The sequence below is a fragment of the Collinsella sp. AF20-14LB genome (assembly GCF_003459505.1).
Lineage (GTDB): Bacteria > Actinomycetota > Coriobacteriia > Coriobacteriales > Coriobacteriaceae > Collinsella.
The window spans coordinates 13976-61371 of record NZ_QRWD01000016.1; the positions used below are offsets into that span (position 1 = coordinate 13976).

41 protein-coding genes and 1 pseudogene are annotated in these 47396 nt (G+C 58.3%); 11 read left to right on the forward strand and 31 right to left on the reverse strand.

Translation table 11 applies throughout. The features are described 5' to 3' along the window. Positions 1-159: 159 nt before the first annotated feature. Both DWX63_RS08430 and DWX63_RS08435 read right to left on the reverse strand, forming a co-directional pair. Positions 160-1212, reverse strand: coding sequence for a branched-chain amino acid aminotransferase (locus DWX63_RS08430; protein ID WP_117582948.1), 1053 nt, complete (start codon positions 1210-1212; stop codon positions 160-162). 289 nt (positions 1213-1501) lie between these two features. Further along, entirely contained in the window at positions 1502-2149 is a 648-nt protein-coding gene (locus tag DWX63_RS08435) for a DedA family protein (protein WP_089573512.1), read from the reverse strand. 223 nt (positions 2150-2372) lie between these two features. On the opposite strand from DWX63_RS08435, the gene cysE reads away from it, so the two are divergent. Continuing rightward, positions 2373-3077: a serine O-acetyltransferase gene (gene cysE, locus DWX63_RS08440; RefSeq protein WP_117843426.1), complete on the forward strand. Its 705-nt coding sequence runs from the start codon at positions 2373-2375 to the stop codon at positions 3075-3077. Between the two features lie 111 nt (positions 3078-3188). Here cysE and DWX63_RS08445 read toward each other — a convergent pair whose 3' ends face one another. The 4 genes from DWX63_RS08445 to DWX63_RS08460 all read right to left on the reverse strand — a co-directional run bounded on the left by DWX63_RS08445 (position 3189) and on the right by DWX63_RS08460 (position 7899). Continuing rightward, the gene (locus DWX63_RS08445; protein WP_117843427.1) at positions 3189-5201 is read right to left on the reverse strand and encodes an ABC transporter ATP-binding protein; all 2013 of its coding nucleotides are present in this window, start codon (positions 5199-5201) and stop codon (positions 3189-3191) included. A 1-nt stretch (position 5202) separates the two neighbouring features. Next, a complete protein-coding gene (locus DWX63_RS08450) occupies positions 5203-6927 on the reverse strand; it encodes an ABC transporter ATP-binding protein (protein WP_117843428.1) in 1725 nt (574 codons plus the stop codon). After that, a complete protein-coding gene (locus DWX63_RS08455) occupies positions 6927-7427 on the reverse strand; it encodes a MarR family winged helix-turn-helix transcriptional regulator (protein WP_117843429.1) in 501 nt (166 codons plus the stop codon). The genes DWX63_RS08450 and DWX63_RS08455 overlap by 1 nt, the downstream gene beginning before the upstream one ends. Positions 7428-7608: 181 nt before the next feature. Continuing rightward, positions 7609-7899, reverse strand: a complete 291-nt coding sequence (locus DWX63_RS08460) for a hypothetical protein (protein ID WP_055251737.1) — start codon at positions 7897-7899, stop codon at positions 7609-7611. Between the two features lie 294 nt (positions 7900-8193). On the opposite strand from DWX63_RS08460, the gene DWX63_RS08465 reads away from it, so the two are divergent. Next, a complete protein-coding gene (locus DWX63_RS08465; RefSeq protein ID WP_117843430.1) occupies positions 8194-8715 on the forward strand; it encodes a nitroreductase in 522 nt (173 codons plus the stop codon). A gap of 41 nt (positions 8716-8756) precedes the next feature. On the opposite strand, the gene DWX63_RS08470 is transcribed toward DWX63_RS08465, so the two are convergent. The 3 genes from DWX63_RS08470 to DWX63_RS08480 all read right to left on the reverse strand — a co-directional run bounded on the left by DWX63_RS08470 (position 8757) and on the right by DWX63_RS08480 (position 11935). Next, positions 8757-9332 (reverse strand): hypothetical protein, encoded by a 576-nt coding sequence (locus DWX63_RS08470; RefSeq protein WP_147336081.1) that lies wholly within the window; start codon positions 9330-9332, stop codon positions 8757-8759. Positions 9333-9416: 84 nt separating this feature from the next. Further along, positions 9417-10634, reverse strand: a complete 1218-nt coding sequence (locus tag DWX63_RS08475) for a helix-turn-helix domain-containing protein (protein WP_117843432.1) — start codon at positions 10632-10634, stop codon at positions 9417-9419. Between the two features lie 266 nt (positions 10635-10900). Continuing rightward, on the reverse strand, positions 10901-11935 hold the full coding sequence (locus tag DWX63_RS08480; RefSeq protein WP_117843433.1) for a YeiH family protein: 1035 nt from the start codon (positions 11933-11935) through the stop codon (positions 10901-10903). Between the two features lie 193 nt (positions 11936-12128). Between DWX63_RS08480 and DWX63_RS08485 the strand changes: the two genes are divergently transcribed. Next, positions 12129-12830, forward strand: coding sequence for a GntR family transcriptional regulator (locus DWX63_RS08485; protein ID WP_233514515.1), 702 nt, complete (start codon positions 12129-12131; stop codon positions 12828-12830). 287 nt (positions 12831-13117) lie between these two features. On the opposite strand, the gene glmS is transcribed toward DWX63_RS08485, so the two are convergent. Next, positions 13118-14965, reverse strand: a complete 1848-nt coding sequence (gene glmS, locus DWX63_RS08490; protein ID WP_117582939.1) for a glutamine--fructose-6-phosphate transaminase (isomerizing) — start codon at positions 14963-14965, stop codon at positions 13118-13120. 326 nt (positions 14966-15291) lie between these two features. On the opposite strand from glmS, the gene DWX63_RS08495 reads away from it, so the two are divergent. Continuing rightward, on the forward strand, positions 15292-16425 hold the full coding sequence (locus tag DWX63_RS08495; RefSeq protein ID WP_233514516.1) for a LacI family DNA-binding transcriptional regulator: 1134 nt from the start codon (positions 15292-15294) through the stop codon (positions 16423-16425). 213 nt (positions 16426-16638) lie between these two features. Next, entirely contained in the window at positions 16639-17844 is a 1206-nt protein-coding gene (locus DWX63_RS08500; protein WP_117843436.1) for an ATP-binding protein, read from the forward strand. 201 nt (positions 17845-18045) lie between these two features. Here DWX63_RS08500 and DWX63_RS08505 read toward each other — a convergent pair whose 3' ends face one another. After that, entirely contained in the window at positions 18046-18696 is a 651-nt protein-coding gene (locus tag DWX63_RS08505; protein WP_158559664.1) for an HAD family phosphatase, read from the reverse strand. Positions 18697-18863: 167 nt separating this feature from the next. On the opposite strand from DWX63_RS08505, the gene DWX63_RS08510 reads away from it, so the two are divergent. Next, the gene (locus DWX63_RS08510; RefSeq protein WP_117843438.1) at positions 18864-19742 is read left to right on the forward strand and encodes an ATP-dependent sacrificial sulfur transferase LarE; all 879 of its coding nucleotides are present in this window, start codon (positions 18864-18866) and stop codon (positions 19740-19742) included. 133 nt (positions 19743-19875) lie between these two features. Here the strand turns inward: DWX63_RS08510 and DWX63_RS08515 are convergent, their stop codons facing one another. Both DWX63_RS08515 and DWX63_RS11150 read right to left on the reverse strand, forming a co-directional pair. Beyond that, positions 19876-21576 carry an ATP-binding protein gene (locus DWX63_RS08515; protein WP_117843439.1) on the reverse strand — a complete coding sequence of 567 codons (1701 nt, stop codon included), beginning with the start codon at positions 21574-21576 and terminating at the stop codon, positions 19876-19878. 431 nt (positions 21577-22007) lie between these two features. Further along, positions 22008-22589 (reverse strand): annotated as a pseudogene (locus tag DWX63_RS11150) (HAD family hydrolase); the annotation flags it as partial. A 209-nt stretch (positions 22590-22798) separates the two neighbouring features. Here DWX63_RS11150 and DWX63_RS08530 point away from each other — a divergent pair. Both DWX63_RS08530 and DWX63_RS08535 read left to right on the forward strand, forming a co-directional pair. After that, positions 22799-23782, forward strand: a complete 984-nt coding sequence (locus tag DWX63_RS08530) for a DNA/RNA non-specific endonuclease (RefSeq protein ID WP_117843442.1) — start codon at positions 22799-22801, stop codon at positions 23780-23782. A 279-nt stretch (positions 23783-24061) separates the two neighbouring features. After that, entirely contained in the window at positions 24062-24820 is a 759-nt protein-coding gene (locus tag DWX63_RS08535; protein ID WP_199411168.1) for a GntR family transcriptional regulator, read from the forward strand. A gap of 87 nt (positions 24821-24907) precedes the next feature. Here the strand turns inward: DWX63_RS08535 and DWX63_RS08540 are convergent, their stop codons facing one another. From DWX63_RS08540 to DWX63_RS08595, 12 genes are all read right to left on the reverse strand, one after another. Beyond that, on the reverse strand, positions 24908-25582 hold the full coding sequence (locus DWX63_RS08540) for a triose-phosphate isomerase (RefSeq protein WP_117843443.1): 675 nt from the start codon (positions 25580-25582) through the stop codon (positions 24908-24910). 48 nt (positions 25583-25630) lie between these two features. Further along, positions 25631-25984: a PTS glucitol/sorbitol transporter subunit IIA gene (locus tag DWX63_RS08545; RefSeq protein WP_117843444.1), complete on the reverse strand. Its 354-nt coding sequence runs from the start codon at positions 25982-25984 to the stop codon at positions 25631-25633. A gap of 19 nt (positions 25985-26003) precedes the next feature. Next, positions 26004-26387, reverse strand: coding sequence for a transcriptional regulator GutM (locus tag DWX63_RS08550; protein ID WP_117843445.1), 384 nt, complete (start codon positions 26385-26387; stop codon positions 26004-26006). 30 nt (positions 26388-26417) lie between these two features. Beyond that, positions 26418-27437 carry a PTS glucitol/sorbitol transporter subunit IIB gene (locus DWX63_RS08555; RefSeq protein WP_117843446.1) on the reverse strand — a complete coding sequence of 340 codons (1020 nt, stop codon included), beginning with the start codon at positions 27435-27437 and terminating at the stop codon, positions 26418-26420. 29 nt (positions 27438-27466) lie between these two features. Beyond that, positions 27467-28012 (reverse strand): PTS glucitol/sorbitol transporter subunit IIC, encoded by a 546-nt coding sequence (locus DWX63_RS08560; RefSeq protein ID WP_117640464.1) that lies wholly within the window; start codon positions 28010-28012, stop codon positions 27467-27469. Positions 28013-28195: 183 nt separating this feature from the next. Further along, positions 28196-29686 carry a xylulokinase gene (locus tag DWX63_RS08565; RefSeq protein ID WP_117843447.1) on the reverse strand — a complete coding sequence of 497 codons (1491 nt, stop codon included), beginning with the start codon at positions 29684-29686 and terminating at the stop codon, positions 28196-28198. 15 nt (positions 29687-29701) lie between these two features. Further along, complete coding sequence (locus DWX63_RS08570) at positions 29702-30544, reverse strand: class II aldolase (protein WP_117843448.1); 843 nt, start codon at positions 30542-30544, stop codon at positions 29702-29704. Between the two features lie 181 nt (positions 30545-30725). Further along, complete coding sequence (locus tag DWX63_RS08575) at positions 30726-31382, reverse strand: HAD family phosphatase (protein ID WP_117843449.1); 657 nt, start codon at positions 31380-31382, stop codon at positions 30726-30728. Between the two features lie 176 nt (positions 31383-31558). After that, entirely contained in the window at positions 31559-33634 is a 2076-nt protein-coding gene (locus DWX63_RS08580; RefSeq protein WP_117843450.1) for a translation factor GTPase family protein, read from the reverse strand. A gap of 297 nt (positions 33635-33931) precedes the next feature. Further along, positions 33932-34681 carry an amino acid ABC transporter ATP-binding protein gene (locus DWX63_RS08585; protein WP_199411169.1) on the reverse strand — a complete coding sequence of 250 codons (750 nt, stop codon included), beginning with the start codon at positions 34679-34681 and terminating at the stop codon, positions 33932-33934. A 188-nt stretch (positions 34682-34869) separates the two neighbouring features. Then, entirely contained in the window at positions 34870-35523 is a 654-nt protein-coding gene (locus tag DWX63_RS08590; RefSeq protein WP_233514517.1) for an amino acid ABC transporter permease, read from the reverse strand. 139 nt (positions 35524-35662) lie between these two features. Further along, on the reverse strand, positions 35663-36523 hold the full coding sequence (locus DWX63_RS08595; RefSeq protein WP_117843453.1) for a transporter substrate-binding domain-containing protein: 861 nt from the start codon (positions 36521-36523) through the stop codon (positions 35663-35665). 348 nt (positions 36524-36871) lie between these two features. Here DWX63_RS08595 and rlmD point away from each other — a divergent pair, with 348 nt between their 5' ends. Then, positions 36872-38320, forward strand: a complete 1449-nt coding sequence (gene rlmD / locus DWX63_RS08600) for a 23S rRNA (uracil(1939)-C(5))-methyltransferase RlmD (protein WP_117843454.1) — start codon at positions 36872-36874, stop codon at positions 38318-38320. Positions 38321-38399: 79 nt separating this feature from the next. Here rlmD and DWX63_RS08605 read toward each other — a convergent pair whose 3' ends face one another. The 5 genes from DWX63_RS08605 to tilS all read right to left on the reverse strand — a co-directional run bounded on the left by DWX63_RS08605 (position 38400) and on the right by tilS (position 45119). Beyond that, a complete protein-coding gene (locus DWX63_RS08605) occupies positions 38400-39221 on the reverse strand; it encodes a phosphatase (RefSeq protein ID WP_117843455.1) in 822 nt (273 codons plus the stop codon). A 159-nt stretch (positions 39222-39380) separates the two neighbouring features. Further along, positions 39381-40571, reverse strand: a complete 1191-nt coding sequence (locus DWX63_RS08610) for a pyridoxal phosphate-dependent aminotransferase (RefSeq protein ID WP_117843456.1) — start codon at positions 40569-40571, stop codon at positions 39381-39383. Positions 40572-40741: 170 nt separating this feature from the next. Next, positions 40742-42880, reverse strand: coding sequence for an ATP-dependent zinc metalloprotease FtsH (gene ftsH, locus DWX63_RS08615; RefSeq protein ID WP_117843457.1), 2139 nt, complete (start codon positions 42878-42880; stop codon positions 40742-40744). A gap of 1 nt (position 42881) precedes the next feature. After that, positions 42882-43430 carry a hypoxanthine phosphoribosyltransferase gene (hpt, locus tag DWX63_RS08620; RefSeq protein WP_055251779.1) on the reverse strand — a complete coding sequence of 183 codons (549 nt, stop codon included), beginning with the start codon at positions 43428-43430 and terminating at the stop codon, positions 42882-42884. 147 nt (positions 43431-43577) lie between these two features. Next, positions 43578-45119, reverse strand: a complete 1542-nt coding sequence (gene tilS, locus DWX63_RS08625) for a tRNA lysidine(34) synthetase TilS (RefSeq protein WP_199411171.1) — start codon at positions 45117-45119, stop codon at positions 43578-43580. 48 nt (positions 45120-45167) lie between these two features. Between tilS and DWX63_RS08630 the strand changes: the two genes are divergently transcribed. Continuing rightward, complete coding sequence (locus DWX63_RS08630; RefSeq protein WP_199411173.1) at positions 45168-45977, forward strand: MBL fold metallo-hydrolase; 810 nt, start codon at positions 45168-45170, stop codon at positions 45975-45977. 81 nt (positions 45978-46058) lie between these two features. Here the strand turns inward: DWX63_RS08630 and DWX63_RS08635 are convergent, their stop codons facing one another. Further along, entirely contained in the window at positions 46059-46490 is a 432-nt protein-coding gene (locus DWX63_RS08635) for an Hsp20/alpha crystallin family protein (protein WP_099432389.1), read from the reverse strand. Positions 46491-46765: 275 nt separating this feature from the next. On the opposite strand from DWX63_RS08635, the gene DWX63_RS08640 reads away from it, so the two are divergent. Further along, positions 46766-47233, forward strand: coding sequence for a hypothetical protein (locus DWX63_RS08640; RefSeq protein ID WP_117582923.1), 468 nt, complete (start codon positions 46766-46768; stop codon positions 47231-47233). Positions 47234-47396: the final 163 nt, after the last annotated feature.

Genomic DNA, 47396 nt, shown 5'->3' on the forward strand with positions numbered 1-47396 from the left:
TCGACCGAGGCGGACCGGCCTATCTCCCGGCGCATTCCACAGGACGAAAGAACCTCCGCCGCACGTAGTGCGCAGCGGAGGTTCTTTCATGTCCGAGGACGCGCCGGGAGATAGGCCGGTCCGCCTCGGTCAGGGCTTGATGGGAATTACGAAGCCAGGTTACGCCACGGTGTAAACCCAGTTGTGCTTATCTTCAACAGCACCAGACTGGATACCAGTCAGGGTCTCGCGAAGCTTCTTCATCACAGGGCCGATCTCGGTGTAGCCAGCCGGGAAGGTCACGGTCTCGTCGGCGCCGTAAACCTTGTTGTCGATCTCGCCGACCGGGGAGATAACGGCAGCGGTGCCGCACAGGCCGCACTCGACAAAGGTACCGGCCTTGACCTCGGCCCACTCGACAGGGCGTTGGTCGACGGTAATGCCCAGGTCCTGAGCAACCTGAACGAGCGAACGACGGGTGATAGAGGGCAGGATGGAGTCGGTGTGCGACTGCGGAACGACGAGGGTGCCGTCCTCCTTCACGAACAGCACGTTGGCGCCGCCGGTCTCCTCGACATAGGTGCGGGACTCGGAGTCGAGATACAGGTTCTCGGCATAACCCTCGCGATGGGCCTCCATCGTGGGTTTAAGGGACATGGCGTAGTTCAGGCCGGCCTTGATGTTACCGGTGCCGTGCGGTGCAGCGCGGTCATACTCGGAAACGCGCAGCTTGACGGGCTTGAGGCCACCCTTAAAGTACGGACCGACCGGGGTCACGAGAATGCGGAACGTGTACTCAGGAGCGGGAGCCACGCCGATTACGTCACCGGAGCCGATCATAAACGGACGCACATACAGGGTTGCGCCAGAGCCGAAGGGCGGAACCCATGCGGCATTGGCAGAGACGACCTGCTTGACGGCCTCGACAAACTTGTCCTTGGGGAACGGGGGCATCTCGAGGCGCTGCGCAGAGTTGTACATACGCTCAGCGTTCATGTCGGGACGGAAACAGACGATGCTGCCGTCCTCGGCGGTGTAGGCCTTCAGGCCCTCAAAGACCTCCTGGCAGTAATGGAAGATGCCACCGCACTCGGAGACGTGCAGGGTGTGGTCGGTGGTCAGGCCGCCCTCGTCCCACTCGCCATCCTTCCAATGGGCCTCGTAGCTGTAATCGGTCTTCATGTAGCCAAAGCCAAGGCTACCCCAATCGATATCCTTCTTCTCGACAGTCATATGTCGCTCCTTACATACACAGTTGCACACTCGCGAACCCGCATGCAAGGACCGAGGCTGACCGCGTCGCAACGTCGCACGCCCGGAGCGTAGAGCCGGACGGGACACGCGAACAGCATCAAAGCCAATGGCACGTCGATTCGCATGCACGAGATTGTACTCCCCGCACGCCTTGGATAAAACGCTTTTCTTTAACTAAGTAAAGTATTTTCATTTGCCTTCAACACAAAAGGCCCGCCATCGAATCCGATGACGGGCCTTGGAATTAACGTCCGAAAACAAGCTCGGACTACGCGTTCTTTTTACCGAGCTTTGCCTTAACCAAACCGACCACGGTCGGGATGATCGACACGGCGACGATGCCCACGATCAGCAACTCAAAGTGCTCCTGCACAAAGGGGATGCCGCCAAAGAAATAGCCCAGCAGCGTAAAGACCGTCGACCAGGTAATGCCGCCCAGCACGTTATAGATGACAAAGTTGCGCCAGTGCATGCCGCCCATACCGGCGATGAAGGGCACAAAGGTGCGGATAAACGGGAAGAAGCGACCCAGGAAGATGGCCAGGTGGCCCCACTTGTCAAGGAAGTCCTCGGACTTTTTAATGCGCTCGGGCGTCATGGCCTTGACCTTGCCCGAGGCGATGATCTTTCGGCCAAAGAAATGGCCGATCATAAAGTTGCACTGGTCGCCCAAGATGGCGGCCGTCCATGCGACGGCCAACAGGGCCACGATGTTAAAGCCGCCGTTGTGGGCAAAGAAGCCCGAGGCAAACAGTAGCGAATCGCCGGGAAGGAACGGGAAGAACACCACGCCCGTCTCGATAAAGATGATCAGGAACACGCAGCCGTAGGCCATAAGCGGGCCGGCGGCGATCCAACTGGCGATCGCGGTGCGCGGGTCTTTGAGCAACTCGGCGATAAAATTAATGAAACCCATGAAGTAAAACCTCTCAGTTGTGGGCGCGGATACGTCCAAGTCGACCAGTATACGGTTGCGGCGCCCCCTCGTGCGCAACCCCACAAAAGCATGACTCCATTACCAGCAAGTTTGCATAACTGACACCTGTTGCGCAATGCCGCCAAGATTGTCCTTCCTAATCCCTAGCGAATCGCTATACTTTATTGAATCGCATTGCCATGGCGCTAAGGGAGGGCGGCCGGTGAGCTTTATCAGTACCATTCGCGAGGACATCAAGACCGTCCAAGCGCAGGACCCCGCCGCGCAAAACGGTCTGGTCATTTTTCTTTCGTACCCCGGCCTGCACGCCAAGTGGAACCACGTGCCCGAGCACTGGCTGTGGGAGCACGGCCATCGCTCGCTCGCCCGGGTGCTCTCGCAAATCACCCGCCACATCACCGGCGTCGAGATTCATCCCGCTGCACAGATCGGCAAACATTTCTTTATCGACCACGCCATGGGCGTTGTCATCGGCGAGACCACCATTGTGGGCGACAACTGCGTGCTCTACCAAGGCGTCACGCTCGGCGGTACCGGCAACGAGACCGGCAAACGCCATCCCACCCTGGGCAACAATGTCACGGTGGGCACGGGCGCCAAGGTGCTTGGCAACATCCACATTGGCGACAACGTCAAGATCGGCGGCAACTCGGTCGTCGTCAAGGACGTGCCCGACAACTGCACCGTCGTGGGCGTGCCCGGGCGCATCATCAAGCGCAACGGCTGCCGCGTGTTCGAGGAGAGCTTCGACGCCAAGCGGCATCGCGAGTACATGCCCGACGATGCCGCCGAGCAGAGCGCCCTCAACCGCCAGGGCATCAACGAAAACGCCCGTCGCGTCAAGGAACTCGAGCGAGAGGTGGCCGAGCTCAAAGCCCTCGTCGCCAAGCTCGTGGACGAGCGCTAGGGCCGTGGGCAGCCGCCACAGCATGAACGCCAGCACAAAAGGCGCGCCAGGGAATCCGCCCCCGGCGCGCCTTCTTTTCGATGCGACATGCGGGACTGCCCCTTTGTCACCTTATGCGAACTGGCTTAGGTAGAGGTCGGCGTAAGCGCCCTCGGCAGCCAGCAGCTCCTTGTGCGTACCCTGCTCGATGATATTGCCGTGATCCATGACCAGGATGAGGTCGGCATCGACGATCGTCGACAGACGGTGCGCGATCACAAAGCTGGTGCGCCCGCGCATGAGCGCGTCCATGGCGCGGCCGATGGCGAGCTCGGTGCGCGTGTCTACACTCGACGTCGCCTCGTCCAGGATGAGGATCGCCGGGTTGTTGAGCAGCACGCGCGCGATGGTCAGCAGCTGGCGCTGGCCCTGGCTAATGCTCTCGGCATCGTTGGCCACCCGCGTGTCATAACCCTGCGGCATGGTGCGCACAAAGAAGTCGACCTGCGCGGCGCGCGCAGCCGCCACGATCTCGTCGCGCGTTGCCTCGGGGCAGCCGTAAGCGATGTTTTCGGCAATCGTGCCATCGAACAGCCAAGCGTCCTGCAACACCATGCCAAACTGCTGGCGCAGCTCGCCGCGGTCCATGCGGCTCGTATCCACGCCGTCGAGCGTAATGCGGCCGCCGTCAATCTCGTAGAAGCGCATGAGCAGGTTGATGAGCGTGGTCTTGCCCGCGCCCGTAGTTCCCACCACGGCGATCTTCTGGCCCGGCTCGGCGGCAAACGACACGTCGCGCATGAGCGGCTTGTCGGGCGCATAGCCAAAGCGCACGTGCTCAAAAGCGACACGGCCCTCCACCTTGCCCGGCAGCTTGGCAGCCTCGCCCGGCTGCGGATCGGCCTCCATCTCGGGCTCATCGAGCAGGTCGAACACGCGCTCTGCGCTCGCCAGCGCGCTCTGCAGCGAGTTAAAGGTAAACGACAACTGCGTCATGGGTTCGGACGCCTCGTAGATAAACTGGAAGAACGCCTGGAACACGCCGACGGTCATATGCCCGGCGACCAGCATGCTGCAGCCCACCAGCGCGATCACGATCTGCGCCAAACGGCCGATAAAGCGCACCGCGGGGCCCACGGCGTTAATCATAAAGTCGGCCTTGGTGCTCACGCGCGCCAGCTCCCTCGAGGCCTCATGCACTTCGGCAGAGCTCTGACGCTCGCGGTTAAACGCGCGAATCACAAGACGGCCCGAATAGCCTTCCTCGACCGCACTCGTAATCTTGGATACCCACTCCTGGCGCTCGCCCGTCACATCGTGCGTGCGGCGCGACACGACCTTCGTCACCAGCAGCGAAAGCGCCGTAAAGAACAAAAAGACGAGCGTGAGCGGCACGCTAAACACGAACATCACGCTCACGGCGCCCACCACGGTACCGATCGACACCAGCAACTGCAGCAGTCCGCGCTGCATGCTCTCGGACATCTTGTCCAAGTCGTTGGTCGCGCGGCTGACCACCTCACCGGGGCGATGTGCGTCAAAGTAGGCGAGCGGCAGGCGGCTGAGCTTTTGCGCGATGCGGTTGCGCAGACGCAGGTTGAGTCGCTCGGCCACACTCGACATCAAAAAGCTCTGCAACGCATAGAACGACCCGGCAGCCGTCCAGATCAAGAAGTAGACAAAGATGGTCTTGCCGCATTGGTCCCAGGTGATGCTGAAGGTGGTTCCGCTGGCAAACGCCACCTGTATATGGCCCCACAGCTCGTCGATAACATGGGCGCTATATGCCGGCGCGGCGGTGTTAAAGATGACGTAGAACACGATGCTCGCAAACACGATGTAGAAGCGCCAATGGTCGCCGGCGGCCTCGCCCCACAAGCGGCGCACCGTCGCCCAGGTATCGCGGGGTTTCTCGTCCTCATCCTCGTCGTCCACATCGCGCATGCGCTCTGCTTCCGCGCGGGCACGCTCGTCCTCGGCACGCTCGTTTTCCTCGTACAGCGCTTGGCGGCGAGCCTCACGCTCGGCCGCGGCCTTGGCAACGTCATCCAGCTCGGTCGACGCGGCAGCCTGCTCGACCGCTTCGACCGCGTCCACAACGACGGCATCGATAGCGTCGCTGCGCTTCTTGAGCTCCCCGGTCATGCTACTCACCTCCCTTCATTTGCGATTCCGCGATGGCGCGGTATACCTCACAGGTTTCCATAAGCTCGCCATGCGTGCCCAAGCCCACGACCTCGCCATCCTTGAGCACGACAATCTGGTCGGCGTGCAGAATCGTCGAGATGCGCTGCGCGATGATGAGCACCGCGGCGTCGCGCGTCTCGTCCTGCAGCGCATGGCGCAGGGCCGCATCGGTCTTAAAGTCCAGGGCCGAAAAACTATCGTCGAAGATATATAGATCGGCATGCTTCATGAGCGCGCGAGCAATGGCCAGGCGCTGGCGCTGACCACCCGAGAAGTTCGTACCGCCCTGGGCAACCGGGGTATCGAGCCCCTGCGGTTGATCGAGCACAAAGGTGCTCTGGGCAACCTGCAGCGCATGAAGCATGTCCGCCTCGGTCGCGTCCTCGTTGCCAAAGCGCAGATTGCTTGCCACGGTGCCCGAGAACAGCCACGCCTTCTGCGGCACATAGGCAATGCGCCCGCGAATCTCGTCTTGCGAAAGGTCGCGCAGGTCAACACCGTCCAGGCGAATGGCGCCCTTCGTGGCATCGTGAAAACGCAGCAAGAGCTTTGCCACCGTCGACTTACCCGAACCGGTCGAGCCCACGATCGCGGTCGTCTGCCCGCGACGACAGGCAAAGCTCAGGTCGCACAGCGTGTCCTCGTCGGCGTCGTCAAAGCGAAACGACATATGATCGAACACGGCAACCGCATCAGCCCCGTCCTTTGAGTCGGACGCGGCCGCATCAAGCGTACGCTGGCCATCGACGATGCTCGGCTCAATCTCCAGCACTTGCTGTGCACGGCTTAGACATGCCGCGGCGCGCGGCAGCGTCAGCACTACCATCTGCGCCATCATCACAAAGAACAGGATCAGGAGCGCATATTCCAGCACCGCGGAGATGCTCGCAATCTGCATTGCATGGGCGCCAACGCGGTTGCCGCCCACCCACAGCACCGCCACCTCGGCAATGTTCATCAAAAAGAAGGTAGAGCTATCAAGGCCCACAAACAGGTGGTTGACCTTGATGGCGTTGGCCGCGTAATCGCTAAACACCTCGTCCAGGCGCTGCTCCTCGTGAAGCTCTTTATTAAAAGCGCGGATGACGCGAACGCCCACGATGTTCTCGCGCAGCACCACGTTCATGCGGTCGATAAAGCTCTGCAGGCGCATAAAAATTGGCGCGGCGTTAGCCACGGTAAAGACTGCCGCCACCAGCACGATCGCAACCACCACGCCCAGCAGCGTACCCATGGCGGGATCGATGAGCCACGCAAAAATGATGCCCGCGACGGCCAGGAACGGCACCGGCAGCACCAGCTGAATGGTCTGCAGAATCGCCTGCTGAATCACGTTGATGTCGTTGAGCGAGCGCGTGATCATCGAACCCGTGCCAAAGCGCTCAAAGTCACTGGCAGACAGCTCGAGCGACTTGTCGTACACGGCATTGCGGATATCGCAGGCCACGTTGGCGGCCAAGCGCGCCGAAAGATAGCAACCCAGCACCGCGCCGCCGCTGGCCATGCCGGTCGCGATAAGCATGTAGAGGCCATTGCGCAAAATGTAGTCGACATCACCCGTGGTGATACCGGTGTTGACCATGTTCGCCAGCATCGTGGGAACCAACAGCGTGCCGACGTTATCAACCAGCAGCACCAGCAGCGTCACTGCGATAAGCCCTCGATAGGGCTTCAGAAACCTCATTAACAGTCGCACGACTCCCCCTCACCTTGATTCTCGGCTTGGCTCTCGGCAACGATATGCTGCTTAAATGCCTCGCACTCCTCACCGAGCACCTGAGAGAATTTTCCGATCAAGCGCATAATCTCGCGCTGCTCACACGGCTCAAGCGCGCCAAAGGCTCGCTGCTCGGCCTTGAGTGCCGGCAGCGCATAACGCTCGGCAAACCGCATGCCCGCTTCGGTCAAACGCACAACCTTGTTCTTACGGCTGCCTTCGGCAAACTCCAACGTTGCAAAGTCCCGCGCCGTCAAGGTTTTAATGGCCGAGTTGATGGTCTGCTTGCTGTAGAACCATTCGCTCGTCAGGCGGCTTACGGCAATACTGCCGCCCGCCGTGCTGGTATCGACGAGCATCCAGTAAGCGCAGTCCGAAAGACCGCAGGCGCGCGAGAACTCCGAATAGATATGGTCGAGTCCATTGAGCAACCGGTCGAAGTCGACCAGCGTAACCGCACTATTCATCTATCCCACCATTCGATTGTCCGATTTTTGACCAATTTTGTATCTCTAGATTAGTCCGAGTTTTGACTATCGTCAACAGGCTCTCCGCAAATGCTTGCACTTTTATGGCCTATCGGCAGAAAAAGACCGCCGGCGCGGGGGCAGCGCCAGCGGTCACGTGAAAAGCGGGTTTTATTGCCCGTTAAGCGGCGACGGCCTCATAGACCGTAGCGCCCGAGAAGCTGTCATGCAGGCTCTTGCCGGCAATCCACGGCAGCTCGACGACCTCGCAGACCGTGTTGACCAGCTCGGAGCAGTCAGTAAAGTGGCCCTTGTCGTTGAGGGCCTCGCAATCCTGAACACGCCAATAGCCATCGGTGTGCGTGATGTAGTACTCGTGATCGTCAATCGTCACAAAAGCGCGCGTCTTGGAACGCAGCAGCTTCAGAAATCCTTCGAAGTCGGTCTCGACGACATCTCCAGCCTGGAACATGATGTTACCTCCTGGCCCGGCGCCACCACGGCGCATTGATAAACGTTGGTACTCCTTTAGTAAAACCTTTATCAGAGGTTATGCGTTCGTCATTTAGGCAAGTGGTAAAAAACCGCAGGGTAGACGGGATAAAACGTTTAACCATCCCATTTGTTTGTCACATTCTGAAGGTACTTTTATGCAAACCTACTTTCCCAATTGGAATCTATCCTTTTGGCCGGGCAATTGACCGTCTATCGTTTGAGCCCGACGGGTATGAACGGGGCATCTGCAACGCCACCGCAAGGAGACACCATGGAGACTATCGAAGCACTCATCCATCGCCGCAGCTGCCGCAAATACAGCGATCGTCCCGTCGAGGCCGAAAAGCTTGCACGTATTATCGAAGCCGGCCAATATGCACCGAGCGGCATGGGCCGCCAACCGGTGACGTTTGTCGCCGTCACCGACCCCGCGACCGTCGAGCGTCTCTCACAGCTCAACGCCCAGGTCATGGGCAGCAACAGCGACCCCTTCTATGGCGCCAAGACCGTTGTGGTGGTGCTGGTTGACCGCAGCGTGCCCACGTATCTGGAAGACGGCTCGCTCGCCATGGGCAACTTGCTCAACGCCGCCTATGCACTGGGTGTCGATTCGTGCTGGATTCACCGCGCGCATGAGGTCTTTGACTCGCCCGAGGGCCTGGAGCTGCTGGCCAGCTGGGGCCTGCCCGCCGACGGCAGCCTGCGCGGTGTCGGTCACTGCATTCTGGGCTATGCCGAAGACACGCTACCCGAGCCCAAACCCCGCCGCGACAACGTGGTGTATGTAAAGTAATTAGTCCCGCCGTTCTAACGAACGGCGGACCCGCTCGCAACTTATCTTGCCGGTGGAGTTGTCGTCGTTTCGTTCGTGTGGGTCGTTTCGGCGCCGTCGCCCTGTTCGCCGTCGTCCTTTTGAGCGTCGGCGATGGTGGAGGCTGCCGCAACGATACCGCGCTGGGGCGCGACGCTCGTCTGGGTCTGAGCGCCCTCGACTATTTCTGTGCCTGCATGCGCGAGCTCGGGCGATTTAAACATCGCGTCCAAGTTGGCACCGTCGCCGGCGTAGCCAAGCGCAGCGAGTGCGATGACGATCACTGCAACGACGACCGCGATCGGAACATAACGATGCCAACCAGCCGGATTGAGTCCGCTGCGACGAGCCGCCCCGCGGCTGATGTAGCCGAGCGTGCCGTCGTGCTTGAGCTTTGAGCCCACCACGCGTTTGCGGTCCCACAGCGAGGACTCTGCCTGCATTGCCAAGCGGGCACCTGTCGAAGGATAGCCGTATTTAGTGCGCTTGAACGAGCCGTCAAACCCCGAGGCGTGTTTGCCCCACGTCACCGATGTTGTGCGTCGGTTAACCGGCGCGGCGCTCCGCCTTCTGCGGCTCGGTTTTGTAGTCTCAGCCATATGCCCTCGCACGCCGTAACCAAATCGAAACAATAACGCTTTGGACTGTAGCACACGCGTCGCGCGCGGTCACGGGCGCCTCGCTCAACGGTCACCGTCCTTCAGCAAGCGCCACAGCGTTGTTCGGCTTATGCCCAGTACCTCCGCCGCACGGGTCCGGTTGCCGTGTAGATGATCTACAACCAGATGCGCGATATCTCGCTCGGTATCGGCCAGCGGTCGCAGGATATACAGGTCACTTTCGAGTGTCGGGGCGCCAAAGGTTGCGGTCTTAATCACGTCCTCTTGGGCTAGCACTTCCTCCGCCACAGCGCGATCCACCGTGCCCGTCCCCACCAATATATACAGTCGTTCCGAGACCTCGCGGAGCTGCAGATAGTTGCGCGGCCAGCGGTAAGCATCGAGCGCCTTCGTCGCCGCGGCAGACAGCGTGGGCGCTGCCGTCCCAAATGCACCAGCGAGATATTCCAAATAGCGCGCAACCTTCGTCGACGCGGCTCCCTGCTCGACGATTGCCGGCGCCACGCTCACCGCACAGGCGAAGCGCTCGGTCACAAAGGCGGCTTGATCACTTTCGCTGCCGCCCGGCATGTCATTCGCCGTCAGCACCACATGGCAGCGCGTCGCCAACGCGGTGTCGGCCATCGTGGAAACGAGCTCGCGAAGGCGCTGGGGGCCAACCGCATTCCAGCCCGCAATGCAAAGTGTCAGCCCCGTTTGGAACAACGGCGATTCGGCGCTTTTGAGCACGTGGCGCCAACCGCGATCGGTAAGCTCATCGAGCGCAACGGCAACAAAGGGTTGATCGGCAAAAGGACCGTCCAGATAGAGGCGCTTGGCTATCTCGACCTGACCCGCTCCCAGCTCGCCCTCGAGCATAAGGGGCACACCGCGCGCGTAGCTCTCGGCGACCGGCGCAGCTACCGAGGCCGCCCCCTCAACGATGCCGTACGCGCTCGATTCGTAGCGGGCCTCAACTTCGTCGGCGTTGAGCCACTCGATGCCCGCATGTGCCGCGGCGCCGCGTACCTCGCGGACCACAACGACCCAAAGCCTCCCGCCCTCTTTGTCGGTGGGGCGAACGGTCAGGCTCAGGCGCGCACCCGCACGTCCCATAACCAGACGCGCGCCGTCTCCTATACGGTCGAGGCGCTCAGCGACAAAAGCCGCCACATCCCACTCAAGCGCCGCGTCATTCATGGTCGAAATCGCGACGTCCCCCCGCGCATCGATTGCCAATGCCGAGGCCCCGGCAGCAGCCAGGGCCTCGGTCAAGATGTTCAGCTTGGCAACGCTATCCATGATTTGCCCCTGTCCGCGGCGACATGCAACCGCCGACGGTCGCACGACCGAGTGTTTCAAAATTGAACGATATTGCTCACCAAACACTATAGGGCAGAGAGCGCCGTCCTGCGAGTATAGGTGTTGCCCCGCATCGCCATCCTGGCGGGGCGATAAGAGCTCTTCGGGACTTATAAACCTGCGGACAAGCCATACCCGCAAGAGCTCCTATCGCTCCACCGCAGGCATGCGCTCACCAGCAGCCAACACGCAAACTGGCTACTTCTCTACCAGATTCCCAGCACGTGCTGCATTCCCAAGCTCATGCACGCAATGCCAATCCAACAGCAAAAGCCCAGCGCGATGGGCTTGCCGCCCTTTTTGACCAGCTCGACGATATCGGTATTAAAGCCAATAGCCGCCATGGCCATCACGATAAAGAACTTCGAAAGCTCCTTGATGGGCGCCGTAATGGACGCGGGAAGCTGAAGCACCGTGGTGATTACGCTCGCCAGCACAAAGAACAGCACAAACATGGGAAACGCGCGTTTAAGCGAGAACGTGCTTTTGGCGTCGCCGCCGGCCTTGCGCGCCAGATGCATCTGCCAGCATGCGAGAACCAACGTAATGGGAATAATGGCCAGCGTCCTGGTGAGCTTGACCACCGTGGCGCTCTCGAGCACATTGGCGCCGGGATGCATGCTGTCCCAGGCGCTCGCCGCAGCCGTTACGGACGAAGTGTCGTTGATGGCGGTGCCGGCAAACAGGCCAAAGCCCTCGTTGGTCAGCCCGAGCATGCCGCCGAGCGTCGGAAACACGAGCGCCGCGATAACGTTAAACAGGAAGATGACCGAAATAGCCTGGGCAATCTCGCGATCGTCGGCATCGATGACGGGTGCGGTCGCGGCGATGGCAGAACCGCCGCAAATCGACGAACCCACACCCACAAGCGTCGCGATCTTGCTCGGCACGTTCATGACGTGGCAGAGCACGAAGGCGACAACAAGCGAGGTCGAGATCGTCGCCACGATAATCGGCAGCGACTGGGCGCCCTTGGACAGAATCTGCGAGAGGTTCATGCCAAAGCCAAGCAGGATAACCGCGTATTGCAAGACCTTTTTAGACGTATAGGTAACGCCGGCGGCGAGCTGTTCGCGACGATTCTTGGGAAAGACGAGCGCCAGAACCATGCCAAAGAGGATGGCAAATACCGGCCCGCCGACCACCTCAATTTGTTTGCCGAGCAACGTCGCGGGGATAGCGATGGTCAGGCAGAACAAGACACCCTTCCAGCGCTCGCGTACGATATTCGCCAGTTGCATATGGGATTCCTTCTTTCTCTTTCACGTTTGCGACGGCTTATGATACGGCAACATTGAGCGCAGCCTTGCGCAAACAAAGACTAAGATGCCGCAATCGTTCTTGGGCAACAGCCGAATTACCCACCGCGGAAAGCTGATTCGCGGCATAATTAACAACTGACATATGAGTTTGATAGAACAGTTGCGAGGCGCTATGGAAGAATCGATGCACGTCGGCGAGCAGGAAACGAGCCTACAGGACCAGTCCTACCACACCATTCGACGCAAGATCGTCTATCTGGACTACAAGCCGGGCGAAAAGCTGGGCGTCAAGCAACTTTGCGACGACCTGGACATGGGTCGCACGCCCGTGCGCGAGGCTTTGGTTCGCTTGGCGCAGGAAGGCCTGGTGCGCACCGTGCCCCAGAGCGGCACCTACGTCTCACCCATCAACCTCACCCTTGCCGAGAGTGCCTGCTACATTCGCGAGCACCTGGAAAAGCAGGTAATTGTGGAGTGCTGTGCGCGCGCCACGTCGGCCGGCATCGAGCAGCTCGACCGCGCCATCGCGCTGCAGGAAAAGGCCACGGCCGAAGAGGATCGCATCGGCTTCTTTTTGAGCGACAACCTCATGCATCACATGATTTTTAGCATCGCATGCCGCAGCACTGTGTGGTCGTGGCTCGAGGAGACCAATGCCGACCTGGAGCGCTTCCGCTGGCTGCGCGCCGCCACGCAGGTTCTCGACAATCAGGACATCGTGAACGAGCACAAGCAGATTCGCCGCGCTATCGCCGGTCGCGACCCCATCGAAGCGAGCTTTTTGGTCAGCAAGCACCTGCACATGATGTTCCGCAACCAAACCGAGGTTCTGGACCAGTTCCCCGAGTACTTCGAGACCAGCAAGCTCCGCTAACCTGCCAAAAAGGGACAGGTTTATTTTGGCAGGTTTTATCTGGGCAAACGCAACAAGGCCCGACTCCGCCACAGCGGAGCCGGGCCCTTCTTGTTAGCGCGTTTCGACAACGGAGCACCTGATGTCAGTCACCAACAGCGAGCGAGCCGCATTTGCGCCAAGGTGACGTGAAATGAGAGGGCGCTGACCTTCTGGTCGCGCCCTCGAAATTGAACGTCAGATTGGCGTGAATGCGGCTCGCGCAGCGTCGAGCAGTTCCGGCGTTTGGTAAAACGCCGGAACAACAATTACTCGACGGTCACGCTCTTAGCGAGGTTTCGAGGTTGGTCAACGTCGCAACCGCGCAGGATGGCCACCTCGCGGGCGAGCAGCTGCAGCGGGACGCTCGCCGTGATGGGGCTGAACACATCACGGACGGCCGGCACGCGAATGATGCAGTCGGCGATCTTGTTGATCTCCTCGTCGCCCTCGGTGGCAACGACGATGACCTTGGCGCCGCGCGCCTTGCACTCCATAAGGTTCGACACGGTCTTGTCGTAGGTGGCACTCTTGGTAGCCACAGCGATGACAGGGAAGCCCGGGTCGATCAGGGCAATGGGGCCGTGCTTCATCTCACCGGCGGCGTAGGCCTCGGCGTGCAGGTAGCTGACCTCCTTGAGCTTGAGCGCGCCCTCGTAGGAAATAGCGGCACCCATGCCACGGCCCACGAACAGCGCCGACTGCGCGTCCTTGCACAGCAGGGCGGCCTCATGAACGGCCTCGGTTTGGGTATCCAAAATCCACTGGATCTGCTCGGCCGTATCGGAAAGCTCGCGGAACAGCATGCGCGCCTGCTTGGTGGTCAAGCGGTACTTGACCTGCGCCAGCAGCAGGGCCAAAAGCGTAAGGCTCACGACCTGGCCGATGAAGCTCTTGGTCGAGGCAACCGCGATCTCCTTGTTGGCCTTGGTGTAGATGACGCCGTCGCTCTCACGCGCCACGGGGCTGCCCACCACGTTGGTGATGCCGAAGACCTTGGCACCCTTGATGCGCGCGTCGCGAATGGCGGCAAGGGTATCGGCCGTCTCGCCCGACTGGGACACGGCAACGACGAGCGTCGTCGGCGTAATGATGGGATTGCGGTAACGGAACTCGCTGGCCGCCTCAACCTCGGTGGGGATGCGAGCCCAACCCTCGATAAGGTTCTTGGCGATGAGTCCGGCGTGGTAGCTGGTGCCGCAGGCGATCACGTAGACGCGGTCGATGTCGTTGAGCTCCTCGAGCGAAAGGCCCAGCTCGTCGATGTCGAGCTCGCCGGCCGGCGTCATACGACCGACCAGCGTGTCGCGCACAACGCGAGGCTGCTCGTGGATCTCCTTGAGCATAAAGTCGGGGTAGCCACCCTTTTCGGCCATGTCCAGGTCCCAGTCGATGTGGGTGACCTTGGGCTCGATAACGTTGCCGGCCTCGTCGGTGTACTCGACGCCCGCGGGCGTGAGCTTGGCAAACTGACCGTCTTCGAGCACCACGACATCGCGGGTGGCGTCGATGAGCGCGATGACATCGGAAGCAACATAGGAGCCGGTTTCGCCCACGCCGACTACGATCGGGGAATCCTTGCGGGCCACGGCGATCACGCCGGGCTCGTCAGCGCACACGGCGGCCAGACCATAGGCACCGACCACGTGGGTGCAAGCCTCGCGCACGGAGGCCATCAGGTCGTGCGTCTCGGCATAAGCCTCTTCGATCAGATGCGCGAAGACCTCGGTATCGGTCTCGCTCTTAAAGTGGTGGCCGCGGCCCTCCAGCTCTTCGCGCAGCTCGGCGAAGTTCTCGATGATACCGTTGTGGACGATGGCGATACGACCGTCGCAGCTGGTGTGGGGATGGGCGTTAACGACGGAGGGCTTGCCGTGGGTGGCCCAACGGGTGTGGCCGATACCGCAGGTAGCGTCGCTGTCGATGTTGGAAAGCTCGCTCTCCAGGCCCGCGACCTTGCCCACGCGGCGGATGACGTCGAGGTGCGCCGCGGCGCCCTCACCCACCTCGAGCGCGACGCCCGAGGAGTCATAGCCGCGATACTCCATACGCTTGAGGCCCGTGACCAGGATGTTCTTTGCAATATCAGAGCCGGTGTAGCCGACAATTCCGCACATAGGATAAATCCCTTCGTTCGCGTGACTGCAAGACGTCCACGCACAGGGGGCGCTGAGACGTATAACGTTCGAGTATTGTACTCACGCAAACGCAAGCTGATATACCAGAAGTGGTATCTCAACTTAGATACCACCCGATGCACACATGCCCAGCCGGTCCAAACCGCCACAATGGGGACAGGAACCTTTGTGGTGGTTTGGGCTCCAGCGTTTGCCCAGATAAAACCTACCAAAATAAACCTGTCCCTAATTGGCAGGTTTTGACACCCCAGGGGCGGGCGATGCTACAATCTGGCTTGTACTTGAAACGCATCAAAGGGGCCGCTATGGCAAAGGTTAAAATCAGCGACGTCGCGCGCGAGGCCGGGGTTTCGCTGGGCACGGTTTCCAACGCGCTCAACCATCCCGAGAAGTTGCGCCCCGAGACCCTCAGGCTCATCAACGAGACCATCAATCGCCTGGGCTACCTGCCCAACCAAAGCGCTCGTCAGCTCGCGGGCGGCGCCACCAAGTCCTTTGGCCTGGTGCTCCCCCGTCTCGACCACGGCTTTTCGCTCCAAATCGCCAGCGGCGCCCACAACGAGGCCCGCAAGCACGGCTACGATCTGCTCATCGCCAATGCCGATAACGACGATATTCTCGAGGATCATTACCTGCGCTATTTTATGGGCACGCAGATGTCCGGCGTCATGGTTCAGCCCATGGCGTCCCCCGACTGGCACCCCGCTATGACCAAGATGCCCGTGCCGATCGTCTATCTGGACATCCATTGCTCCGAGCCCGGTTACTACGTGGCCGCCGACAACGAGGCACAAGGGCGTATTATCGCCGAGCTCGCCATCGCCCGCGGCGCACGCCATATCACCGTTGTGGGCCGAGCGGCATTTATGCAGCTCGGCCTGCGCGTCCTTGGCATCCACAAGGCACTTGCCCTGCATCCTGATATCAAAATTGAGGTCATCGATGCCGGGGAGTGGAATACCGCAGCCGACGGCTACAGCATCGGTACCCAGATTGCCGAACGCCCTGCTGACGAGCGCCCCGATTTTGTCATCGGCCTGACCGATGTATTGGCCTCGGGCGTTATCTCGGCGCTGACCGACAAAGGCATCTCCGTCCCCGAGCAGGTCCGCGTGGCCGGCTGCGACGGCAACCCCCTTGCATGGAGCGGGTCGGTTCCCCTTACCACCGTGGCACCGCCGGGCTACGAAATTGGCCGCAAGGGCGTACAGCTCCTCATGGAGCAGATCGGGGACAAGCCCGCCGCCAAAACCAAACGAGTCCGCATCGGCTCCGCCGCGCGTACCGTCACCACGGTCACGACCGCCGAGGACATTAACCGCCAGGAGCTCGTGCGCCCCTTCTTGCTCGAGCGCGTGAGCACCCAAAAGGCCGAGCAGCACCCGACGGGCCCATCCGCGGCCCCAATAACCGACATCAACCTGGGCGCCTACCTGTAACAAAAAACGCCGCAACGGGAACAGTCCCGCTGCGGCGTTTTGCTGGCCCCATGTTCCCTCCCCGTTTAGCCGGACCTGCGGCTACGGATATTTATGGAATGTAATCCATTTTTCATTAACTTTTTTGTTAAAATAGATTCAATTCCATATTTTTAGATATTTCCTATAAGTATTGATTTTGCTCCAGTTTTTTCTCGCCAAGAAAGGGGTTTCATGAATCTGATTGATCGCAAACAGTACCTCGACTGGCTCATTTCGTGGAAAGACTCGCACGTCATCAAGGTCGTTTCGGGCGTCCGAAGGTCCGGCAAATCAAAGCTATTCGAAATCTACCGCAGCTACCTGCGCGATCATGGAATCACAGGCGGCCAGGTTATATCCCTCAACTTTGAAGACCTGGAGTTCGAGTCGCTTACGTCGTATAGAGCACTCTACGACTACATTTCCGCCAGACTCGTCCCCGATAAGATGAACTACGTTTTTCTGGACGAGATACAGCACGTCGAGCATTTCGAAAAAGCCGTCGACAGTCTTTTTATCAAAGACAATGTCGACCTCTACATAACCGGTTCCAACGCCTATCTGCTCTCGAGCGAGCTGGCAACTTTGCTCTCCGGTCGCTACGTAGAGCTCAAGATGCTGCCCCTATCCTTTAAAGAGTTTTGCTCGGCAAAAACCAATGACGGAAAGGCTCCCGCGCAGTTGTTTGACGAGTACATCACCCGGGGCTCTTTTCCCTTTATCGCCGAGACGGGCATTCAGGGACCCCAGGCGCGCGATTATCTTATGAGCCTCTACGATACCATCGTCATACGTGACGTTATCGAACGCCTGAAGGTCTCGGACGTCCCGACCCTGCGCGATATCACCAAGTTCCTACTCCATAGCATTGGAAACCGGATCTCGATTAAAAAAATCTCCGACACGCTCTCGTCCAACGGCAACAAAACCGACCAGAAAACCGTAGCCAAGTACCTCAAAGGCTTAACAGACAGCCTTGTGCTGTACTATGCTCCGCGCTATAACGTGCGCGGCCGGCAGCTTCTTTCAACAAACGGCAAATACTACGCCGTTGACCTTGGACTTAGAGGCGCTCTCGTCAAAACCCAAAGCAGCGATATCGGTCATATCCTCGAAAATGTTGTTTATCTCGAGCTCCTACGCCGTGGATACGACGTCTACGTGGGCGATATCGACGGCGGGGAAATTGATTTTGTTGCCCTAAACTCAGACGAGACAGCCTATTTTCAGGTTTCAGCCACAACGCTCGACGAAACTACCCTCAATCGAGAGTTGGCCCCCTTTAAGAAAGTCCGAGACAACTACCCCAAGACGCTTCTTACGCTCGACACGCTGTTTGCGGACGCGAACTACGAAGGAGTCCGCAAGCGCAACGTGATCGACTGGCTCCTGGAGTAACTTGTAGCGTCATAACCCTCCGCCAGCTCCTTACCAAGGCCGCAGCCCCAGTCGCTTAAAGCACAATGCCCCTCTTATCGGCCAAAACAGCAATCTTGGCGTGATAAGAGGGGCTGACTGCGTCAGCCCCTCCACGCAGGCGCCGTTACCGTCACCGTCCTGCGGGATCGGGCGCGGGGCATGGCGACTCGCGTGCAAACGCTAGCGCACGGCCTTGACCGCGGCCGGCAGATCGAACAACGTATCGAGCACGGCCTCGCAGCCATCCACCACGTCCTGCGGCAGCGACACGATATCGGGGACGGCAAAGACATGGCAGCCGGCCGTAATGCCCGAGACGCAGCCGTTGCGAGAATCCTCGACCACGGCGCACTCCTCGGGAGCAAAGCCCGCGCGCTCGCAGGCAAGCAGATACATCTCGGGGTCGGGCTTGCCGTGCACGACGTCCTCGCCGCAGGTCACCGTTTCAAACTTGTCAAAAAGACCAACCATCTTAAGGTTGCGCTCGGCCGTAACGAGGCGCGACGACGTCGCCAGGCCCACGTGATAGCCCGCAGCCAGCAGCTCGTCTATGCACTCGGCGGCGCCGGCCTTAAGCTCCAGTTCGGTCTTGACCATCTCGTCGCGAATCTCCTTGTGGCGGGCATAGACCGCCTCGGTAGTTTCGTGGCTGCCATAACGCTTATCAAGGATGTCCATGACGTCGGGCAGCGTGCGGCCGATAAACTGATGGATCAGGGCATCATCAATCGCGACCCCCAGCTCGGCAGCGCCCGCTTTCCATGCCTTGATGCCCAAACGCTCGGTATCGACCAGCGTTCCGTCCATGTCAAAAATAACAGCCTTGATCATATCGGTCCCCTCACCGGATTGCATTACTGCCACTCTACCGCACTTTACAAACTTGTATATAACGTATATAGCATATTGCACTTTCGTTACATAGATAGAAGTCTTATGACAAGCGGCTCGGTAGGATTATAGTTTTCGACCGAGTACTCAACGGCAAGGATCGATTCATGCTTTCAGACACCACCGCACCTGCAGAGGGGCTTCAGGACAAACTCGCAGCGCTCGAGCAGCTGCTTTTGGCATACGGACGCGTCGCCATCGGCTTTTCCGGCGGCGTCGACAGCAGCTTTCTGGCCGCGGTCTGCGCCCGCATCATGCCCGCCAGCACGCTTCTCGTTCACCTCACCACGCCGCTCATCGGCACGCCCGAGCAGGCTTCGTTTGAGCAGGCGGTTGACGGGCAGGCCGATGAGGGGCCGCACTTCAAGCTTCCCGTACTCAACCTCTCGGTCGATCAGCTGCAGCTCCCCCAGATAGCCTGCAACGACGCCGACCGCTGCTACCACTGCAAGCGCGCCGGCTTTACCGCCATCGTCAACCACGCCAAGTCGCTGGGCTTTCCCACCGTCATCGACGGCAGCAACGCAAGCGACCGCGGCGACTACCGCCCCGGCATGCGCGCCGCCCAGGAGCTCGGCGTGCGCTCGCCGCTTATGGAGGTCGGCTTTACCAAGGACGAGGAGCGCGAGCTGCTACGCGCCTGGGGCTATCCTGTCTGGAACCTGCCGGCAGGAGCCTGCCTGGCCACGCGCGTCCCCACGGGCGAGGAGCTCACGCGCGAGAAGGTCGATGTAATCCGCACCTGTGAGGACTACCTGCACGACCTTGGCCTGGACCAGGTCCGCGCACGCCTCGTCGGCGGCTGCATGCATATCGAGGCCGCGCCGGCAGACGTCGCCAAGATCGCCGCCCTCGGCAGCACCGCGGTCAACGACGAGGGCAAGGCCCCGCTTCCCGCCGCCATCGAATCTGCCCTGCGCAACCTAGGCTGCGATCATATCTCCCCCGAGGTCACCCCCTACATCCACGGCAACATGAACCTTTAAGTTACGCCGTTTAACCTACCAAAAAGGGACAGGTTTATTTTGGCAGGTTTTATCTGGGGAAATATCGCGGAACCATCGCCTCTCTAGTATCCACCTAACTTCGAGAGACACTAGAGAGGCGACTCGGCTGCATCTACCTCTTCCGATAGCGGCGGTTGCGGCTCGTCGATGAACCCATTACTTCAATGAGTCCTTTATCCGCCATTTTTGGCAGATGGTAACGGACGGACGAAATCTTGACCCCCGATGCAACCGCTATTTCTCGCGCCGTCATATCCATTCCGGCGCTGAGAGCCTCCAGGATCCTATCCGCCGTCGAAGCTGACGATTCTCTGCTCATATCGATAATTTCAAACGTGTCTTTGCCACACTTTGACAGGACATGTTTATCGACAAGGTCCCCGCAGATCAGGCGAATGTCATCCGAATCCCACTTCAAAGCCTCTCGTATTTTTTGAACATCGCATACGCACCCATGCTCCCGCATAAACATGAGCAATGTTTCCTCGCGATGCGTCAGTTCGGTGTCCACATGGCCCTGAATCCACATGCGGTTTTCAGCAAGCTCCGCCCCGTGCCGGGAAAGCAGCACCGTAAACGAATCGGCCTTAACGATAAATTTCGGCCTGCCAAGCGAACGAGACTCCATCTCGCGAATCATAGCCGGGATGCCAGATCCCTGACTTTCCGCAACAGCCCCCTCAGCATGCTCTAACGGCGTCGCCCCCATCAGACTCATGAGCTTTGGGTTTCGACAGCGCGATTCCCCGTCCGCAAGATTGTCCAACGTCTTTCCGCCCCAAAGCCCGCCGGGGTTTTTGATTTCTATTCTGTCTGGGTAGATATCGACGCTCACGGCCTGCCCCACAAACATGGGCGAATACTCTCGATGGATACAGGCATTCGCCAAGGCCTCGCGCAAAACCTCCTGGGGTACTTCCCAATCTTCCCTTCTACCAGCGCCTCGCACTATCGCCGCTTTGCGCAAGTTTCGTCCGATCGCAGCGAGGGCATCTTCGATGCAAGCCGGAATCGGGCCATCGCACAACTGGCGGTCAATAAACCGGGGTTGCCCAGGAGCAGATTTTTCCACATCGGAATGAACGGCGACATCGATCATCAGCTTAGGATAGAACTGCTGGGGGTAAATTCCCGCCGACAGCAGCCCCGCGAGCTTCACAGCTCCATCCTTTGTAGTGATATTGAGTCTGGCCAGCTGCTTTTCCAGCGTATCGGCCCCGCGCAAAACGCGCGGGGTCTGCAGCCGGCGATTTGCGATAATGGACCGCACGACATCTGGATCCAAATCCTCGACTGTTGCCTCCGAAACCACCGTACCGTCTGCATCACTCGGAAGCAGCGCGCTCTGTAGCTCATATAGCTCAGCGGGCGACATCTTGATATCTTTATCATCCACGCGCTTGTAGCTACCGTTCTGCACGCCGCGCGCGCCGATATAGCATGGCTTCGCTTTGAGCTCAAGTTCAAAGATGCGCACCAGAAGTACCTGGAGCCCGTCGACCTCGCCTCGATCAAGCTCATACCGCGGCGCATGGGTCACCACCGCCGCTGAGCCTCCGTCTCCGATACCCGAAACAAACTGGTCGCGCACCCTGTCGATAGCAAAGTTGGCAGAAGGAACAAATCCTTCGGCTTCGTTCAGGCCCAAAATAATGAGCCCGCCCGCAGTGTTCGCAAAAGCACTCACTGTCTCCCATACGTCTGCACTCAATTTATTCGTGCAGGCTTTAACTTCTACCGATGCGTCATCGGTCCCCCGCCTGCGAAGGCGCTCAACGATGAGGCCAAGAGGTTCATCCAGCAGCATTGGCATTCCGTCTCTCTAAAACAATAGATTTATCTCTCTAGAGTTTAGTATATCTCTCTAACTTTAGAGAGATAAGCGCCTAATTTTAGAGAGTTATTTAGAGAGATGTATCAAATTCACTGCTAGATTATCTAAGGCCATCTCTCTAACCGACTTTCTCTTTAGAGAGACGTTTAGAGAGACGAGCGCATCTCTCTAACCATGTGCTCCGCTCTTTAAAGCGTACACATCCCAACCGTGCCATAAGTTGCGGCGGGCATTACCCCGCCAACCCGCCAAAAGAGGACGGGTTTATTTTGGCAGGTTTTATCTGGGAAAACGCAAGCGAGGCCACGCCGAAGCCACCGTCATCAGCCTCGGCGCATACCTTTAGCGCACGGCCCTGACCGCCGCCGTCAGATCGAACAGCGTATCGAGCACGGCCTCGCAGTCATCTACCACGTCCTGCGGCAGCGGCAAGATATCAGGCACAGCAAAGACATGGCAGCCGGCCGCGATGCCAGAGACGCAGCCGTTGCGTGAGTCCTCGACCACGGCACGTTCCTCGGGAGCAAAGCCCGCGCGCTCGCAGGCGAGCAGGTAGATCTCGGGATCGGGCTTGCCGTTCAGGGTATCCTCGTTGCAGGTCACCGTTTCAAACTTGTCAAAGAGGCCGACCGTCTTAAGGTTGCGCTCGGCCGCAACGCGGCGCGACGACGTCGCAAGACCCACGTGATAGCCCGCGCCAGCAGCTCGTCCAGGCACTCGGCAGCGCCGGCCTTAAGCTCCAGATCGGTCTTGACCATCTCGTCGAGAGCATTCCTGTAGCGAGCTTCGACCGTCTCGACGATTTCGCGGCTGCCGTAATGCTCCTCAAGGATGTCCCTGACATCGGGCATCGAGCGACCGATAAACTGATGGACCAGCGCATTGTCAATCGCAATCCCCAGCTCGGCAGCGCCCACCTTCCATGCCCTCATGTCCAAACGCTCGGTATCGACCAGCGTGCCGTCCATGTCAAAAATGACAGCCTTGATCATATCGGTCCCCTTCGCCGGCTTGTATTGCCGCCACTCTACCACGCTTTCCAACTTGTATATAACGTATATAGCATATTGGGCTTTTGTTACATGAATCAATAACCCACCAAAAAGGGACAGGTTTATTTTGGCAGGTTTTATCTGGGAAAACGGTCTGCGGCGTCTCCTGCTAGACTGGTAGATTCGCAACCGATTACCCAGGAGCCCCCATGTCACGCAAGTCCGCCTACAAGCAAGTACTTTCCATCGGCACCGCCGTGGTGCTGGGATTTGCGCTGTTTACGGGATCGCTCGACGGGGCGCCCAAGCTGCTGTCGCCGCAAAGCGATGAGCAGGCGGCGGCCCTGGCCGAGAAGCAAAACGAGAGCCCCAGCCGCACCGATGACGAGGCGGACTTGGTCGCCCGGCTCGAATCGGGAACAGCGAGCTCCACGGATTCCGAAGGCGGCCAAGACGCCGGCGATGGCTCCGAATCGAATGCGGCGGGCAACGGTGATAGCGCCCCCGCCGACAGCGCCGCCACCCCCATCGACGAGGTCGAAAATCCCGATCTCGGCCGCGCGCGCGGCGTATACCTCACCAGCATTCCCGACTATGCCGGTAACCCCTACGTCGCCCTTCGCGCTGATGGCACGCACCCGCTCGGCACACCGTCGTTCACGCTCGATGAATACGAACGCGCCACCGAAGAGGGCTGCTTCAAGAAGTTCTCCAAGCTCGACAGCCTGGGCCGTACCCGCAAAGCACTCGCCTGCATAGGACCCGAATCGCTCGGTCAGGGTAAGCGCGGCGATATCTCACGTATCCATCCTGCCGGTTGGCACCAGCAGCGCTACGACTTTATTCCGGGTCAAAGCCTCTACAACCGCTGCCACCTCATCGCCTGGTCGCTCTGCGGCGAGAACGCCAATCGCAAGAATCTCCTCACCGGCACGCGCTATCTCAACGAAACGGGCATGCTGCCGTTTGAAGAGCAGATCCTCGGCTACATCCGCGACACTGGCAACCATGTGCTCTACCGCGTCACGCCCATGTACAACGAAGAGGAACTCGTCTGCCGCGGTGTCCGCCTCGAGGCGCAATCGGTCGAGGACCACGGCAAGACACTGTGCTTCCACGTGTACTGCTACAACCTGCAGCCGCATGTGCAGATTGACTACGCCACCGGCAAAAACCAAGCCAACGGGGACTAACCACAATCCATAACCCAAGGCAAAACCACCACCGAGGGACGGCCCCTTGGTGCTTTTTTCGACAACGGCAATGCCGCATCCTGAACCGAATAGACTCCGCACGGCCTCTATCCCCTACAGCATCGCGCCAAAGTCGCTGATTTCGAACAGGCGCCCAAGGCAGCAGAAGCCGCACACTAAATACGTAATTTATTCTTTGCAATTACAATCTCAATAAGTTAACGCTGCAGAACAACGTAAAATAAAGGCAATTTTGCTTCAAAGTAATCAGGAGATACTGTGACCAATCGCGTCAACGACTCATTTATTAAAAAGGACTGTGCCACCCCCATCTATATGCAAGTGGTCGAATATCTGCGCGAGAACATCGCCTCGGGAGCTTGGGAGCAAGCATCCAAAATCCCGTCGGAGGTCGACCTTATGAGCACGCTCGGCGTTAGCCGCGGCAGCATCAAAAAGGCCATTTCAAAGCTTGTTGATGAGGGTCTACTTGAGCAAATTCAGGGAAAGGGAACTTACGTTAAGTCCAAAGACATCTCTTTCCCCCTTACTGAAGGCCTTATCTCTTTCTCCGAGTCTTTAAGCGAGCAGGGCCTTTCTTTCGAAACCAGCATTCTCGATTGCAAAGTTTGCAAATGCGATGAAGACATCTCCAAGCACCTCGGCATTGCCGAAGGCTCCAATTATCTCCATCTTGAGCGCGTACGCAGCGTTGAGGGCGAGCCCGTCATGTTTATCGAGAATAACATCAACATGGCGCTTGTCCCAGGCATAGAGACGGCCGACTTTGTCAACGAGGGCCTTTTTGCGATTATCGAGCGGCTCTCTGGCCACCAGATCGAATACTCGAAGACCTCCTTTGTGGCAAAGCTCGCAGACACCCAACGCGCGAATGCGCTCGGTCTCTCTACGCAATCCCCACTTCTTCAGCAGCTTCAAACAGTCTACCTGGACAATGACTCCGCAATTGAATATGCGCGCGTGTGGCTTAAATCCAGCAGATTTCAACTTGGCACCGTTTTTCAGCGCCGCCATTAAACCTCTTGGGCGCGACAGCGTTGCTCCCAACAAGATTCCAAAACGCAAGAAGGCGAACCCGTGGGTTCGCCTTCTTAGTAAGCGGATTTAGTCCAGCGCGTCAAACAGCTCTGTAAGCAACGCCGTCCTGTCATCCGTAATCGCCAGGGCGCTCGAAATGCCGGTACCCTGCGCGCCAAGCCCGATCAGGCGACGAACATCGTCTCCACACCTGATTCCCGCCCCCTCCATGATAACGATGTCGGGATTAATGGACCGAACGGCGGCAATGGTCTCTGCGATGTAATCATCACCGCTTGTATGACCCGTACCCACCAGGCTGCTCGGCTCGCAAAGAATCACATCCGGGTTCATTGCTGCAACCGCCTTGGATTCGGTGACACTATCGGCCGCAACAATGGTTAGAATCTCAAGCTCACGAGCGCGATCAATCGTTGCCGCCAGCTTGTCAACGGCCAGGGGGTGTGCCGTGTGATTAAGAAAGACAGCTCGAACTCCCGCGCTCTTAAGCGACTCAAGAGGCGTCAGTCCCATTCCCTTTCCATCGCCGATGAGATCGGCGTGCTGCGCCGTTGGAATTGCAAATTTCAGATCCTTTGCAACCGCGCAGAGCTCAGGAACGGGGGCGGTCCAGAAAATCGAATGATTTCGCCCTTTTGCAATCTCATCCGTAAGGTGGGCCGCTGCGATCGAATCGTCGCCAAGCAGATAGGTCTTAGGACTGACCGTAAAAAGTGGCAGTTTTAAATCGGAACGTTTCAAGGGAACACGTCCTTTCCGACTAATACATGGCCTGCCAAACCGAGCGAGTTAGCTATTAAAGCTGATCTCAATGCCGGCCTCCAGTTTGGGAAGCGTGCTAGGCGCCACGAGAACAGTTCCGGGAAGCAGCTCTCGCTCACCATCGAACGCAATGGTCAGATGACCGAGTCCTCCCATGTTCTCATTTGCGGCCTCACCAAACTCCTTAATCGTGTAGACCTGGTCGCCGATAGAGATAGTGCCGCCCTCGACGAGCACGCTATTCTCCGTGGGGACCCCATCGTGAACGACGCAAATGTCACGCAACTCCGCAGGAGCAGTCGGGCCAAACAAGACCACCATCTTCTCGTTGAGAAGTTCCTCAACAAACGAGCCAATCTCAGTGACCGTAACCTTGTACATTTGATTTCTCCTATCTTAGTTACGCTGCAGACGCAGTCATCGACCTGTCAATAACACGAATAGCCTGGGCAAAAGCATCGTGATAGCTTTCGTTGGCCAAATGGTCCAGAGCCGTTTCGATATTCAGCCCCAGCATCTCGCCCATCTCCGAAAACTCCGGTTTGAGGGAGAGGCCCTTGAGCTCATAGCAACCGGTAATCACGCCGTCATGATCCGTCAGAATCATCACAAACGCTTTTCGGCTAAAGCTAACCTTGCACATACCCGTGCCCAAGTATCCCTCATGATCACGAGCGTGCTCATGGATAAGGATGCGAACCTTCCTCCAATAGCGATACTGGGTAAATGTCCCAGCAAGCCACACAAGGATAAAGAAGGCTATTGTAATGAGCGCGTTGAGCATAGCAGGCCTTTCCCTCTCAAAGCATTCAGTTTACAGGCCGAAGGACAGTACGTAGGCAAGAACAATCTGGATCGGGGTAGTGATCAGCTTACCAAACAGGAACGCAGGGTAACCGATCTCGATCGTCTCGGGCTTTGCCTCCATGAGGGTCATGCCAACGGGGGCAAAATCGGAACCAACCTGGCAATTGACAGCAAAGAAGCCGGGAAGGGCAAAGTTGGCAGGAATCGTGCCGTTGGCGATCTGGTTGCCAACGAGGACGGAAAGCACGGAGGCGATGATTGCGCCCGGGCAGATCAACGGCGAGAGGAACGGAATCGAGCAGAACATGCCGATCGCCAGCATGCCGGGCAGCGAGCCCGCGAGAGGCGTAAGGACGCCAGCGAGAACATTTGCGAAGCCGGTATAGTTGATGATGCCGATCAGAACCGAGACGAACGCCATGAAGGGGATGATGTTGCGGATAACATCGTTCACGGTATCGCGCGCAGCCTGGTAGATGATGCTGATAACGCGGCCGACACCGGTGCCGATCTTGGAGACAACGTCCATGAAGCCGTTAGACTCCTTGGATGCGAGCTCGGCACGTCCCTCAGCGATCTTGGCGTGGACGTTTTCCTTCGTCGTCTCCTCGTGTGCCTTCTCGGCCTTTACCGGCTCAGCGGGAACATCGGCCGCATCGGCAAGGACGATGCAATCGGGATTGACGTCAGATGCAAAGAGATCCTCGGTGATGAACTGGGCCAGAGGACCAGACGGAGAACCGGGCTTGATGTTCAGCGTCTTAAGGCCCATCTTGGGATAGGTGCCGCAGCGAGCCACGCCGGCGCAGTCGATGACAACGGCGCATGCCTGATCGGTCTCGATCGGGTCCTTAAACTGGTCGTGCGCCTCGGCGCCGGTAAGCTCCGCAATGCGAAGGGCGACCGGGCTGATGCCACCCAGGGTCACGCTCAGAACATAAGGCTTCTCGGCCGTGGGGGTAATGATGAGGGGACCGCCCCAACCGTTGCCGCCGTGGGACGCCTTTACGCTTTTGAATTCACTCATGATTTAGACTCTCCTTTTGCGCTGAACTACTAGGCGGCAAGCTTAGCTTCGTTGCGCTTCTTCATGATGAGGTACAGCTTCTCGGTGACAATGCCCTTGATCAGGCAGACGATTAGACCAACAATGAGGAAGCGGATAGCAAGCTCGGAGGAGTTCTTTCCCAGTGCCTCGTAGCCGGCCGAGATACCAAGCCAAACAAAGAGCTCGGAAGAGTTAGCGTGCGGGAAAAGACCAACGATGGGGTGCATCATGGACACGACCGCATCGTAGAATGCGGGCTTGTAGTCCTCCTCGACAAACACACCAAAGGTGTATGCCATCGGATTGCAGAGGAAGAAAGTGCAAAGGAACGGGATGAGGGTATAGCGGAGAACTGCATACTTGGTGCACTTCTTCATGAACCCATAGACACGCTCCTCGCCGATCAGCTGGATGACTGCCTTGATCGTAAGGATCAGGCAGATCAGCATGGGGATCATGCCCGTAATAAACGAGGCAAACTGATCACCAGCCGCATTAAACAGGCCGGTAAAGCCCTCCGCAAGGAAGATAAGGAAATCGTTTACTGCTCCCATTTTCATTCTCCTTAGTTAATGTTCGTTACTTCTATCGTTCTACCTGAGCGCCCCCTCCTCCTTTTCAATCGGCCATATACGCTCATGGTTGTCTACGGTTGTCTATATCTTACAAAGGGACCGCTCTTCGAGTTGCCTTCTCGCATTCCTTTCGGTGAACGGTAGATTTTACAAGACAAACGGCTACGCGCTATTTAGCTCATAGATAATTTGGAGTGCCTCGAATATACGCATATACCTGCTAAAACGCGCGTCGTAGAGCTCATGGGCCCTGTCGTTTTTTTCAATGGAATCGAGTTTTCTGCAGACCCCTGCGGCAACCGCCGTCAAGTCTTGGCCGCAAGAAGCCGAGAGAGCCAGCAGCGCCGCGCCCTGACCGGCACCGGAGGATTCCATCCGCACCATATCGACCCCCAACACGTTGGAGAGCGTTTGCGCCCAAAAATCGTTCTTGGCCCCTCCTCCAACGAGCCTGATGCTGCGCCACTCTTCCGAATGGTCCACGGACTCCTTGAGCTCCCTTAAGGCATACGCCGTGCCCTCCATCAGAGCCCTTTCGAGCTCGGAACGAGTCGTGTCAAGATCAAGCCCCAGAAAGGCACCGCGTACCGACGGGCAACCGTGCAGGACTTTTTCTCCCGATAGATGGGGGTAGAACATGAGATCCCTCATGTCGTAGAAGGGGTCCTCGACGGCCTTGTCCTCCAAATCGTAGGACTCACTGCTTAGAATCTGCCCGTACCACCATTCCTTGGCACCGCCGCACGATCTGATACTCAGCTGAATTTGGGTCTTAAGGGTATTTCCCCACTTGAACAACACGGGCTTGCCAACAGCCGGAAGGTCAACTCCCTCAGATGAATACATCAGCACGCCGCTTGTTCCAAGTGAGATGGTGGGGACGCCCTCCAAAAGGCATCCCGTGCAGATCGCTGCCGCGGGATTGTCGCCCGTTCCCCTCACGATCATGGCACCTGCGGGAATTCCCGTCTCGCTTGAAGCTCTCTCAACCACGGCCCCAATTACGGCATCAGAAGGCTCGACAACGGGAAGCAACGACTCGGGGATTCCAAAATGCTCGCAGACCTCACCGATCCAAGCTTGCCTCTCGTTATCGTAGAGCCCTGTTGTCGAAGCCCCGCAATAGTCCGTACCAGCACGCCCGCCAAACTTGAGAGCAATCCAATCTGAAACCGAAAGAAACACTTCGCTCTTTGAAAGGCCCTCAGGATTATTCTTAGCTATCCATGCAAGGTTAATCGCCGGAACCCCAGTCGAAAGAAAGCTGGCGACCCTAGGATGGCCCGCAGACAGAGCCCACTGCTTCTCGGTAAAGACAGCGTCAATCGTGCGCTGGTCGTTCCACATTATGGCGGGACACGTTGGCACCCCATCGGCATCGATCAAGACCGTCGTGTGCATCTGCCCGGTAGCACCAACGCCTTTTATTAGAGACAGGTCAACTTTCTCTCCAAGCAGGGAGCATGCAGAGCAAATGGCGATCCACCATGTCTCCGGATTGATCTCCCGCCAACCGGGATGAGGCTCAGAGCACTCGTAAGCCTCGCTCGCAGTCGCGACAACTTTTCCGCCTTCATCAATGCACGTGAGCTTCACCGATGACGTGCCCACATCGACACCAAGGTAGAGCGCACCCATTATCGCCTCATCCATGTTCGTAATTCCGCGCTACTCAGCGATGCCGTTGATGGCGTGCGTCGTCTTGTAAGCAACGTCCGCAACTGCCTTACGTGTATCAATCAGTACCTTGGCGAGATTATGCTCGTTGTTGTTTGCCTCGTACGCCTTGCCAACCGTCGTGATGTAGGCCTTGCGCAGGTCGCTTGCGATGTTGATCTTGGACATCTTGTGTGGCTGCATAGCGTGGATGGTCTCATAGGGAATGCCCGAGCCACCATGAAGAACGAGGGGACACGGAGACACCTCGGCAAGCTTCTCAAGCAGCGGCAAATCGATGCGCGGCGTATCCTCAAGGCCGTGAACGTTGCCGATAGACACGGCCAACAGGTCGCAGCCCGTGCGCTCCACAAACTCGCAAACCTGATCGGGGTCGGTCTTAAGATCCGCCTCGGAAACATGATCGTCTTCTTTGCCCTTGATGGCACCGAGCTCAGCCTCAACGGGCACGCCGTAGCAATGGCAGTAGTCAACTGCCTGGCGCGAGAAGCGAATGTTCTCCTCAAAGGGCAACGCGGCACCGTCGATCATAACGGAGGTAAAGCCGGCCTGAACCGCCTGTCGAACATCCTCGAGCGTCTTGCCGTGGTCAAGATGCAGACACGTGGGAACGATATAGTCCTCCGCCGCGCGTTTAACGATAGAGGCGATCATGCCGTAATCGGAAAGCTTAACGTTGGTAGGGGCGATCTGGAGGATGCCCGGCATGCCGGCCTTCTGCAATCCGTCCAAGATACCCAGGGTCATCTCCATATTGGTCGTGTTATATGCGGGAAGGAGCCATCCGTTCTTGCGTGCAATCTGGATCAGCTCAGTCGAAGTTACAACTGCCATGATTCCTCCAACCGGGTTACGGCAATTCGAGTTGAGTTTACGTTCCAGATACTTATATAGACGTCTATGTACCTGTTTATAGACGACTATATACCTTTTTGATTCTTGCGCATAGCATTAAATGTCTCGAATTAGAAAAAGGGCTGCCGAGAAACAGTCGACAGCCCATCGTTCAACCTGTTTACCCCAATGTTCCGCTTGCCAGCATGTCGACAACATCATTAAGGTTCAGGACAATCGCCGTGGCTAATCTTTCCATCTCTTCTGTTGGCTCGGAGAGATCAGGAACCATGACGGTGTGAAAACCTCCTGCAAAGCCCGCGCGCACCCCGTTATAGGAATCCTCCAAGACGAGGGATTTTTGCGGCGGCACCCCTAGCTCGTCCGCCGCTTTTAAAAAGACGTCAGGATAGGGCTTGGCATGCTCGACCTCGATACCAGAAACGATCGAATCAAAATATGGAAGTATTCCTCCCCTTATCAGGTTGGCCTTGATCATCTCCCTGCTCGACGAGGAGGCAACCGCCATCGGAATCCCTTCAATCTTGAGATACTCGAGAAGCCTATCCAATCCAGGTTTTTTCTCTGCGCCATGGGCCAATGCTTCATGGGCTATTTCGTAAAAACGATCAACAAATGCCTTGGGGTCGACTTCGTCACCATACCATTCGCGAATAATGGATACGGCCTCGGCTCCATTGGTTCCGCGCATGGCGTCCGCAAGGCCCTCCATGCACTCAACCCCAAACTCGATTGCGGTCTTAGGCCAACAAGAAGCCCAGATAGGCTCGGTGTCAAACATAAGCCCATCCATATCGAAGATAACCGCCTCGTACATATTGCCTCCCTGTTCAAGTAGACGTCTATATACGTTTATTCTAGCAAAGGAGGACTTTTCTCTACTGCAACGGCACAAAAAGGTGCCCGCCCCACAGATGCTGGGGCGGGCACCTCGCCCGCCAAAAAAGCCGCCACAACGGAACTACCCCATCGCGGCGGTTTTTTATCGTCTAGTTACTTAGCGCGGCCCTCCTCATAGCGCTCGACCAGCTTGGCCTGAACGTCATAGGGCACCTGCTCATAGCCCGCGGGCTTCATGGTAAAGTCGCCCGTGCCGCGCGTGATGGAGCGCAGGCGCGTCGAGTAATCCGTCAGCTCGGCCAGCGGCGCCTGGGCAATGACCACGGTGTCTCCGCGCTCATCGGTCTCCATGCCCGTCACGCGACCGCGCGAGGCCGAGATGTCGCCCATCACGGCGCCGGCGTAGCTCTCGGGGATCGTCACCGTGATTTCCTCGATAGGCTCCAGCACCACTGGATCGGCATCGGTGCATGCCTTGCGCAGGCCGATGCGAGCCGCCGCGCGGAACGCCATCTCGTTGGAGTCGACGCTGTGATACGAACCGTCGTACACAGCCACGCGAATGCCCGTGAGCGGGTAGCCGGCAATAATACCGTCCTTCATGGTCTCCTGGACGCCCTTGTCCACGGCGGGAATCAGCGAGCGCGGAATGCGACCGCCCACGACCTCGTCCACGAACTCATAGCCGTCGCTCGTGCCGTCGGACCCAATGAGCGGCTCGACGCGCAGCCAGCAGTCGCCGTACTGACCGGCACCGCCGGTCTGCTTCTTGTGGCGACCCTGGGCGCTCGCCGTGCGGCGGATGGTCTCGCGATACGGAATGCGGATCGGCACGCTCTTGGCGGCGACCTTGGTGCGGTCCTCCAGACGGTTGAGCAGCACCGAAACCTGTGCCTCACCAACGGCAGAGATAATGGTCTGGCCAGTCTCCTCGTCGCGGTCGATGCTCATGGTCGGGTCTGCCTTGCAGGCCTTCTCGATAAACGTGTAGAGCTTCTCTTCGTCGCCGCGATTCTCGGCCTCGATGGCGATGCGGTACTGAGAGTTGGGGAACTTAAACGCCGCAGCCTCGACCTTACCGGTAATGGAGAGCGTATCGCCCGTCTCGGCCGCCAGCTTGGGCGCCACGATGATGTCGCCGGCATAGGCGTGACCGACCTCGGTCATGTCGCGACCGCACATCACATACAGGTGAGCCAGACGGTCGCCCTTGCGCGTACGCGCGTTGATCAGCTCAAGACCCGGCTCAAGCGTACCCGTCAGCACCTTGATAAAGCTGATGCGACCTTGTTGCGGATCGGCCAGCGTCTTAAACACAAACGCCACCGGACGGTCATCGTCACTCGAGATCTTAAGCGAATCGCCGTCGATGAGCGGCATCTCGCCGTAGTCGGTCGGCGCCGGGAAGTACGTCGCGATGTCGTCCATCAGCGAGTTGACGCCCTGCTCCTTAATGCAATCGCCCGCAAAGACCGGCACAAAGATGCGCTCGGCAATCGCCTTCGACAGCAGGCCTTCAAGCTCCTCCTGCGTCAGCGTCTCCTCGCCTTCCAAGTACTTCATCATCAGTTCGTCGTCGGCCTCGGCCACCAGCTCGCACAGATGGTCATGGGCCTCCTCGGCCTGGGCACGATACTCCTCGGGAATCTCCGACTCAACGGCCTCGGCGCCGTTGCAGTGGCGCGCCTTCATGCGCACCAGGTCGATGATGCCGTCAAAGTCCTCGCCCTCGCCCCAGGGAAGAGTCACGGCGCCCAGGCGCGTACCAAAGCGCTCCTGCAGTAGGTCCATTGTGGTCGCAAAGCTGGCCTCGGAGCGCGACAGGCGGTTTACGAACACCGCACGCGCCAGGCGCAGGTCCTCGGCGGCATACCAGAGCTTAACCGTCGTAGGCTGCGGGCCGGCCTCGGCGTCGACCACAAACAGGGCCGTCTCGCAGACGCTCATCGCGGCAAAGGCGTCGCCGATAAAATCGGGGTAGCACGGGGCATCGAGCACATTGATGCGCGCGCCCTTCCAGTCGATCGGCGCAATGGTCGTCGAGATGGAAAATGCACGCTTAACCTCTTCGGGGTCATAGTCGAGCGTGGGCTTGGTGCCGTCGTGGCCGCCAAGGCGGGCGGTCTTGCCGGAAAGGTGGAGCATGGCTTCGGCGAGTGAAGTCTTGCCCACCCCGCCTTGGCCTACGAGCACCACGTTCCTTACGTTACCGGTCTTGGGAGCACCCATGATGACCTCCTTGCAGGGCCGCGCGCAATGCGCGACGCCAACGGGGAGAGTTCGCGGTCGGTGCCATCCCGGGAGCAGCATGGTCGGCAGCCGAGCCGACTCACCCTCCAAATGTCCTATGCCACCACCCTACCCTCACGGGCGACCGTCCATGCACACCTTTCGGCACGCGTATGAATACAGACGGCGAGAGGATGGGGCGAGCAGGCGAGAGGATTATTAAACCCCATCGATACAAATAAAAGCCGCCGCAGACCATAAGACCTGCGACGGCTTCATCTCAATATATAGTTGAGTCTAGCTCTCGATACGGCTCAAGAACTCACGGGTGCGCTGCTCACGCGGATGGTCGATAACCTGCTCGGCAGGACCCTCCTCGACAATGCGGCCGCCGTCCATAAAGACCACGCGGTCGGCAACATCGCGCGCAAACTGCATCGCATGGGTCACGATCACCATCGTCATATTCTGCGCGGCGAGGTCTTTAATGACGCGCAGCACCTCGGCCGTCAACTCTGGATCGAGCGCCGAGGTCGGCTCATCAAAGAACAAGATTTCCGGGTCGAGCGCCAGGGCGCGGGCAATACTCACGCGCTGCTGCTGGCCGCCCGAAAGCTCACATGGCACCTTGTTCTCATTGCCCGTAAGCCCCATCTGCGCGATCAACTCATGCGCACGCGCCTCCGCCTGCTCACGCGGGCGCTTAAGCACGCGGATCGGCGCGTCGATGATGTTTTTCATCACGGTATAGTGCGGGAACAGGTTGTAATTTTGGAACACCAGGCCGAATCGCGAGCGTGCCCGCTTGGGCACATCGCCCTTCGCATAGACCGCGCCCGAACCCGCATCCGTCGCAACGGCAAGGTCACCAAACGAGAGTGAGCCTCCGTCGAGTGTCTCGAGCAGCGTGGCACACCGCAGCAGCGTGGACTTGCCGCCACCCGAAGGCCCGATAATCGCCACGACCTCGCCACGCTTCACCTCAAGCGAGATATCCTTGAGCACCTCATTGCCGCCAAACGCCTTACGCGCGTTCGTTATCATCATTACCGTTCCGGACACGGGAACCTCCATGTGTTTGAGAAGTCAGCGAGCGTGTGGCTGACGAGACAATGTGCTTCGAAAGAGGAGCGCCGCGTACTTCTGTACGCAAGCGACGGTTTGAGGAGCAGATTGGCCGTCAGGCACGCGCGCAGCGTCGAGCAGTCCGCCGTTCGCTAGAACGGCGGAACGATCTAGTCATGATAATAGTCCAGCTTCTTTTCGGCGGCGCCCAGCAGCATCTCGACCACAAAGTTAAAGACCCAGTAGATCAACGCCGCGATCGCAAACGGCACCATGCTCACCTGCGAGGCGACCAGTGCCTTGGCCGTCGAGAACATCTCACCCACGCCAATGGCAAACGCCAGCGACGTGTCCTTGACCAGCGTGATGATCTCGTTGCCCATCGCAGGCAGAATACGCTTGGCGACCTGCGGCATCACGATATACAGAAACGTCTGCATGCGCGAATAGCCCAGCACCTCGGCTGCCTCGTATTGACCGCGCGGAATCGACTGCAAGCCCGAGCGATAGATCTCGGCAAAGTAGCCGGCGTAGTTGATGATGAACGCCACGACGCACGCCGTCCACTTGGAATCGGGCGTGAGCGAAATGCCAAACACGTAGTACGGGGCAAAGTAGATGGCAAACATCTGCAGCATGAGCGGCGTACCGCGCATGACCGAAATGTAGATGCGCGCAATCCAGCGGAGCGGCGCAATTTTGCTCATGCGCATAAACGTCACGGGGATTCCCAGCGGAATCGACCCGAGTAACGTCAGCACAAACAACTGCAAGCTGACCAAGAATCCCTGGCCAAGCATCTGCATCATGACCTGAATAGACAACCTAAGCTCTCTTTCACAGCAACGGAACAGCGGTTTTTACTCTCAAATAGGCACAGTGCCCAAGATTGCGAGCGACAAGCCCGACGAAGCGTACTTTGGTACGCGAGGAGGGTTGGAGCCGCAAGGTTGGGTGCTGCGGCTATTTGAGAACCCAGTTGTCGAAGGACAGACCGTATTCTGCATACTTGTCGCACAGGTCCTTGACCGTGCCGTCCTCGTAGAGCGCCTTGAGCGACTCGGTCACGGCATCGGCGGACTTGGTGTCGCCCTTCTTAAAGCCGACGGCGTAGTGCTCGCTGGACAGCGGCTTGTCGAGCTGCGTATAGGCATCGGGCTTGGCGGCAAGCTGATACTGGGCAATCGAAAGGTCGCAAGCCACGGCATCGACCGCGCCGCTCTCGAGCTGCATAAAGGCCGTGTTGTACTCGCCGATGGTATCGAGCGTGGCAAACGTCGCGGCCAGATCCTTCTGGTCGCCCTCGAGCACATCCTGCGCAGCGGAATCGGTCTGAGTGATCACGGTCTTGCCAGCGAGATCGTCCCAGCTCTTGATACCCGCATCCTTCTTGACCACGAGCACCTGTTCGTTGAGCATGTACGGCTCGGAGAACGTGTAGTCGTCCTCGCGGCCCTCCATGGTAAAGCCGTTCCAGATGCAGTTGATAGCACCCGAGTTGAGCAGCGTGTCCTTGGCATCCCAGTCGATAGCCTCGTATTTGACCTCCCAGCCCTGCTTATCGGCAACGGCCTTGGCAAGGTCGAGGTCAAAGCCGGTGTACTCGCCATCGTCGCCTACAAAGCCATACGGAGGATAGGACTTGTCAAAGCCCACGACGAGCTTCTTGGACTCCGCAGCACCCTTCACGTCCCTGGCTGCGGCAGAACCGGCAGCGGAGCCCTTGCCGGCACCACCGCCGCAGCCGACAAGACCAAGGCCGAGCACCGTGGCAAGCGAACCGGCTAGACCAACAAACTGACGGCGAGACATATCGGTATTCATGGTATTCCCCCTTGATAGCACTTTAGTTAGGTAAAGTGAGTCATGTAACGTCCAGAATCATACACTTTACCTTGATAGAGTACAAGGGAGGGGTTGCCCGGCGCGGGCGGAGAGCGGCGCGTAATTAAGTTTCCTGCTCTACAGTCCTGCGCAAGCCGGAAAGCACATTAAGTGCTTTCCTTTGCGTGCGGAACTCGCGATAAACTTAATTACGCGCCGCTCTCCGCCCGCGCCGGGCAAACATCGTTGGGCTTATCACTGACAGGAAATGGGCGCCTGCATATCGCCCGCCGGCTTGGCACGGTACAATGCTTGCAGCTTTTAATTCATGAATTAGTGGAGTTATTGATGGCAGAATCTCGTGCGGAGCGTAAGGCTCGTCGTGCTTTGATCGAGTCGGCTGAGGGGTCTCAGGAGAAAAAATCTTCTAAGAAATCCAAGTCTTCTCGGGATGCGAAGGGTAAGTCGACCAAGGGTAAGGCTAAGGCCAAGCGTTCTGACTCTCGTCGGGATGGGGATAAAGCGCCTCAGACTCGCTCCAAGCGCCCGCATAACGATTCGGTTCCGTCCTCGCATAAGGCCGTGGATCCCAAGTCTCCTTGTTCCATCATGAAGGCCTGCGGTGGGTGCACGGCACTCAATCGTCCTTATAAGAAGCAGCTCGCCGCCAAGCAGGCTGCTATGGAGGAGCTTTTTGCCGCCCTTTGTGAGCGCGAGGGTATTGCCGTTGATCCCATTCGCGGTATGGGTGTTACCCTGGGCGACCCGGGCAAGTATCCTGCACCGCGTGGTTTTCGTCATAAGGCTGCCACTCCGTTTGCTCCCGGTAAGGAGGGCACTGTCCGTTGCGGTTTCTTTGAGCGCGGCACGCACAAGATCGTTGCCGTACCCGAGTGTCCTGTCGAGGCGCCGGGCGCTCGTCAAATTCTCAACGGCATCGCGCGCGAGGCCGAACGTCTGCATATTCCCGCCTTTAATGAGGACAAGCATCTTGGTTTGCTTCGTTATGCCGTCGTCCGCTGCGGTTGGCGTACCGACCAGGTCATGGTTACACTCGTGACCGCCCAGCGTGACTTACCGCATGCGCAGGAGTTCTTTGAGGCCGTCGCGGCGCTCGATCCGCATATCGTCACCGTTGCCCAAAATATCAATGGCCGACCCGGTAACGCCATCTTGGGTGAGGAGACTCGTATCGTCTATGGCGCCGAGTGCATGCGCGACCAGCTGCTCGGTTGCGAATTCGATATCTCCCCCACCGCGTTCTATCAGACCAATCCGCAGCAGACCGAGCTGCTCTATCAGCTCGCGATTGACGGCATGGACCTGCAGCAGGGCGACATTCTCATGGACGCTTACTGCGGCAGCGGCACCATCGGTCTGTGTGCCGCGAAGGATGCCCAGAACAGGGGTGTCGGCATTATGCTGCTCGGCGTGGAGCGCAACCCGGCGGGCATTGCCGACGCACGTCGCAATGCCGAGCTCAACGGCCTCACCCGCAGCGCTTGGTTTATGGCCGACGACGCCACCGATTACATCCTGGACGCCGCCGATAACAACGAGCGCGTTGACGTTCTCTCCATCGACCCGCCGCGCGCCGGCTCCACGCCCGAGTTTCTTGAGGCCGCCTGCACACTTAAGCCGCGCCGCATCACCTACATCAGTTGCAATCCCGTCACCCAAGAGCGCGACCTACACCAGCTCCTCGACGGAGGTTATCGCCTGCTCAAGATCACGCCGGTCGACATGTTCCCCCACACCGACCACACCGAAACCGTAGCGGTCCTTGAGCGCCGCTAACCAACCCCGGTAGATTTTTGGGACAAGAAGGGGGCGTCCCGTCTGGACCGCCCCCCTTTCGTTGGGTATATGAGTCTCGTTACATCCCCTTGCGCAGGTCGCACACGCCGGCTGCCGCCATCTCGCGCAGCAGCGTCTCGCGGTCGCGCGTCACGATCAAGTCCAGTGGGAAGTGAATCTCGTCGAGCATCTTGCGCGCCTGATCGAGCTTGCCAATTGCCATGCCAATGTGCGCATCGGTCGAAACGCCAATACCCACACCCAACTCGGCGCAACGCTCGGCGATCTTGCGGCACACATTCCAATGCTCGGCATCCGCGCCATGCTCAAGACTGTGGTTGTTGATCTCGATAATCTTGTGCTTGGCCTTGGCCGCCAGCAGCACCTCATCGATATCGAACGGCACGCCCGAACGACCCGCATGCCCAAGCATGAACACCTTGGGATGCTCCAGGGCATTGATGTACATCTCGGTCGTCTGGGCGAGCGTCGCGCCTTCAGCGAACTGCGGATTATGCACGCTCGCAACCAAATAATCCAAATTGCGCGTAACCAAATCGAACAGCGAATGCTGGTGACTGTACGAATCGCCGGCAATATCGAGCGAAACGGGAATGCCCTCGCCAAACAGGCTTCCGTCCAGCGAAGCGATATCGGCCTCGGCACCACGCAGCACCAGCACGCCGCTCCAAATGCGCGGCCAGATATCCTGGTTGATAAAGAACTGGTAACTGCGCAGGTCATTAGGGCAAGCCGTAACCATAGAGCTCAAATGGTCGGCGGAACCGAGCACCTGAAGGCCGCGCTCTGCCGCCCAATATATGTTCTCCTCGATGGTTGAATACGCATGCGCAGAGAACATCGTATGAGTATGAATATCACAAGAAAGCAGGTAGGGCATCAGGTCTCCTTGTCCAGTATGGCCGTCGCGTATATTCATTGTACGCATAGCTTTCGGCAGTCGTAAAACTGCTTCATCCCAATCACACAACGGCATAGACAACGGGGTCTGGCTTAGCACCAAACCCCGTTTCACGTAAAACATTGTAAGTAGAGCGCTTTACTTTCGACGATATTCGTCGGCCAGTTGCTTCCAAGCGGGTAGCGAGTTGACGATGGTCTCGTAGCTCACACAGTAGCCAAGGCGGAACCAGCCCGGCATGCCAAAGCTATCCGAAGGCACCGCGAGCAGCTCATACTTCTTTGCGCGCTCGCAGAAGGCGTTCGCATCGGGCTCCAGCGCCTTCACCCACAGGTAAAATGCACCATTCGGCTCAACATAGGTGTAGCCGTACTCCGCTAGTGCATCGGTAAGCGCGGTGCGGTTGCGCGCATAGGCCTCAACGTCACTCGGCTCATCGATGCAATCGATAATCACGCGCTGGAAGAGCGCCGGCGCGCACACGAAGCCCAGCGTACGGGCGGCACCGGCAACGGCGGGCATTAGACGAGCTGCCTGAGGATTCGTATTGGGAACCAGGATCCACCCCACGCGCTCGCCCGGTAGAGAAAGCGACTTGGAATACGAGTAGCACACGATGGCGTGCTCGTAGATCGAAGGCACCCAAGGCACCTCGGCGCCATAGACAATCTCGCGATACGGCTCATCCGAGATAAGCATAATCGGGTTCTCGGGATCGCGCTTGGCGTTGACCTCGCACAAAACATCAGCCAGTCGCGTCAGGGTATCGCGCGTATACACGGCGCCGGTCGGGTTATTCGGCGAGTCGATGATGACAGCTGCCGTCTTATCGGTAATCGCCTTGAGCACGTTGTCCACGCTCAGCTGGAACGTATCTTCTTCGGCAAGCGCCTCGACACACGTACAGCCGGCCTTCTCAATCCACACGCGATACTCCGGGAAGTACGGGGCGATAACAATGACCTCGTCACCCGGGTTCGTAACGGCATTGAGCGTGCAGGTGAGCGAAGCCGCCGCGCCCACGGTCATAAAGACGTCCTTGCCCTCATAGCTCGTACCGAAGCGACGGTTAAGAGACTCAGCCACGGCGGTACGGCACTGCGGCAGGCCCGGAGCGGGCGTATAACCGTGCAGCTGGTCACTCGGCAGTTCAAGCGCCTTTTTGATGGACTCCGCGACGGCGGCGGGAGCAGGAACGCTCGGGTTGCCCAGCGAGAAATCGAACACGTTTTCCGCGCCGATTTGCGCCTTGCGCTCAAGGCCGTAGCTAAAAATCTCGCGGATAATGGAGCTTTCCGCACCGCGGGCATACATAGTTTCGTTGATCATCTGTTCCCCTTTCGCATAGGCGGTATTGTACGCTTTAGTCGGGCAAAGCACCGTAGCAATGTTGATTGGGGACAGACTTAAATGCGTGAAAACGCTCATTTAAGTCTGTCCCCAATCAACAAAGGAAAAAGCCTCCGCAGGTTTCCCCGCGGAGGCTTTCGCCACAAAGACTATTTGTCGTCGTCGGTGTCGACACCGGCATTGACGGCATGGTCATCGCCAGCATCGCCGGATGCGACGTCGGCATCCTCCTGCATAGCCGCCTGCGCAAAGGCCGCGGCATCGGCCGCCAGCTCCTCCTCACTCATGCGAGGCGCACGCTTCTTGGGCGGCATACCGGCTGCCTTGGCGTTGCGCTCCTCCTTGGCCGCCAGGATATCGCCCTCGCGCTCAAGGTAGGCGTCCCACTCGTTATCGAGCAGGGCATTCACGGCATCGCCCTCGACGGTCTCGCGCTCAAGCAGCACCTTGGCCATCAGATCGAGCTGATCGCGACGGGCATCCAGGATCTCGACCGCACGGCGATGGGCTTCGCGCATAATGCGCTGGACCTCGATGTCGATACGGCGCGCCGTTTCCTCGGAGTAATCCTGATGATCGGCATAGTCGCGGCCCAGGAACACCTGATGCTGCGCCTCACCAAACACCTGCGTTCCAAGCTCCTCGCTCATGCCCAGGCGCGTGACCATCTCGCGCGCCATCTTGGTCGCACGCTCCAGATCGTTGCTCGCGCCCGACGTGATGTCGTCGCACATGAGCTCCTCGGCAACGCGACCGCCCAAGAACACGGCAAGCTCGTCGAGCATCTCATTCTTGGTCTTAAGGAAGTGGTCCTCCTGCGGAAGCTGCAGCGTGTAGCCCAGCGCCTGGCCGCGGCTGACAATCGAGATCTTGTGAACCGGATCGGAATGCTCCAGGATGTGGCCCACCAGGGCGTGACCGCTTTCGTGGTAGGCAATCGTGGTGCGCTCTGCTTCGGTCATCACACGACCCTTGCGCTGCGGACCGGCAATCACACGCTCCATCGACTCCTCGACCTCGTCCATCGAAATCACGGAACGATGGCGACGGGCAGCCAGCAGTGCAGACTCGTTGAGCAGATTTGCCAGATCGGCGCCGGTGAAGCCAACGGTCATCTGGGCGAGCTTCTCAAACTTCACGTCCTCGTCCATCGGCTTGTTCTCGGCATGCACGCGCAAGATCTGCTCGCGGCCCTTCACATCCGGACGGTCGACCGTAACCTGACGGTCAAAACGACCGGGACGTAGCAATGCCGGATCCAGAATATCGGGGCGGTTGGTCGCGGCGATCAGGATGACCGACTCGCTCTCCTCAAAACCGTCCATCTCGACCAGCAGCTGGTTGAGCGTCTGCTCGCGCTCGTCGTGACCACCGCCCAAGCCAGCTCCGCGCTGACGTCCCACGGCATCAATCTCATCGATGAAGATGATCGACGGGGCCTGGGACTTGGCCTCCTTAAAGAGGTCACGCACACGGCTGGCGCCGACACCCACGAACATCTCGACAAAGTCAGAGCCCGAGATGCTAAAGAGCGGCACGCCCGCCTCGCCGGCAACAGCCTTGGCCAGCAGCGTTTTACCGGTGCCCGGAGGGCCCACCAGCAATACGCCACGCGGGATCTTGGCGCCCAGCTTGCGATAGCGATCCGGATCGCTCAAGAAGTCACGGATCTCCTCGAGTTCCTCGACGGCCTCGTCCACGCCGGCAACGTCCTCGAACTTGACCTTGGGGCGCGTGGCCTCGTTGGTCTTGGCGTTGGTCTTGCCAAACTGCATGTTCCTGTTGTTGGCGCCCATCATCTGGCGCATAAAGTAGAACATGATGGCAATCAGGGCGATCGTCGGAAGCACCCTCATCGCCAGGTCGCCCCAAAAATCGGGGTCATTGGTGTTGACAATGTACTTGGTATCGGGGTGCTCCGCCATAAGCTCGGCAAGCGAATCGGAGCCGACATAGGTCGAGGAAAAGCTCTTGAGCTCGCTCGTATCGCCCTTGTCCTTTTTTGTCTTCCAGTAATGACCCGCCACGCTTCCGTCTTGAACCGTATAGGTCAAATCTTCGACGCGATCCTGCTTAATGGCGTTGACCATCTCGCTCGTCGCGAGCTTTACGGTATTGCTGGAATTGGCAAAGCCGGAGCCCATGTTAAAGAAGGCGTAGCCCAGAAGCGCGCAAGCCAAAATAAAATACAGCCAGCCCGTACGCGTGGGCTTCTTGCCTCCGGGCATCCCCGGGATCTTAGGCTCCCGGGGAGTCTGGGAATTGTTATCGTTACGGTCGTCGGGCATCTTACGAATAAACCTCCGGTTTCAAAATGCCCAGATACGGAAGGTTACGATAGCGCTCGGCATAGTCGAGGCCGTAGCCCACCACAAAGGCATCGGGGCAATGGGTTCCAACATACTTGGGCGTGACGGCCGAGGTACGGTCCTCAACGTCCTTCCACAGGAAGGCGGCAACCTCCAGAGAAGCGGGCTTGCGGCTCTCGAGGTTCTTCATCAGGTACTTGAGCGTCAGACCCGAGTCCAGAATGTCCTCGACGATCAGCACGTCGCGACCGCGGATGTCGATATCCAGGTCCTTAATGATACGCACGATACCCGAGGACTTCACACCGTCGCCATAGCTCGAAACAGCCATGAAATCGATGTTGGTCGGCAGCTCGATCTTGCGCATCAGGTCGCCCATAAAGACCACGGCGCCGCGCAGGACCGCAATCAGCACCAGATCCTTACCCGCGTAGTCGCGAGTAATCTGCTCGCCTAGGCGAGAGACGATACCGTCGATATCCTCCTGCGTAAACAGAACCTTCTCGATATCCGGATGTTGAGAAGCCATGACAACCCTTTCTTGTGCTTATCGCCCACACACCGCCGTATGGACGCGAACTACACATTCTAGCAGCGCACGGGGTATATTTTCCAGCCCGTACGCCATCAGCGCGGGAATACCGTCAACGTCGCACAGAATAGCTGGCATGGGACGCTATTCCGCATCGACCACACGAAGCAGATATGCCACGCGCGTTGCGGCCGTGCATTTAAAACGCTCGTCCGTGCGAACGCCTGCAACCCACACCACGGCACCTCCCGGAGCCGTTCTCACCACGGGTACGCCAGAGCGGTCTGAAACAGGAATGCGCGCCTCGTTCAACAGGTCTGACACTTTCTTGCTTCGGCCGTTCATCCCCAACGGGCACATCACGTCTCCCGGCACAGGGCTATCCACCCACAGGCGCGCCGATCGTGCCTCGGTGGGAATCTCCCCGCGCGAGCCGGCTAACATCCGCTCGCCATCGCAGTCGGCAAACCCCAGGGCCGCCGCATCCACCAAGGCCGCAACCTTTCCGGCAGCAGCAAGCTCGCGGGCACGGTGCACGATATCGCACCCCGGCTCCACAGCCATCGGCTCCGCTGTCAGCATATGCCCCGCCCCCAGCGGCAGACGACCGGGAACGGAGATCCAATCGGCCACTAAACCCTCGCGCGCCGCCGGAGCCTTGAATGACAGCATGCCAAACTCCACGCGCGCATCGATTCCCGCCGGCAGCGTGACCGAACCCGAGCCTTCGGCGACACAGGCGAGCACGCGCTCCACATGCCGCATCTCCGGGCGAGCGTCGGGGTCGATACGCTTAATTGCCAGTCGCACCATGCGCCGAGCAATCACCACCTCGGCCGCGGCCAGTCGGCGAGCGTCAAGAACCAGTGCACCCGCCGCCTCCTTACGCAGGCAGCTTCGAAACGCCTGTGCGGAAAGCTGGGAAAGAAAGGCGTCCTCATCGCCCAAGATCTCGCAGGCGGCGCCAATCGTCTTACAGACACTCGCGTTGCGCTGCGCCACCACCGGCATCACTCGATGGCGCACATAGTTACGCAAGTATGACACGTCCTCGTTGCTCTCGTCCTCTCGCCACGGCTGACCATGCACCTGCAAATAGCCCACGAGCTCATCATGAGTCAGGTCGAGCAGGGGACGCACCACGATATTCCTCCGGCGAGGAATGCTCGATAGGCCAGCGGACCCCGAACCCTTAATCGCGTTCATCAAAAACGTTTCCGCGCGATCCGAAGACGTGTGCGCAGTGCAGATACGAGCCGCCGTTCGCGGTGCCCCCGTCTGGACGCAGAGCTCGCGAACATACCTCCGCGCCGCGGCATAGCGCACCTCGCGGGCGGCCGCCTCGATATTGCCCGATTCATCATCAAAATAGGCATGCTCAACACACAGCGGCAAGCCATATTGTGCGCATAGGCCGCGCACGAAGGCCTCGTCGCCATCGGATGCCTCGCCGCGCAGATGATGGTTCACATGCAGCACGTGTAGTCGCTCGCGCGCGATGGGGGCTACACCACGCCCATCCAGAATATCCAACTTTGATGTGCATGCCATAAGGAGCAAAGCCGTCGAGTCCGCACCACCTGATACCATGAGCACCACGGGGGCAGCCGTCTGCCGCGTTGCCAGGGCCCTATCATCGGCCCACGATGCAGCATGGTGTCCATAATGTTGAGATACCGTTGGCATTTGCTTCCTCCTCTATTCGTTCGCACCCATTGTATCCTTTGGAATATTATGTCTCGTCTGCACCTTCATATCCTTGGCAGCGGCTCAAAAGGCAACTGCGCGCTCATCGAAGGCCCCCGAGGGCTCATCATGATTGACGACGGTCTTTCTCGCCGCGAGACATTAAAGCGCATGGCAGAACTGGGGCTCTCGGCAGATAACGTCTCGGCTCTTCTCATCACTCATGAGCACAGCGACCACATCAAAGGTCTCGATGTCTGGTGCAAGCACTGGCACGGCCCCCTCTATGCCAGTAGGGGCACACTTTCGAGCAAAGAAAATCTTTCGTATCTGTCTGTCGAGGAGTTCGATCCCGGTGACACCCTATCCATTGCCGGCATCCACGTGCAAACCTACTCAACATCACACGATGTCATCAATCCTGTCGGCTATCGATTTAATGCTCTCGATGATTCCATTGGGTTTGCCACCGACACCGGAGAGTTATCGAGCAAGGCCGTAGGCATCCTCAAAGACTGTCGAGTTCTCGCGCTCGAAAGTAACCACGATGTAACTATGTTGCGCGAAGGACCGTACCCACGCTTTCTTCAGGAGCGCATCCTGTCCACAAAGGGGCACCTCTCCAACAACCAGGCCGCCGAAGCCGCGCGAGAACTTGTTACCGATCGCACCGAACAGCTCATCGCCATGCATATCAGCCAGGACAATAATCGTCCAAGCCTTACCGTCAAAAGCTATGCCAACGCGCTTGATGCAAGTCTCGATGATGAACTCGGCAGCTCAGCCACCTGTTTTCAAGGGCCACGGAAGCTCTCGATACGCCCTGCAAGTCAGTATCAACCGACAACTATTCAATAGCCCACTCAAGACAACAAAAGGGGGCTGGGAATCACTTCCCAGCCCCCTTAATTAATACTCTCGATTGAAGCAGAGCCATCGTTAGTCGATAGAAATCTTCGTGACGTTCTTCTTCTCGACAATCTTAGGAACCGTAACGGTCAGGATGCCGTCAGCATACTTAGCCGAAAGGCCCTCGCTCGAAGCGTCCTTCAGATACACGCCGCGCGTCGCGCTGTACGAGCCGAACTCCTTCTGGAGGAAGTTCTTGCCCTCGTTTTCGGCGCTCTCCTCGACGTTCACACTGATCGACAGGCGACCCTCATTGAGCTCGACGTCGATGTCATCCTTGGCGACACCGGTAAGATACGCCTTGACCTCGTAGCCATCGCCCTTGTCCTCAACGTCAACGGGGAACGCCTTGGAGGCAATCGAGCTATTCGCCAGGTCGGTCATGTCATCAAACAAATCGAACAGCGAACTTGCAGAAGGACGGACGCCAAAAACCGAACGATAAGGAACCATGCTTGCCATGTTTACCACTCCTTGTAAGGACTGCCGAGTCATCTTCTAGGTGACTGGGACTTCTTTTGACGCTGTTATATATGCCCAGCCGCTTCTTATATATACATCGACTATAAAGTTTTTTTAGTCTATTTATATAAGCATATCTAAGTCTGGTTGACTAAGGTTTTGTCTAATAAACGGAATTTGAACGTAGGCTTAAATAATGTATGCAATCCCATCAAAACTAGACGGCTGGCTTACAATGGGCGCATACACGATATTGATGACGAACTAAGGGCATCATGGACGATCAAAAACAGGACAACACGTTTATGCCGGAGCAGGACGAAGCATCCAGCCCGCAACCGATTCGATTCCATCGCCCCCACATCTCGCAAGAGCCTATCAATGACCCAGAGCCCAAATATGTGACAAGAAACCGATATCAAACACTCGAAGAAGCGCAAACGGGGCGCAAACATATGGGCGTCGCCTCGGGAGACCCTGTATATCTGAAAGACGCACCATTATCTAAAAACAGCGCAGCTAGTGATGAGCCGATGAAAGCATCCGCCGCTCATCAACAAAGAGGGCCTCGACCCAAGCAAACCTTGACGCATTCGGCTCGCTATCTCGAAACGCCAAAACAGGGAAAGTCAATCTTCGTTTCGTCAAGTAAACGACGCAAGCAGCATCAACTGACAATCCTGCTTATGATCATTGCGGCCATAGCAGTTGCCCTTGTTATACGATTTATTTTCTTTAAATAAAGGCTCAATACCGAAAACAACAAGATCGTCTGGTGTAATTGAGTCATTTACACCCCGTAAACGCAAAAAAAGGGGGAGGCCGCGAGGCCTCCCCCTTCTTCAAGTCTTGCGACGGCTCGGTGCCGTCCACCGGTCAGCGGCGCCCTGGCCTCCCACGGGCTGG

Excerpts from the sequence above, each read along its gene's own strand:
- DWX63_RS08430 (WP_117582948.1), bottom strand. The coding sequence starts at position 1,212 with ATGACTGTCGAGAAGAAGGATATCGATTGGGGTAGCCTTGGCTTTGGC.
- DWX63_RS08435 (WP_089573512.1), bottom strand. The coding sequence starts at position 2,149 with ATGGGTTTCATTAATTTTATCGCCGAGTTGCTCAAAGACCCGCGCACC.
- DWX63_RS08445 (WP_117843427.1), bottom strand. The coding sequence starts at position 5,201 with ATGACCGGGGAGCTCAAGAAGCGCAGCGACGCTATCGATGCCGTCGTT.
- DWX63_RS08450 (WP_117843428.1), bottom strand. The coding sequence starts at position 6,927 with ATGAGGTTTCTGAAGCCCTATCGAGGGCTTATCGCAGTGACGCTGCTG.
- DWX63_RS08455 (WP_117843429.1), bottom strand. The coding sequence starts at position 7,427 with ATGAATAGTGCGGTTACGCTGGTCGACTTCGACCGGTTGCTCAATGGA.
- DWX63_RS08460 (WP_055251737.1), bottom strand. The coding sequence starts at position 7,899 with ATGTTCCAGGCTGGAGATGTCGTCGAGACCGACTTCGAAGGATTTCTG.
- DWX63_RS08465 (WP_117843430.1), top strand. The coding sequence starts at position 8,194 with ATGGAGACTATCGAAGCACTCATCCATCGCCGCAGCTGCCGCAAATAC.
- DWX63_RS08470 (WP_147336081.1), bottom strand. The coding sequence starts at position 9,332 with ATGGCTGAGACTACAAAACCGAGCCGCAGAAGGCGGAGCGCCGCGCCG.
- DWX63_RS08475 (WP_117843432.1), bottom strand. The coding sequence starts at position 10,634 with ATGGATAGCGTTGCCAAGCTGAACATCTTGACCGAGGCCCTGGCTGCT.
- DWX63_RS08480 (WP_117843433.1), bottom strand. The coding sequence starts at position 11,935 with ATGCAACTGGCGAATATCGTACGCGAGCGCTGGAAGGGTGTCTTGTTC.
- DWX63_RS08485 (WP_233514515.1), top strand. The coding sequence starts at position 12,129 with ATGGAAGAATCGATGCACGTCGGCGAGCAGGAAACGAGCCTACAGGAC.
- glmS (WP_117582939.1), bottom strand. The coding sequence starts at position 14,965 with ATGTGCGGAATTGTCGGCTACACCGGCTCTGATATTGCAAAGAACATC.
- DWX63_RS08495 (WP_233514516.1), top strand. The coding sequence starts at position 15,292 with ATGGCAAAGGTTAAAATCAGCGACGTCGCGCGCGAGGCCGGGGTTTCG.
- DWX63_RS08500 (WP_117843436.1), top strand. The coding sequence starts at position 16,639 with ATGAATCTGATTGATCGCAAACAGTACCTCGACTGGCTCATTTCGTGG.
- DWX63_RS08505 (WP_158559664.1), bottom strand. The coding sequence starts at position 18,696 with ATGATCAAGGCTGTTATTTTTGACATGGACGGAACGCTGGTCGATACC.
- DWX63_RS08510 (WP_117843438.1), top strand. The coding sequence starts at position 18,864 with ATGCTTTCAGACACCACCGCACCTGCAGAGGGGCTTCAGGACAAACTC.
- DWX63_RS08515 (WP_117843439.1), bottom strand. The coding sequence starts at position 21,576 with ATGCCAATGCTGCTGGATGAACCTCTTGGCCTCATCGTTGAGCGCCTT.
- DWX63_RS08530 (WP_117843442.1), top strand. The coding sequence starts at position 22,799 with ATGTCACGCAAGTCCGCCTACAAGCAAGTACTTTCCATCGGCACCGCC.
- DWX63_RS08545 (WP_117843444.1), bottom strand. The coding sequence starts at position 25,984 with ATGTACAAGGTTACGGTCACTGAGATTGGCTCGTTTGTTGAGGAACTT.
- DWX63_RS08550 (WP_117843445.1), bottom strand. The coding sequence starts at position 26,387 with ATGCTCAACGCGCTCATTACAATAGCCTTCTTTATCCTTGTGTGGCTT.
- DWX63_RS08555 (WP_117843446.1), bottom strand. The coding sequence starts at position 27,437 with ATGAGTGAATTCAAAAGCGTAAAGGCGTCCCACGGCGGCAACGGTTGG.
- DWX63_RS08560 (WP_117640464.1), bottom strand. The coding sequence starts at position 28,012 with ATGGGAGCAGTAAACGATTTCCTTATCTTCCTTGCGGAGGGCTTTACC.
- DWX63_RS08565 (WP_117843447.1), bottom strand. The coding sequence starts at position 29,686 with ATGGATGAGGCGATAATGGGTGCGCTCTACCTTGGTGTCGATGTGGGC.
- DWX63_RS08570 (WP_117843448.1), bottom strand. The coding sequence starts at position 30,544 with ATGGCAGTTGTAACTTCGACTGAGCTGATCCAGATTGCACGCAAGAAC.
- DWX63_RS08575 (WP_117843449.1), bottom strand. The coding sequence starts at position 31,382 with ATGTACGAGGCGGTTATCTTCGATATGGATGGGCTTATGTTTGACACC.
- DWX63_RS08580 (WP_117843450.1), bottom strand. The coding sequence starts at position 33,634 with ATGGGTGCTCCCAAGACCGGTAACGTAAGGAACGTGGTGCTCGTAGGC.
- DWX63_RS08585 (WP_199411169.1), bottom strand. The coding sequence starts at position 34,681 with ATGATGATAACGAACGCGCGTAAGGCGTTTGGCGGCAATGAGGTGCTC.
- DWX63_RS08595 (WP_117843453.1), bottom strand. The coding sequence starts at position 36,523 with ATGAATACCGATATGTCTCGCCGTCAGTTTGTTGGTCTAGCCGGTTCG.
- rlmD (WP_117843454.1), top strand. The coding sequence starts at position 36,872 with ATGGCAGAATCTCGTGCGGAGCGTAAGGCTCGTCGTGCTTTGATCGAG.
- DWX63_RS08605 (WP_117843455.1), bottom strand. The coding sequence starts at position 39,221 with ATGCCCTACCTGCTTTCTTGTGATATTCATACTCATACGATGTTCTCT.
- DWX63_RS08610 (WP_117843456.1), bottom strand. The coding sequence starts at position 40,571 with ATGATCAACGAAACTATGTATGCCCGCGGTGCGGAAAGCTCCATTATC.
- ftsH (WP_117843457.1), bottom strand. The coding sequence starts at position 42,880 with ATGCCCGACGACCGTAACGATAACAATTCCCAGACTCCCCGGGAGCCT.
- hpt (WP_055251779.1), bottom strand. The coding sequence starts at position 43,430 with ATGGCTTCTCAACATCCGGATATCGAGAAGGTTCTGTTTACGCAGGAG.
- tilS (WP_199411171.1), bottom strand. The coding sequence starts at position 45,119 with ATGCCAACGGTATCTCAACATTATGGACACCATGCTGCATCGTGGGCC.
- DWX63_RS08630 (WP_199411173.1), top strand. The coding sequence starts at position 45,168 with ATGTCTCGTCTGCACCTTCATATCCTTGGCAGCGGCTCAAAAGGCAAC.
- DWX63_RS08635 (WP_099432389.1), bottom strand. The coding sequence starts at position 46,490 with ATGGCAAGCATGGTTCCTTATCGTTCGGTTTTTGGCGTCCGTCCTTCT.
- DWX63_RS08640 (WP_117582923.1), top strand. The coding sequence starts at position 46,766 with ATGGACGATCAAAAACAGGACAACACGTTTATGCCGGAGCAGGACGAA.